51 protein-coding genes and 1 pseudogene (1 of these 52 only partly in view) are annotated in these 56,298 nt (G+C 71.4%); 28 read left to right on the forward strand and 24 right to left on the reverse strand.

All coding sequences use genetic code 11. From position 1 onward, the window contains the following. Positions 1–231: 231 nt before the first annotated feature. From AB0B61_RS49215 to AB0B61_RS49225, 3 genes are read right to left on the reverse strand one after another with little or no spacing between them, the layout of a single operon-like run. Entirely contained in the window at positions 232–1,398 is a 1,167-nt protein-coding gene (locus AB0B61_RS49215; RefSeq protein ID WP_358447921.1) for a M20 family metallopeptidase, read from the reverse strand. A 23-nt stretch (positions 1,399–1,421) separates the two neighbouring features. Then, positions 1,422–2,849: an aldehyde dehydrogenase family protein gene (locus AB0B61_RS49220; RefSeq protein WP_358447922.1), complete on the reverse strand. Its 1,428-nt coding sequence runs from the start codon at positions 2,847–2,849 to the stop codon at positions 1,422–1,424. 37 nt (positions 2,850–2,886) lie between these two features. Then, entirely contained in the window at positions 2,887–4,449 is a 1,563-nt protein-coding gene (locus tag AB0B61_RS49225; protein ID WP_358447924.1) for a GMC family oxidoreductase N-terminal domain-containing protein, read from the reverse strand. 168 nt (positions 4,450–4,617) lie between these two features. On the opposite strand from AB0B61_RS49225, the gene AB0B61_RS49230 reads away from it, so the two are divergent. Beyond that, positions 4,618–5,079, forward strand: a complete 462-nt coding sequence (locus tag AB0B61_RS49230) for a hypothetical protein (protein WP_358447926.1) — start codon at positions 4,618–4,620, stop codon at positions 5,077–5,079. A 1-nt stretch (position 5,080) separates the two neighbouring features. Here the strand turns inward: AB0B61_RS49230 and AB0B61_RS49235 are convergent, their stop codons facing one another. Continuing rightward, the gene (locus AB0B61_RS49235; protein ID WP_358447928.1) at positions 5,081–5,590 is read right to left on the reverse strand and encodes an Lrp/AsnC family transcriptional regulator; all 510 of its coding nucleotides are present in this window, start codon (positions 5,588–5,590) and stop codon (positions 5,081–5,083) included. Between the two features lie 120 nt (positions 5,591–5,710). On the opposite strand from AB0B61_RS49235, the gene pdhA reads away from it, so the two are divergent. Genes pdhA through hisC form a run of 4 tightly spaced genes read left to right on the forward strand, consistent with a single transcriptional unit; the run spans position 5,711 to position 10,547 of the window. Next, complete coding sequence (pdhA, locus tag AB0B61_RS49240; protein ID WP_358447929.1) at positions 5,711–6,817, forward strand: pyruvate dehydrogenase (acetyl-transferring) E1 component subunit alpha; 1,107 nt, start codon at positions 5,711–5,713, stop codon at positions 6,815–6,817. Position 6,818: 1 nt separating this feature from the next. After that, complete coding sequence (locus AB0B61_RS49245; protein ID WP_358447931.1) at positions 6,819–7,835, forward strand: alpha-ketoacid dehydrogenase subunit beta; 1,017 nt, start codon at positions 6,819–6,821, stop codon at positions 7,833–7,835. Then, a complete protein-coding gene (locus AB0B61_RS49250; protein ID WP_358447933.1) occupies positions 7,832–9,436 on the forward strand; it encodes a dihydrolipoamide acetyltransferase family protein in 1,605 nt (534 codons plus the stop codon). Before AB0B61_RS49245 ends, AB0B61_RS49250 begins: the two co-directional genes overlap by 4 nt. A 58-nt stretch (positions 9,437–9,494) precedes the next feature. Further along, the gene (hisC, locus tag AB0B61_RS49255; protein ID WP_358447935.1) at positions 9,495–10,547 is read left to right on the forward strand and encodes a histidinol-phosphate transaminase; all 1,053 of its coding nucleotides are present in this window, start codon (positions 9,495–9,497) and stop codon (positions 10,545–10,547) included. Positions 10,548–10,558: 11 nt separating this feature from the next. Here hisC and AB0B61_RS49260 read toward each other — a convergent pair whose 3' ends face one another. Next, positions 10,559–11,020: a MarR family transcriptional regulator gene (locus AB0B61_RS49260; protein ID WP_358447936.1), complete on the reverse strand. Its 462-nt coding sequence runs from the start codon at positions 11,018–11,020 to the stop codon at positions 10,559–10,561. 86 nt (positions 11,021–11,106) lie between these two features. On the opposite strand from AB0B61_RS49260, the gene AB0B61_RS49265 reads away from it, so the two are divergent. The 3 genes and pseudogenes from AB0B61_RS49265 (at position 11,107) to AB0B61_RS49275 (ending at position 12,970) form a co-directional block, all read left to right on the forward strand. Continuing rightward, positions 11,107–11,925: an SDR family oxidoreductase gene (locus tag AB0B61_RS49265; RefSeq protein ID WP_358447938.1), complete on the forward strand. Its 819-nt coding sequence runs from the start codon at positions 11,107–11,109 to the stop codon at positions 11,923–11,925. Between the two features lie 141 nt (positions 11,926–12,066). Continuing rightward, positions 12,067–12,414, forward strand: a pseudogene (locus AB0B61_RS49270) (beta-galactosidase trimerization domain-containing protein); the annotation flags it as partial. Positions 12,415–12,592: 178 nt separating this feature from the next. Next, positions 12,593–12,970: a beta-galactosidase trimerization domain-containing protein gene (locus tag AB0B61_RS49275; RefSeq protein WP_358447940.1), complete on the forward strand. Its 378-nt coding sequence runs from the start codon at positions 12,593–12,595 to the stop codon at positions 12,968–12,970. 65 nt (positions 12,971–13,035) lie between these two features. On the opposite strand, the gene AB0B61_RS49280 is transcribed toward AB0B61_RS49275, so the two are convergent. The 5 genes from AB0B61_RS49280 to AB0B61_RS49300 all read right to left on the reverse strand — a co-directional run bounded on the left by AB0B61_RS49280 (position 13,036) and on the right by AB0B61_RS49300 (position 18,710). Next, the gene (locus tag AB0B61_RS49280) at positions 13,036–13,344 is read right to left on the reverse strand and encodes a MiAMP1 family antimicrobial peptide (RefSeq protein ID WP_358024059.1); all 309 of its coding nucleotides are present in this window, start codon (positions 13,342–13,344) and stop codon (positions 13,036–13,038) included. Positions 13,345–13,479: 135 nt separating this feature from the next. Beyond that, entirely contained in the window at positions 13,480–14,232 is a 753-nt protein-coding gene (locus AB0B61_RS49285; protein WP_358447941.1) for an SDR family oxidoreductase, read from the reverse strand. A 97-nt stretch (positions 14,233–14,329) separates the two neighbouring features. Continuing rightward, complete coding sequence (locus AB0B61_RS49290) at positions 14,330–14,968, reverse strand: HNH endonuclease family protein (protein WP_358447943.1); 639 nt, start codon at positions 14,966–14,968, stop codon at positions 14,330–14,332. 252 nt (positions 14,969–15,220) lie between these two features. Next, on the reverse strand, positions 15,221–16,246 hold the full coding sequence (locus AB0B61_RS49295; RefSeq protein WP_358447945.1) for a substrate-binding domain-containing protein: 1,026 nt from the start codon (positions 16,244–16,246) through the stop codon (positions 15,221–15,223). After that, a complete protein-coding gene (locus AB0B61_RS49300) occupies positions 16,230–18,710 on the reverse strand; it encodes a glycoside hydrolase family 3 N-terminal domain-containing protein (protein WP_358447946.1) in 2,481 nt (826 codons plus the stop codon). The genes AB0B61_RS49295 and AB0B61_RS49300 overlap by 17 nt, the downstream gene beginning before the upstream one ends. A gap of 279 nt (positions 18,711–18,989) precedes the next feature. On the opposite strand from AB0B61_RS49300, the gene AB0B61_RS49305 reads away from it, so the two are divergent. From AB0B61_RS49305 to AB0B61_RS49320, 4 genes are all read left to right on the forward strand, one after another. After that, the gene (locus tag AB0B61_RS49305; protein WP_358447948.1) at positions 18,990–20,327 is read left to right on the forward strand and encodes an extracellular solute-binding protein; all 1,338 of its coding nucleotides are present in this window, start codon (positions 18,990–18,992) and stop codon (positions 20,325–20,327) included. Next, on the forward strand, positions 20,324–21,250 hold the full coding sequence (locus AB0B61_RS49310; RefSeq protein ID WP_358447950.1) for a sugar ABC transporter permease: 927 nt from the start codon (positions 20,324–20,326) through the stop codon (positions 21,248–21,250). Before AB0B61_RS49305 ends, AB0B61_RS49310 begins: the two co-directional genes overlap by 4 nt. A gap of 1 nt (position 21,251) precedes the next feature. Next, a complete protein-coding gene (locus AB0B61_RS49315) occupies positions 21,252–22,145 on the forward strand; it encodes a carbohydrate ABC transporter permease (protein ID WP_358447952.1) in 894 nt (297 codons plus the stop codon). Between the two features lie 206 nt (positions 22,146–22,351). Next, entirely contained in the window at positions 22,352–22,678 is a 327-nt protein-coding gene (locus AB0B61_RS49320) for an STAS domain-containing protein (RefSeq protein ID WP_358447954.1), read from the forward strand. A 40-nt stretch (positions 22,679–22,718) separates the two neighbouring features. Here AB0B61_RS49320 and AB0B61_RS49325 read toward each other — a convergent pair whose 3' ends face one another. From AB0B61_RS49325 to AB0B61_RS49340, 4 genes are all read right to left on the reverse strand, one after another. Then, positions 22,719–23,369, reverse strand: coding sequence for a hypothetical protein (locus tag AB0B61_RS49325; RefSeq protein ID WP_358447956.1), 651 nt, complete (start codon positions 23,367–23,369; stop codon positions 22,719–22,721). Positions 23,370–23,462: 93 nt separating this feature from the next. Next, entirely contained in the window at positions 23,463–23,756 is a 294-nt protein-coding gene (locus tag AB0B61_RS49330; RefSeq protein WP_358447957.1) for a hypothetical protein, read from the reverse strand. Between the two features lie 3 nt (positions 23,757–23,759). Further along, a complete protein-coding gene (locus AB0B61_RS49335) occupies positions 23,760–24,077 on the reverse strand; it encodes a hypothetical protein (RefSeq protein ID WP_358447959.1) in 318 nt (105 codons plus the stop codon). Positions 24,078–24,166: 89 nt separating this feature from the next. Then, positions 24,167–24,637: a hypothetical protein gene (locus AB0B61_RS49340; RefSeq protein ID WP_358447961.1), complete on the reverse strand. Its 471-nt coding sequence runs from the start codon at positions 24,635–24,637 to the stop codon at positions 24,167–24,169. 186 nt (positions 24,638–24,823) lie between these two features. Between AB0B61_RS49340 and AB0B61_RS49345 the strand changes: the two genes are divergently transcribed. Both AB0B61_RS49345 and AB0B61_RS49350 read left to right on the forward strand, forming a co-directional pair. Next, a complete protein-coding gene (locus AB0B61_RS49345) occupies positions 24,824–26,041 on the forward strand; it encodes a cytochrome P450 (RefSeq protein ID WP_358447963.1) in 1,218 nt (405 codons plus the stop codon). A gap of 14 nt (positions 26,042–26,055) precedes the next feature. Beyond that, a complete protein-coding gene (locus AB0B61_RS49350; protein ID WP_358447965.1) occupies positions 26,056–26,250 on the forward strand; it encodes a ferredoxin in 195 nt (64 codons plus the stop codon). Positions 26,251–26,303: 53 nt separating this feature from the next. Here AB0B61_RS49350 and AB0B61_RS49355 read toward each other — a convergent pair whose 3' ends face one another. Further along, positions 26,304–26,948 carry a TetR/AcrR family transcriptional regulator gene (locus AB0B61_RS49355; RefSeq protein ID WP_358447966.1) on the reverse strand — a complete coding sequence of 215 codons (645 nt, stop codon included), beginning with the start codon at positions 26,946–26,948 and terminating at the stop codon, positions 26,304–26,306. A gap of 205 nt (positions 26,949–27,153) precedes the next feature. Between AB0B61_RS49355 and AB0B61_RS49360 the strand changes: the two genes are divergently transcribed. Both AB0B61_RS49360 and AB0B61_RS49365 read left to right on the forward strand, forming a co-directional pair. Beyond that, entirely contained in the window at positions 27,154–28,608 is a 1,455-nt protein-coding gene (locus AB0B61_RS49360) for an MFS transporter (RefSeq protein WP_358447968.1), read from the forward strand. Positions 28,609–28,650: 42 nt separating this feature from the next. Beyond that, the gene (locus tag AB0B61_RS49365) at positions 28,651–29,316 is read left to right on the forward strand and encodes a helix-turn-helix domain-containing protein (protein ID WP_358447970.1); all 666 of its coding nucleotides are present in this window, start codon (positions 28,651–28,653) and stop codon (positions 29,314–29,316) included. A 3-nt stretch (positions 29,317–29,319) separates the two neighbouring features. On the opposite strand, the gene AB0B61_RS49370 is transcribed toward AB0B61_RS49365, so the two are convergent. The 7 genes from AB0B61_RS49370 to AB0B61_RS49400 all read right to left on the reverse strand — a co-directional run bounded on the left by AB0B61_RS49370 (position 29,320) and on the right by AB0B61_RS49400 (position 36,363). After that, positions 29,320–30,522 (reverse strand): tetratricopeptide repeat protein, encoded by a 1,203-nt coding sequence (locus AB0B61_RS49370; RefSeq protein WP_358447971.1) that lies wholly within the window; start codon positions 30,520–30,522, stop codon positions 29,320–29,322. Then, the gene (locus AB0B61_RS49375) at positions 30,501–31,904 is read right to left on the reverse strand and encodes an ATP-binding protein (RefSeq protein ID WP_358447972.1); all 1,404 of its coding nucleotides are present in this window, start codon (positions 31,902–31,904) and stop codon (positions 30,501–30,503) included. Before AB0B61_RS49375 ends, AB0B61_RS49370 begins: the two co-directional genes overlap by 22 nt. Positions 31,905–32,031: 127 nt before the next feature. Next, positions 32,032–32,982: a catechol 2,3-dioxygenase gene (locus AB0B61_RS49380; protein WP_358447973.1), complete on the reverse strand. Its 951-nt coding sequence runs from the start codon at positions 32,980–32,982 to the stop codon at positions 32,032–32,034. Positions 32,983–32,994: 12 nt separating this feature from the next. After that, a complete protein-coding gene (locus AB0B61_RS49385) occupies positions 32,995–34,083 on the reverse strand; it encodes a 4-oxalomesaconate tautomerase (protein WP_358447975.1) in 1,089 nt (362 codons plus the stop codon). Between the two features lie 99 nt (positions 34,084–34,182). Further along, entirely contained in the window at positions 34,183–34,893 is a 711-nt protein-coding gene (locus tag AB0B61_RS49390; protein WP_358447977.1) for a 4-carboxy-4-hydroxy-2-oxoadipate aldolase/oxaloacetate decarboxylase, read from the reverse strand. Further along, positions 34,890–35,642, reverse strand: a complete 753-nt coding sequence (locus tag AB0B61_RS49395; RefSeq protein WP_358447979.1) for a PIG-L deacetylase family protein — start codon at positions 35,640–35,642, stop codon at positions 34,890–34,892. Before AB0B61_RS49395 ends, AB0B61_RS49390 begins: the two co-directional genes overlap by 4 nt. A gap of 70 nt (positions 35,643–35,712) precedes the next feature. Then, positions 35,713–36,363 (reverse strand): GntR family transcriptional regulator, encoded by a 651-nt coding sequence (locus AB0B61_RS49400; protein WP_358447981.1) that lies wholly within the window; start codon positions 36,361–36,363, stop codon positions 35,713–35,715. A 156-nt stretch (positions 36,364–36,519) separates the two neighbouring features. Here AB0B61_RS49400 and AB0B61_RS49405 point away from each other — a divergent pair, with 156 nt between their 5' ends. Continuing rightward, positions 36,520–37,878, forward strand: a complete 1,359-nt coding sequence (locus tag AB0B61_RS49405) for an aromatic acid/H+ symport family MFS transporter (protein WP_358447983.1) — start codon at positions 36,520–36,522, stop codon at positions 37,876–37,878. Between the two features lie 71 nt (positions 37,879–37,949). Here the strand turns inward: AB0B61_RS49405 and AB0B61_RS49410 are convergent, their stop codons facing one another. After that, positions 37,950–38,699 (reverse strand): glucose 1-dehydrogenase, encoded by a 750-nt coding sequence (locus AB0B61_RS49410; RefSeq protein ID WP_358447985.1) that lies wholly within the window; start codon positions 38,697–38,699, stop codon positions 37,950–37,952. Between the two features lie 146 nt (positions 38,700–38,845). On the opposite strand from AB0B61_RS49410, the gene AB0B61_RS49415 reads away from it, so the two are divergent. The 11 genes from AB0B61_RS49415 to AB0B61_RS49465 all read left to right on the forward strand — a co-directional run bounded on the left by AB0B61_RS49415 (position 38,846) and on the right by AB0B61_RS49465 (position 55,809). After that, complete coding sequence (locus AB0B61_RS49415; protein ID WP_358447986.1) at positions 38,846–39,400, forward strand: helix-turn-helix domain-containing protein; 555 nt, start codon at positions 38,846–38,848, stop codon at positions 39,398–39,400. 109 nt (positions 39,401–39,509) lie between these two features. Then, on the forward strand, positions 39,510–41,618 hold the full coding sequence (locus AB0B61_RS49420; protein ID WP_358447988.1) for a hypothetical protein: 2,109 nt from the start codon (positions 39,510–39,512) through the stop codon (positions 41,616–41,618). After that, positions 41,611–43,812: a TOMM precursor leader peptide-binding protein gene (locus AB0B61_RS49425; protein WP_358447990.1), complete on the forward strand. Its 2,202-nt coding sequence runs from the start codon at positions 41,611–41,613 to the stop codon at positions 43,810–43,812. The genes AB0B61_RS49420 and AB0B61_RS49425 overlap by 8 nt, the downstream gene beginning before the upstream one ends. Beyond that, the gene (locus tag AB0B61_RS49430; protein ID WP_358447992.1) at positions 43,809–45,482 is read left to right on the forward strand and encodes a SagB family peptide dehydrogenase; all 1,674 of its coding nucleotides are present in this window, start codon (positions 43,809–43,811) and stop codon (positions 45,480–45,482) included. Before AB0B61_RS49425 ends, AB0B61_RS49430 begins: the two co-directional genes overlap by 4 nt. After that, complete coding sequence (locus AB0B61_RS49435; RefSeq protein WP_358447993.1) at positions 45,454–45,630, forward strand: thiomuracin/GE37468 family thiazolyl RiPP peptide; 177 nt, start codon at positions 45,454–45,456, stop codon at positions 45,628–45,630. Before AB0B61_RS49430 ends, AB0B61_RS49435 begins: the two co-directional genes overlap by 29 nt. A gap of 112 nt (positions 45,631–45,742) precedes the next feature. Then, a complete protein-coding gene (locus AB0B61_RS49440) occupies positions 45,743–48,436 on the forward strand; it encodes a lantibiotic dehydratase (protein WP_358447994.1) in 2,694 nt (897 codons plus the stop codon). After that, the gene (locus tag AB0B61_RS49445; RefSeq protein WP_358447996.1) at positions 48,433–49,473 is read left to right on the forward strand and encodes a lantibiotic dehydratase C-terminal domain-containing protein; all 1,041 of its coding nucleotides are present in this window, start codon (positions 48,433–48,435) and stop codon (positions 49,471–49,473) included. The genes AB0B61_RS49440 and AB0B61_RS49445 overlap by 4 nt, the downstream gene beginning before the upstream one ends. 7 nt (positions 49,474–49,480) lie before the next feature. Continuing rightward, positions 49,481–50,707, forward strand: coding sequence for a thiopeptide maturation pyridine synthase (locus AB0B61_RS49450; RefSeq protein WP_358447998.1), 1,227 nt, complete (start codon positions 49,481–49,483; stop codon positions 50,705–50,707). Between the two features lie 83 nt (positions 50,708–50,790). Then, positions 50,791–52,395 (forward strand): AMP-binding protein, encoded by a 1,605-nt coding sequence (locus AB0B61_RS49455; protein ID WP_358447999.1) that lies wholly within the window; start codon positions 50,791–50,793, stop codon positions 52,393–52,395. 128 nt (positions 52,396–52,523) lie between these two features. Beyond that, positions 52,524–54,923: a CoA transferase gene (locus AB0B61_RS49460; protein ID WP_358448000.1), complete on the forward strand. Its 2,400-nt coding sequence runs from the start codon at positions 52,524–52,526 to the stop codon at positions 54,921–54,923. Between the two features lie 103 nt (positions 54,924–55,026). After that, the gene (locus AB0B61_RS49465) at positions 55,027–55,809 is read left to right on the forward strand and encodes an enoyl-CoA hydratase-related protein (RefSeq protein ID WP_358448002.1); all 783 of its coding nucleotides are present in this window, start codon (positions 55,027–55,029) and stop codon (positions 55,807–55,809) included. Between the two features lie 181 nt (positions 55,810–55,990). On the opposite strand, the gene AB0B61_RS49470 is transcribed toward AB0B61_RS49465, so the two are convergent. Continuing rightward, positions 55,991–56,298: the 3' portion of a ferredoxin family protein gene (locus AB0B61_RS49470; RefSeq protein WP_357952134.1), read on the reverse strand. 34 nt of this gene lie beyond the right edge of the window; the window shows 308 of its 342 coding nt (coding positions 35–342); its start codon lies off the right edge, out of view; it ends in the stop codon at positions 55,991–55,993.

The following is a 56,298-nucleotide window of genomic DNA, read 5'->3' on the forward strand; positions in this document are numbered from 1 at the left end:
GCCCAGGCCCTGCTGGGCCTGGGCGCCGACCACGCTGGAGCAGTCGAGGCGTTCCTCGCCAAGCGCAAGCCCGTCTTCGAGGGGCGCTAAGCCACTGCCCCGGGCGCTGAGCTACTGCGCCCGGGGCAGTGCCATTGCCTCAGGGGGCTGAGCTCGCGCCTCTCCGGTACGGCGTTCGCCCCGGTCACCAGTGAGGTGACCGGGGCGAAATGTCGGCTTGCCGGGCCGAGCTCAGCCGTGGGAGGCCCGCTGAGCGGATGCGGCGCGGGCGAGGTCGATGGCGGTCCACGCCATGGCGGTGGCGCCGTCCAGAACCGCTCTGTCCGCGGCCGGAGTGGCGCAGGCCGCGGTGAACTCGGGCTGATGGTTGACCGCGGGCAGGCAGTCCAGCCCCAGCATGGGATGGATGGTGGGAACGACATGGGAGACGTTGCCCATGTCCGTGGCCGCGCCGGCCGGGGCGCCGCCGGGCAGATCCGGGAAGACGCGCCCGAGCGCCTCGGCGTTGGCCCGGTACAGCCGCAGCATCCCCGCGTCGGGCCGCAGGTCGGCGTAGTCGGGCCCCGGGGGAGTGATCGTCAGCTCGCACCCGGTGGCCACCGCTCCCGCGTCGAAGCAGCGCTGTACGCGTGGTTTGAGCTCGGCCAGGGCCTCCAGCGTGGCGGCCCGGACGATCCACCGCCCGTGGCTGGCGTCGGGGATCACGTTCGGCGCGGTGCCGGCCTGGGTGACGATGCCGTGGACGCGATCACCGGCGCCCGTCTGCTGGCGCAGCAGCCCGATCGCCACCTGCGCGACGGTCATCGCGTCGGCCGCGTTGACGCCCAGCTCAGGGTACGCGCCGGCATGGGCGGGTTTCCCGCGATAGGAGACCTCGAACTGGGCGACGGCCGAGCCGGGCATCGCCTCCATCTCGACCGCGGCGGGATGGACCATCATCGCCGCGTCGAGTTCGGCGAACGCGCCGCGCTCCAGCATGAGGATCTTGCCGCCGCCGCCTTCCTCCGCCGGAGTGCCGAGGACGGTCACCGTCAGCCCGAGGTCGTCGGCCAGCCCGGCCAGTCCGGCCGCGGCGCCGACCGCGGCGGCGGCGATGATGTTGTGCCCGCAGGCGTGCCCGATCTGGGGCAGGGCATCGTATTCGGCGCAGATTCCGATGTGCAGCGGACCCGTTCCCACGCTCGCCCGTACGGCGGTGGGCAGGTCGTAGCAGCCGTGCTGGACGTCGAAACCGGCGGCGCTCAGCGCGTCCGCCACCCACGCGCTGGCCCGCGTCTCCTCGAAGGCCGGCTCGGGGTGGGAGTGGATGCGATGGGACAGCTCGATCAGGCGGCCGCTCCAGGTGCCGACGGCGTCCGCGGCATGCCGCTTGGCGCCGGCCGCCACCCCACCTCTCACCGCGTCCGCTCCCATTGGGGCCGTCACGCGGCCGGGGCGGCCGGGGCGGTGTGGACCGAGACGGGGCGGGTGGCCGCGTCATAGGCGGCCCGGGACCCGGTCGCCCCCATACCGCTGTCGCCCGCCGGCTCGTACAGCCGCTCAGGCCCCCCGCCCTGCCACTGGTTGACCCACACGACTCCGGCGGGGATGTCGCGAGCCGCGGCCATGTGCGCCGGGTCGTTGGTGTACACGGTGGCGGCGAGGCCGAAGCGCGTTCCGGCCGCCTTCTCCAGCCCCTCCTCGAAGGAGGAGACGACCACGACCGGGGCGAGCGGGCCGAAGGTCTCCTCGGTCATGACCAGCATGGAGTCGTCCACGCCGGTGAGCACGGTGGCGGGGTAGAAGAAGCCCTTGCCCTCGGGCACGGTCCCGCCCGTGCGGACGGTGGCGCCGCGGTCGACCGCGTCGGTGACGTGCCGGTCCACGATGTCGCGCTGACGCTGGTCGACCAGCGGGCCCAGCACCGTGCTCTCGTCGCGCCCGTCTCCCAGGGCGTAGCCGTTGGCGACCTCGACGAGGGCGTCGACGAACGCCTCGGCGATGTCGTGGTGCACGTAGATGCGTTCCATGGACGTACAGATCTGGCCGGAGTTGGCGAACGCCCCGAACGCGACCGCCGCGGCGGTCGCGGCCGGGTCGACTCCCGCGTCGACGACCACGGGGTCCTTGCCGCCGAGTTCGAGGATCGCCCGGTGCAGCAGGGCGCCGCTCTCCGCGCCGACCCGGCGTCCGGACTCGACCGAGCCGGTGAAGTGTACGAGCCCGATCCGTTCCTCCGCGACCAGCGGCGCACCGGCCCGGGAGTCGCCCAGGACCAGGTTCACCACGCCGGCGGGCAGGTCCATCAGCTCCAGCAGCCGTACCGCCGACATGGGGGAACGCTCGGACGGCTTGAGCACGACGGTGTTGCCCGCCGCCAGCAGCGGGCCGAGCGCTCCCAGCGCCATGGGCACCGGGAAGTTCCACGGCACGATGACCGCCGTGGCGCCGAGCGGCTTGCGCAGGATCGTGGTGGCGCTCCCGCCAGGACCGGCGATGGTCTCCTCGAACGGATAGTCCAGGGCCTCGGCCACCGCCGCCTTGAATCCTTGCGCCGCGCCCCCGATGAAGGTACGGCCGAGCGCGACGGGCTTGCCCATCTCCCGGCATTCGAGCTCCGCCAGTTCGTCGGCGTGCTCGGCGATCGTGTCCGCCCACCGGGACAGGCGCTCCACGCGTTCGGCGACCGGCAGCGCCGCCCAGGCCGGCTGTGCCTGGACGGCCGCGTCGACGGCCAGGCGGACGTCCTCCGGCGAGCCGGCGGGGGAGCGGCCGACGACCTCTTCGGTCGCCGGATCGATCACGTCGTGGAACGCGTCACCACGGGAGTCCTCCCACATGCCGCCGATCAGGTTCTGCAGGGTCTTCACGGAATGGTGCTCCTTGCCAAGTAAGTAGGGGCCGGGCTCAGCCGAGACGGTCGGCCATGAGCTCGCCGACCATGATCGCCGCCAGGTTGGTGTTGGCCCGCGGGACGGAGGGGAAGATCGAGGCGTCGACCACGCGCAGCCCGTCGACGCCGAGCACGCGGCACGACGGATCGACCACCGTGGCGGCGTCGCCGGGCGCGCCCATCCGGCAGGTGCTGGTGCCGTGCTGGGCGTCCACGGCCGTGGCCAGGAGGTGGTCGTCGAGTTCGCTGTCGTTGTCCAGCACCGCGAACAGGCGGCTGTTGCGGGCCTCGACCGAGCCGCCGAGGATCGGGGCGACCTCGGGACCGCGCGCCATCTCGACCAGGGCGCGGACCCCCTGGCGCAGCCGTTCCAGATCGCGGGCGTCCGACAGCATCCGCTCCCGTACCTCGGGCTGGGCCTCGGGGTCGGCGGAGGTCAGCGACAGTACGCCGCGCGAATGGTTCTGGTTCAGCCACACGCCGAAGCCGCCCGCCGGGAACCGGGTGTCGGCGGCTTCCATGGACAGCACGTTCTGGTTCAGCGAGACGAACATCATGTCGTGCGGCAGGTTCCCGGGACGACTGGTGTAGCGGACGCAGACATTGGTGTGGCGGTCGTCGGCCGTCTTGATGGCGGCCGCCTCGGTCAGCGGCAGCTCGACGACGATCATCGGATGGTCCTGCATGCCGAGGCCGACCGGCAGGTCCCGCCGTACCGTGATCCCCAGGCGCCGCAGGTCGGCGGCCGGGCCGACGCCCGATCGCAGCAGGATCGCGGGGGAGTGGATCACGCCGGCGCTGAGCACGATCTCGTCCGCGTACTCCGTCCTCGCCGTCCCGTCCACGATCACCCGGACGCCGGTGGCGCGGTCGCCGTCGAAGACGACCTGGTCCACCAGGGCCCCGCCGTGTACGGTGAGGCCGGGCAGGGACCGGCCCGGTTCGAGGTAGCCGTCGTTGACCGTGACCCGGCGTCCGGCGCGCGAGTTGATCGGGTAAGGAGAGACCCCGCTCGCCCCGGGCGCGTTCACGTCCGGCGCCCACGGGTGTCCGGCGGCCAGCGCGGCGGCCGACAGGGCGGAGTCCACCGCCCCCCACTGCTCCTGCGGCATCCGGAAGATCGGTGTCGGCCCGCCACGCCCGTGGTACGGCTCGTCTCCGAACTCCGCGTCGTCCTCCAGCTTCGCGAAATAGGGCAGTACGTCCTGCCACGACCACCCGGCGCATCCCGCCGCGGCCCAGTCGTCGAAGTCCTCCATCGGCGGGCGGATCGCGATCTGCCCGTTGATCGACGAGCTGCCGCCCACCCCACGCCCGCGCCAGTACGGCGCCTGCGCCTGCTTGTCGGTCCGTGAGGAGTTGACGCCCATCCAGACCATGCCCTCGGTGGCGCTGGGATCCAGCAGCGCGCGGACGGGATTCGGCGACCGCCACGCCTCGTGCATCTGCGCCGACCGGTAGTCGGGTCCGGCTTCCAGAAGCAGGACGCGCTTGCCCCGCTCGGCGGAGCGGACGGCGAGTGCCGCGCCGGCGGAACCGGCTCCTACCACGATGATGTCCCAGCCCGTGCCTGTCACGGCGAACCTCCAGCATTCAGGCAGCGCGGCTCCAGACATGCCCGAACCGCTGTTAGCCGGTAGACTGCCCTCCAGCGGAAAGTTCAGTCAATAGTGAAAGTTCATTTTTTTCTGAGCGATGGGAGTCCGGTGGTGTCCAGTCCCGTCGGTGACGATGGTCTCGGCGCTGTGAATCCCCTGATCGACGACTTCGGCCTGCACATCGGCCGGGCGATGGGCTGGCCGCCGATGGCCGGCCGGGCCGCGGGCGTCCTGATGCTCAGGGAGGCGCCCATGACGATGGCGGAGCTGCAGGACGCCCTGAACGCGAGCAAGGGCTCGGTGTCGGAGACGACGCGCCTGCTGATGGTCAGCGGAACCGTCCGGCGCTTCAAGGAGCCGGGTTCCCGGCAGTACGTCTACGAATGGCGCGACGACGCCTGGAGCGGCTGCCTGCAGCACCAGCTGGAGCAGACGACCGAGCTGCTGACCCTGGCCGAGAGCGCGCGGCGGCGCGCCGCCGACCTGCCCGAGCGGCAGGGGGCGCGCCTGCGGGAGATGCACGAGTACTACACCTTCATGGCGCGGAGCCTCGACGCGCTCCTGGAGGAGTACGAGGCCTCCCGGGACACGCGCGAGTCCGCGAAGTAGCTCAGCCCTCCCGTGCCCCCCAGTCCGCACCCCGGCCACGGGCCTCGTCGAACACCAGCCAGGTGCGGGTGGCCCGGACGCCGGGGATGTCCTGGATGCGTTCCAGCACCACCTGCCTGAGTGCCGCGTTGTCCGGCGTCCTGACCAGGGCCAGGACGTCGTAGTCGCCGCCGACCATCGCGAAGTGCTCGACGTACGGGATGCCCCGGAGCCTGGCCGACACCGTACGCCAGGAGTTCTGCTCGATGGTGACCGAGACGTACGCGCTGGTGCCCAGACCCGCCTTGTGCGGGGCGAGTTCGGCCGTGAAGCCGGTGATCACCCCGTCGTCCATCAGCCGCGTGAGGCGGGCGTAGGCGTTGGCGCGGGAGATGTGGACGCGCTCGGCGAGCGTCCGCATCGACATCCGGCCGTCGCGCAGCAGCTCAGCGATGATCGCGCGGTCCACCCCGTCCAATTTGCTGGCCGAATGTCCCGGCCAGACCCCCGCAACGCCCTCGTCGGCTGACATTTGGCTCTCCCCATGTCCTCATTGAACCCATTTGTCGCTCATCATGCCTGATGTCTTGAACAGATGGTTCCAGAGGTCGACGCTTTCCTTGTCAAACGTCCAGAGAAAGAGAGCGTCGCGATGTCCGTGCGGACGAGCCGTCAAGCGGTCGACGGCCTTCTCCCCTCACCCGAGCCGGTGCGCTTCATCGCCGAGGACGGCACGGCCGTGCGCGCGCCCGCCGGTTACCCGGCGCCCGCCGACGAGCAGTTGCTGGAGGCGTACCGCCGGATGGTCCTGGGCCGTCGCTTCGACCGTCAGGCCACCGCGCTGACCAAGCAGGGCCGCCTGGCCGTCTACCCGTCCAGCCGCGGGCAGGAGGCCTGCCAGATCGCCGGCGTGCTCGCGCTGCGCGAGGACGACTGGCTGTTCCCCACCTACCGGGACTGCGTGGCCCTGGTCGCCCGCGGCATGGATCCCGTCGAGGTGCTCACCCTGCTGCGGGGCGGCTGGCACTGCGGGTACGACCCCGCGGCCACGCGGGTCGCGCCGCAGTGCACGCCGCTGGCCACCCAGACCATCCACGCGGTCGGCATGGCCGAGGCCCTGCGCCGCAAGGGCGAGGACGGCGTCGTCATGGCCTTCATCGGCGACGGCGGCACCAGCGAGGGCGACTTCCACGAGGCGCTCAACTACGCGGCGGTCCTCCACGCCCCCGTCGTGTTCTTCGTGCAGAACAACAAGTACGCGATCTCGGTACCCCTGGCCAAGCAGACCGCGGCTCCCGCGCTCGCCTACAAGGGGATCGGCTACGGCATCCCGTCCGAGCAGGTGGACGGCAACGACCTCGTCGCGGTTCTGTCCGTCCTGACCGAGGCCGTACGGCGGGCGCGGACCAGCGGCGGCCCCTTCCTGGTGGAGGCGCACACCTACCGCATGGACGCCCACACCAACGCCGACGACGCCACCCGGTACCGGGAGACGGAAGAAGTCGAGCGCTGGGAGTCGGCCGACCCCCTCGCCCGCCTGGAGACCTATCTGCGCGGCCGGGGCCTCCTGGACGCCGAGGCCGTCGCCGCGGCGCACTCGGCCGCCGAGGAGTACGCCGCCCGCCTGCGCGACGAGATGAACGCCGACCCGGAGACGAACCCGTTCGAGCTGTTCGACCACGTCTTCGCCGAGCCCACACCCCAGCTGCGCGAGCAGCGGGCACTGCTGGCGTCCGAGCTGACCGCCACGGAGGACTGACATGACCACGATGACGATGGCGCAGGCGCTGAACGCGGCGCTGCGGGACGCGCTGCGCGAAGACGAGCGGGTGCTCGTCTTCGGCGAGGACGTGGGCCCGCTGGGCGGCGTCTTCCGCGTCACCGACGGGCTGACCAAGGAGTTCGGCGAGGATCGGTGCTTCGACACCCCGCTGGCCGAAGCGGGGATCGTGGGCCTCGCCGTGGGCATGGCCATGGGCGGGTTCCGCCCGGCGGTCGAGATGCAGTTCGACGCCTTCGCCTACCCCGCCTTCGAGCAGATCGCCTCACACGTGGCCAAACTGCGCAACCGCACGCGCGGGCGGCTGTCGCTGCCGATGGTGATCCGGATTCCGTACGCGGGCGGCATCGGCGGTGTCGAGCACCACTGCGACTCCAGCGAGGCCTACTACGCCCACACTCCGGGGCTGAAGGTCGTGACCCCCGCGACCCCCGACGACGCGTACTGGCTGCTGCGCGACGCCATCGCCGACCCCGACCCGGTGATCTTCATGGAGCCCAAGCGGCTGTACTGGTCCAAGGGCGAGATCACGCCCGCCGACCGGCGGGCCGGCGGGTTCGGGCAGGCGGTGGTGCGGCGCGAGGGACGCGACGCGACGCTGGTCGCCTATGGGCCGAGCGTCCCCGTGGCCCTCCAGGCCGCCGACGCCGCCGCCCAGGACGGCATCTCCCTGGAGGTGGTGGACCTGCGGACGATCGTCCCGTTCGACGACGAGACGGTCGTGGCCTCGGTACGCAAGACGGGCCGTTGCGTGGTGGTCCAGGAAGCTCAGGGGTTCGCCGGGGTGGGCGCGGAGATCGCGGCCCGCGTACAGGAACGCTGCTTCCACTCCCTGGCCGCGCCCGTGCTACGTGTCTCGGGATTCGACATCCCGTACCCGCCTCCCATACTCGAGCACGCGCATCTGCCCGACGTCGATCGGATCCTCGACACGGTCGACCGGCTCCAGTTCGGTGACGAGCCCGATCTCCTTCACCTGGCCCGGGAGGCGTCATGACGACCACTGCCGCGCGGCAGGTGTTCCGGCTGCCCGACCTCGGCGAGGGCCTGACGGAAGCCGAGATCGTCGTATGGAAGGTCGCCGTCGGCGACACGGTCGAGATCGACGAGATCGTGGTGGAGGTCGAGACCGCCAAGGCGGCCGTGGAGGTGCCGGTCCCCTTCGCCGGGACCGTCCTGCGGCTCCACGCGCAGGCGGGCACCGTCCTGACGGTGGGCGAACCGCTCATCGAGGTCGGCTCCGCCGCCGCCGACCAGGACACGGCTCCTGCGGCCACCGTCGACCAGGACACGGACCCCGCGGCGGCTCGCTACCGCGAGGAGGAACAGGCCGGCTCCGGCAACGTCCTCATCGGGTACGGCACGGGCCGCACGTCCGGCACGCGGCGGCGCCGGGGCGGCTCCCGGCGCGCCGACCACAGGGCCCCCGAAACGGCACCGGAGGCGTCCGCCGCTCCTCTGGCCGCCGGACCCGAGCTTGCGGCTCGACCGGGGCTTGCGGCTCAACCCGAGCGTGCGGCTCAACCCGAGCGTGCGGGCGAGCCGGAGCTTGTGGCCGAACCCGAGTTTGCGCCGGGGCGCGCACCGCAGCACGCACCGGCACAGGCGCCACGCGTGGTCTCGCCGCTCGTCCGCCGGATCGCCCACGAGCACGGACTGGATCTCGCCGCCATCACCCCCACTGGACCTCGCGGCGTGATCCTGCGTCGCGACGTCGAGCAGGCCATCGCCGACCTCGGCAAGGCAGCCGGGGACTCCGCGGCATCGCCCGCGCCCCTGCTCTCCGCGACGGGAACGGCGTCCGCGTCCGCGCTCCCTGCGACGGGAACGGCGCCCGCGTCTCCGGGCGGCGCGACCGGAGCGGTGCCGCCCGCGTCTGCGCTCGGCTCGGCCGGGACGGCGTTGACGGCGGAGCGCATCCCCCTGCGCGGGCTGCGCCGGGTGGTGGCCGACAAGCTGACCCGCAGCCGCACCGAGATCCCCGACGCCACCACCTGGGTGGACGTCGACGCCACCGGCCTGCTCGCGGTGAAGGACGCGCTGCGACAGGACCGCCCGGAGCTCGGCATTGGGCTGCTCGCGCTCCTGGCCCGCATCTGTGTGGCCGGTCTGCGACGCTTCCCTGAGCTGAACTCCTCGGTCGACACCGCCCGCGCCGAGATCGTCCGGCACGGTCACGTCAACCTCGGCTTCGCCGCGCAGACCGATCGCGGCCTCGTCGTGCCGGTGGTCCGGGACGCGCACCTGATGACGACCGCGGAACTCGCCGCGGAGCTGACCCGCCTCACCGGCCTCGCCCGCTCGGGCGGACTGCCTCCCACAGCGCTGACCGGGGGTACGTTCACGCTCAACAACTACGGAGTCTTCGGCGTGGACGGATCCACTCCGATCATCAACCATCCCGAGGCCGCGCTCCTCGGCGTCGGCCGCATCATCGACCGCCCCTGGGTGACCGGCGGCGCGGTCGTGCCCCGCAAGGTCACCCAGCTGTCGCTGACCTTCGACCACCGTGTCTGCGACGGCGGCGCGGCGGGCGGCTTCCTGCGCTACGTGGCCGACTGCGTGGAGAACCCCGCGATCCTGCTAGCCCACGCGTGACGACCGGCACAGACGCGCCCACGTATGGCGACCGGCACCGAAAGGAAGTGAGACCCACATGGTCCATGTACGCCCGTCCCTGATCGCACTCCAGTCCTACGTGCCGGGACGCAAGATGCCCGGAGCCGTCGTCCTGGCCAGCAACGAATGTCCCTACGGTCTGCTGCCCAGCGTCGCCTCCCGGCTCGCCCGGCTGACCGGCGGCCTGTCCCGTTACCCGGACATGGGCGCCGGCCGCCTGCTCGAGGCGCTCGCCGACCACCACGGCGTGACCACCGACCGCGTCGCCGTGGGAGCGGGCTCCTCCGAAGTCTGCGGACAACTGCTGCACACGGTGTCGGCGCCGGGCGGCGAGGTCGTCTTCGGCTGGCGGTCGTTCGAGGCGTATCCCATCCTGACCGCGGTGGCGGGCGGAACGGCCGTACCGGTGCCACTGCGCGACCACGTCCAGGACCTCGAGGCCATGGCGGCGGCCATCACCGAACGGACCCGGCTGGTCTTCGTCTGCAACCCCAACAACCCGACCTCGACACCCGTCGGCGAGAGCGCCCTGCGCGCCTTCATCGACCGGGTGCCCGAGCACGTGCTGATCGTCGTCGACGAGGCCTACCACGAATACGCTGATCCGTCCGTCGTACCGGACGCGCTCGCGCTCTTCGGCGACCGGCCGAACGTCGTCGTCCTCAGAACCTTCTCCAAGGCGTACGCGCTGGCGGGGCTGCGGATCGGCTATTGCGTCGGGTCACCCGAGATCATCGCGCAAGTACGCAAGACGCAGACCCCGTTCAGCGTCAGCGCCCTCGCCCAAGAGGCGGCGATCGCCGCGCTCCAGGAGCATGAGGAGGTCGCCAGGCGGGTCGCCCGCACGGTCGACGAGCGTGAGCGCGTCACCCGTGAACTCCGTGCCCTCGGCTATGACGTGCCCGCCTCCCAGGCGAACTTCGTGTGGCTGCCGCTCGGCCAGGACAGCACGGCCTTCACCGACCACTGCCTCGCCAACGGAGTCATCGTCCGCGCCTTTCCGGGAGAAGGAGTCCGCGTCACCATAGGGCTACCAGAGGAGAACTCGGCCTTCCTCACCCTGGCCGAGACCTGGACAGCGGCCATCTGACCGGATGTGACCTAGCCCGTCCGGCCGCGAGCCGGACGGGTGGACGGCCGTGGCCCCGTACGGTCGAGCACCCGTTGGAGGATGGCGGCGAGCCGGCTCAGCTCCTCCGGCTCGCAGCCGGCGAACGGGCTCTGCTCAAGCGTCACACGCATGACGCGCTCGCGTACGCGCCGGCCCTCCTCGGTCAGCACGACCACCCGCGAACGCCGGTCGTTGGCGTCCACGTCACGCGCGACGTACCCGCGCTCGACCAGCTGGTTGACGAGGAAGCTGAGATTGGGCGCGTTGCAGAACAGCCGGTCGGCCAGCACTTTCATCGATGGCGCGGGCTCCCCAGGGTCGATCGCCCACAGGGCGTGCGCCGTCGCGAGCGTGAGCCTGAGCTCCTCAAGTGCCCCGGTGATGCGATCGCTGGTCAGCAGGGAGATCTCGTGGCTGGCCCGCACCACCAGCTCGAGCGGCTGATCCGTCATGCCCTGAGGTTAGCAGTTTGCTTCGAACCTCGAAGCTGTTACCTTCGAGACTCGAAGTAAATGACGGCGCCGAAAGTGACATCTCTATGGACAAGTACGAAGGCATCACCGCGCTCGTCACCGGCGCCTCGAAGGGTCTCGGCGTGGCGTACGCCCATGAACTCGCCCGGCGAGGGGCCGATCTCGTGCTCGTGGCCCGCTCCGGTGACGCGCTGCGGCGGGTCGCCGACGAGATCCAGCAGGAGCACGGGGTCGCCGTCACGCCCGAGGTGGCCGATCTCGCCGATCCCGACGGGGTGGCGCGCCTGACAGCGGAACTCGACCGGCGGAATCGCACCGTCGATCTTCTGGTCAACAACGCGGGCGCGGGCGCTGTCGGCCCGTTCTTGAGCTCCTCGCTGCGGCGCAACGTCGACTCCGTCGAACTGAACGTCACCGCCCTGATGAGCCTGACCCACGTGCTCGGCAACCGCATGGCGGAGAGAGGGCACGGCGGAATCATCAACGTGGCGTCCACGGCCGCCTTCCAGCCGATGCCGTACCAGGCCAGTTATGCGGCGACGAAAGCGTTCGTGCTGTCGTTCACCGAGGCGCTGGCCGAGGAGCTGCGCGGCACCGGGGTGCGGGTCATGGCGGCCCACCCCGGAGCCACCGCCACCGGGTTCTTCGACGCCACCTCCGCCACCATGAACCCAGCGTTCACCGACGCGCCGGAGGATGTCGCGGTCAAGACCCTAGACACCTTCGCCAGGGGCGCCGTCAACTCCTACCCCGGGCGGGCGATCAACAGGCCGGCGACATGGCTCTCCCGCGTGTTGCCCCGCACCACGGTCACGCGGTTGACCGGGCGCCTGAACCGGGCCATGGGATTGCACCGTGCCCAGGACCTCGACGTCTCGTCATGATCGCGTGCCCTTGAAGACAGTGACACACGCTGAGCGCAGTAGCGGCAACGTTCCGGTAACAAGCCGATCGCGCGCATCGGAGCCGAGCTCAGGACCGCCGGGGACCTGATCGCGGGGCTCACGCCGGACGCCGACGTCACGATGCTCTACTCCGCGCCGAGCAAGTGGGCGCTGGAGTTCTACCCGCCGCTCGCCGACGGTCAGGGCGGGCCGGACCGGCGCTCGTACGAGGGCATCTTCGACCCGTTCTACCAAGGCGCCTTCGACGCGGGCCTGCAGGTGCGGATCACGCACACCGAGCAGCTCACCGCCCAGGACGCGGCCGACGCCGCCGGCCGGCATCCCGTCCTGGTCGTGCCCGCGCTCTACATCGCCGACGATGACACCCTCGCCTGGCTCGCCGCCTACGCCGCCGCCGGAGGTCATCTGGTCCTCGGACCGCGTACCGGCTACGGCGACCTGGAGGCGCGGGCCCGCACCGACGTCATGCCGGGCCGTCTCGCGGAGCCGGCCGGCATCTCGTACGAGGAGTTCGCCAACCTGGACGCCGACCTCCCGGTCCACGCGCCCGAAGGCTCGCCGCTGACGCTCCCGCCCGGCGCGGCGGCCGCGCGCTGGGCCGACGGGGTGCGGGTGGAGACCGAGCGCCGGGCGGACGAGGTGCGGGGTGGAGACCGCGCAGGTGCTCGCCCGCTACGAGCACCCGCACTACGGCCGGTGGCCCGCCGTCACCAGCCGCGCGCACGGAGAAGGGCGGATCACCTACGTGGGGACCGTGCCCGACACCGTCCTGGCCCGCGCCCTGTTCGACTGGGCCGTCCCGGCCGAGCCGTCGGGCTGGCGGTTCGGGGCGGCGAGCGTGACGTCCACGGGCGCCACCTCCCGGGACGGCCGCAAGGTCCGCTTCGTACACAACTGGTCGTGGGACCCGGTCGCGGTCCGGCTGCCCGTCGCGGTGCGGGACGTCCTCGACGGCAGCGACCACGACGCCGGCGGGGAGCTGACGCTCGGCCCCTGGGACGTGCGGATCCTCCTGGAGCGCTGACACGCCACGGGGGGCGCCCGCCGAGCGGACGCCCCCCGTGGTCGCTCAGACCGTGGTCGCTCAGATCAGCACACGATGAAGATGCTCTGCCAGCCGACCGGCGTCCGCTGCTCCGCGTTGCGGTTGGAGGCCAGCTCGAAATGCATCACGCCCTGCGCGTTGGGCTGGTTGTACATGCGCCCGGACTGGCCGTCGCCGTACCACTTGTAGGACCCGTGGAAGGGGATGTTGGACACCCCGCACGCGTCGAGGACGACGGACCTGCCGGTGAAGCCCCGGCCTTCGTAGGCGACGTACTGCGAGGCGTAGGCGGCACTGGCGGTCAGGGCGATGATTCCGGCGGTCAGGGCGGGTACGAGGAGGATTCTCTTCACACTGCTCCTTGATGCAAGTTTCCGCTGGGCGAGCCCGTGGCTCGCCGTAGGACGCCCTCCATCATGTACGGAAAGTAGTCGAGGCGACACTTACTGTGACGACAGGCTGTGCTCGCCTCAGCGCCGATCCGCCTTTCAACGCAGGTAAGAGGCGCCGTTGAGGTCGAGCACCGTGCCGCTGACGAACTCCGCTTCGGCCGAGGCGAGATAGCGCACCGCCGCCGCGACCTCCTGCGGCTGGGCGATCCGGCCGAACGGGCTCTGCGCCTCGACGCCGGCCCGGTTCTCCTCGGTCAGAATGGAGGCCGCCATGTCGGTCTCGACGAAACCCGGCGCCACCGAGGAGACCGCGATGCGGTGCGGGGCGAGCGCGATGGCCAGCGACTGAGCCATCGCGGTCAGGCCGGCCTTGGCGGCGGCGTATCCCGGCGCCTGCGGCTCGCCCCGGTAGGCGCCGCGGGAGGCGACGTTGACGATGCGTCCGCCGCGGCCGCGCTCCACCATGTGCCGGGCCACGCACCAGGAGACGTTCGCGGCGCCGAGCAGGTCCACCTCGACGGTCCGGCGCCAGATTCGCTGCCAGGACGCGTAGTCCACGGTCAGCGGATCGTGGAAGAGGTACACGGCGGCGTTGTTCACGAGCACGTCGATGCCGTCGAGGGCGTCGATCGCCGCCGAGACGAACGCGGCGACGGCCTCCGGATCCGCTATGTCTCCCTGGACAACGGCGTGGCCATCGCCGTCGAGCGCCGATCTGACCTCCTCCGCCTCTTGGGAGGAGTCCCGGTGGTGGATCGCGACCCGGTCGCCGCCGGCGGCGAAGATCTTGGCGATCTCGCGGCCGATCCCACGCGACGATCCGGTGACGAGCACGCCTCGGCTGTCCACGATTGACCTCGTTTCCCCACAGACTTCCGTCGGGACACGCTATTGCACATCGCCGGACGACCAAGCCGCGGGGCGGCCACGCCGTTGCGGTAGGGGGTCAGCAGGAGGCGAGCATGCTGCTCAGCGCCGTCTTCTCGGCGCTGTCGAGGGTCAAGCTGTAGTACCACTTGACCTGGATCCAGGATCGGGCGTAGCGGCAGCGTTCGGCGGTGCGCGGGGGCTGCCATTCGGCCGGGTCCTGGTCGCTCTTGGACTGGTTGACGTTGTCCGTCACGGCCCACAGCTCGGGGCCGCCCAGGTCGTTGGCGTACTGCTGGCGCTGGGCGGTCGTCCACGCCCACGCGCCCGAGGCCCATGCCTCGGCCAGGGGGACCATGTGGTCGATGTCGACGTCGGAGGCGGCGGTCCAGGTCGCGCCGTCGTAGGGGCTGTACCAGCTGCCGGAGACGGCGGCGCAGGAGGAGTCGGTCACCACGTTGGCGCCGTCGCGCTTGAGGACCTCTTCGCGGGTGTTGCAGGTCCCGCTCTGGGTGATCCAGTGCGGGAACAGGTCGCGGTCGTACGTGCTGCCGTGGGATTCGGCGGCCACGGTGAGGGTGGCCAGCCGGGAGGCGGCGGTGGCCGCGGACGGGATGTTCGGCGGGGTCGCCGCGGCCGGCTGCGTGGTGATGGCCAGGGTCAGGACGGTGGCGCAGGTGACGCTGAAGGCAGCCGATAACGCACGCTTACGGTGCATGGGGGGTGGGCCCTTCTGCCGCCGTCCTCGGACGGGCGCAGCTGGCTCGTCGGAGGCGAGGAGGGCGGGCACCTTGACGGTGACAGCGTCCGTTTAGTCAATAAATGGCCAGGTTTGCCGAGCGACAAAGTGGACGTTGGTCTATTCCTGACACTGGTCGTCAGGGAGACGCCGCCGGTCCCGTCAACGTTGGAGCGGCGTTCACCGGCCCGTCATAGGAGACCGCCTGATCAGGTGCCGTACGTACCAGAATTACGCCGGTCCGCCGGCCGGCGCGGTCGAGCCCCGGACGATCAGTTCGGTGGCGAGTTCGACGTGGTGGGAGTCGATCTTCTCGCCGGCCGCCAGGCGCAGCGCCGTGCGCAGGGCGACGCCGCCCATCTCGCGCAGCGGCTGGCGGACGGTGGTCAGCGGGGGTGAGGCCATCGGGGCGAGCTGGGTGTCGTCGAAGCCCACCACGCTGAGGTCCTCGGGGATGCGCAGGCCGCGCGCCCGGGCGGCCTCCATGACGCCCAGGGCCATCTCGTCGTTGGCCGCGAAGATCGCCGTCGGCGCCTGGGCCAGGTCGAGCACCGCCGCGCCGGTGACCATGCCGTCGTGGTAGTGGAAGCGCCCCGTCTGTACGTAGCCGGGGGGTATGGGCACTCCCTCGGCCTCCATGGCGGCGCGGTAGCCGTGCAGGCGGGCCTGGTTGCAGGCCGCGGTCGCCGGGCCGCCGAGGTAGGCGATGCGCCGGTGACCGAGGGAGAGCAGGTGCTGGGTCGCGGCGAAGCCGCCCGTGAAGTTGGTCGACCCGATGCTGGTCACGCGGACGCGGGGCAGGTTCAGCGGGTCGATCACGACCAGCGGCAGGTGGGCCCGGGACAGGGCGGTCAGCTGGGACGAGGTCAGCTCGCTGGTCACGGCGATCAGCGCCCGCCGCCCGGCGGAGATCAGGTCGCGGACCCACCCGGGGGTTCGCTCCCGGTCTCTGCGGATGCTGATGACGACCCCGATGCCGACCTCAGCCCCGGCCTCGACCGCGCCCTGGATGATCTCGGCGGAGTACGCGGTCAGATCCGTGTCGAACTGCACCTCGATCGTGGCGACCCCGGTCGTCTCGGTCCGGCGCGGTGACGGCGCGACGTAGTCGTGCTGCTGCAGCAGGGACTGCACCAGGGAGCGGGTCGCCGGCGCGACGTCGCTGCGGCCGTTGAGCACCTTGGAGACCGTCGCGACGGACACGCCGGCCGAGGCCGCCACGGTGGCCAGCGTGGCCCGCCTAGGACTGACCGGCATCTCTGCCCTCCTGTTTCCCTGCCACGGGGTCCACGTCCACGGGCGTGACGAGCCGCCGGCCGCGCCCGACGACCCGCAGCGGACCGGTCAGCCGCACGGCGCCGCGGCACGGCAGGTCGGCGGCGGAGGTGCCGACGAGCACCTCGACGTCCCCGGGCTCGACGATCCGCCGCAGGTCACGGCCGGTGAAGGCGGTCCGGTCAGCGTGTACGTGAAAGCGTACGCACGTGCTCGTACCCGGCTCCAACCGGACCCGCGCGAACCCGGCCAGCTGCCGCACCGGCCGGGTCACCTGGGCGAGCACGTCGTGCAGATACAGCTGGACGACCTCCTCGCCCGCCCGGCCACCGGTGTTGCGGACGCGGACCGACACCGTGAACTCGCCGTCCGTGGGCACCTCGGCGTCGCTGATGAGCAGGTCGCCGACCTCGAAGGAGGTGTAGGAGGCGCCGTAGCCGAAGGGGAACAGCGGAGTGGGATCGAGGTTGCTGATGCCGTGGCTGTTGAGGCCCAGCGGCGGCTGCAGGTAGGTGCCCGGCTGCCCGCCCGGCCGGCGGGGGATCTGCACGGGCAGCCGGCCGCCGGGCTGGACCCGGCCGGACAGCACGCCGGCGATCGCCGCCGCGCCCTCCTCGCCGGGCATGAACGCCTGGACGAGCGCGGCGGCTCCGGCGTGCACCTCGCCCAGCGCGTACGGGCGGCCGGAGACGACGACCACGACGACCGGCGTCCCCGTCGCGGCTAGCTCGGCCAGCAGGTCCTCCTGCACGCCTGGCAGCCGGAGGTCCTCGGCGTCGCAGCCCTCGCCCGAGGTCCCCTGCCCGAACAGGCCCGCGAGGTCGCCCACGACGGCCACGCAGAGGTCCGCCTCGCGGGCCGCGGCCGTCGCGGCGGCGAAGCCGGAGCGGTCCTCGCCCCGCACGTCGCAGCCGCGTTCGTGGACGATCTCGGTCTCCGGCAGCTCGGTCCGCAGGGCGTCGAGGACGCTGGGCGCCTCGAGGCCGAGCCCGAGGCCCGGGTGGCGGGGCAGGACGTGGTTGGGGAAGGCGTAGCAGCCCATGAAGGCGCGCGGCTCGGCCGCGGCGGGCCCGACGACCGCGACGCGACGCAGCTCCTCCGCGCGCAGGGGCAGCGCGGTGCCGCCGTCGAGCAGGACGATGGACCGCTCGGCCATCTCGCGGGCCAGCGCCCGGTTGGCCGGCGAGTCCAGGTCCACCCCGGCCGCCGCGGACATCGAGCCCTCGGGGGCCGGCGAGTCCAGGTCCATCCCGGCCGCCGCGGACATCGAGCCCTCGGGCGTCCAGTCCTGGTCGAGCAGGCCCAGCTGGACCTTCTGGGTGAGCAGGCGGCGCGCCGCCCGCTCGATCAGGGACGCGGGCAGCTCGCCCCGGCGCACCCGCTCCACCAGGTGCGGGCCGAAGCCGAGGGTGTCGGGCAGCTCGACGTCGACGCCCGCGGTGAGCGCCAGGACGCCGGCCTCATCGGTGTCGGCGGCGACCTCGTGCATCGTCGCCAGAAACGGCACGGCCCAGTAGTCCGAGACGACCGTCCCGGTGAATCCCCACTCCTCGCGCAGCAGGTCGGTCAGCAGCCAGGAGTCGGCGGCGGCCGGGACGCCGTCCACGTCGGAGTAGGAGTTCATCACCGAGCGCGCGCCGCCCTCGACGATGGCCGTCTCGAAGGGCGGCAGGATCATGTCCATCAGTTCGCGGCGGCCCATCGGGACGGGACCGTGGTTGCGGGCCGCCCGCGAGGCGGAGTAGCCGGCGAAGTGCTTGAGAGTGGCGATGATCCCGGCGCTCTCCAGGCCGCGGACATAGGCGGCACCGAGCATCGAGACGAGATAGGGATCCTCGCCCATCGTCTCCTCGACCCTGCCCCAGCGGTAGTCGCGCACGACGTCCAGCACAGGGGACAGGCCCTGGTGCGCGCCCACGGCGCGCATGTCCCGCCCGATGGCGGCGGCCATCCGCTGCACGAGGCCGGGGTCGAACGTGGCGCCCCACGCGATGGCCGCGGGGTAGACGGTCGCGCCGTACGTCGTGAACCCGGTGAGGCACTCCTCGTGGACCAGCGCCGGAATGCCGAGCCGGGACCGTTCGACGACCACCCGTTGCAGGCGGACCACTTCCGCGGCGCCCTCGGCCGCGGTGACCGGTCCGCTGCCGAAGACGCGGGTCAGGTGCCCGAGCCCGTGGCGGCTCGCCTCCTCCAACGGGATGGTCCCGGACGCGGCGAACACGTCCTGCATCGGCGCCACATTGAGGGTCACGTCCGGGTCCGGATCGGGCTGGTCGGCCGGCTGCATGTCGTTGCCCACCCACCGGCTGCCGAGCTGGCCGACCTTCTCCTCCAGGGTCATCTCGGCAAGAAGGGCGTCGACCCGTTCGGCCACGGGGAGCGTCTGGTCCTGCCACGGGCGGAGAGCCTGCTCCGCCGCGAGGGACCGATCTACAGCCGTCATCTGCTGCTCTCCTTAGTGCCGCAATGTTTCGCAATGTTTCGGCGCCGACAAGTGATCTTTACGGGCGGCGATTGCCGGGGCGTTCCTGGGTCTTGACACGTCAACAGCCGAAATCTAGATTGACGGCCGCGCGGTCATTTCGCAAATGTTTCGTGAAGCTACTTAAAAAGGCGGATTGGGGGAGAGGCATCGGGGGGTGCTGCTCCACGACCGCCGGCCACCGCATCCGATGATCAACGAGCCGCGGCCCGCCCCCGGCATTCGAGTACGGAGATCAGCGTGGAGTCCAGGACAACGTCTCGCCGCACCTTCCTCAGCCTCTCGATGGGCCTGCCCCTGGGCGCCGCGCTCGCCGCCTGCGGCAGCTCCGGCCCCACCAAACCCGGTGCCAGCAGTGGTGGCGGTGGCGCCAAGGCCACCTACTGGTACCTGTCCACCCAGCCGCAGGAAGGCATCCGCACCGCCGCCATGGAGCGGTTCAACAAGGCCAATCCCAACGGCCAGATCACCGGGACGACCTTCCAGAACGACGCCTTCAAGACGAAGATCAAGACGGCGATCGGCGCCGGCCAGGCGCCCACCATCATCTGGGGCTGGGGCGGCGGCGGCCTGCGCAGCTACGTACAGGCCGGCCAGGTCGAGGACCTCACCTCGTGGTTCGGGCAGAACGCCGCGGTCAAGGACCGGCTGTTCCCGTCCTCGTTCGGGGCCGCGACGGTGGACGGCAAGATCTACGCGATGCCGTGCGAGACCGTGCAGCCGATCGTCCTGTACTACAACAAGAAGCTCTTCGAGCAGATCGGCGCCCAGCCGCCCCAGTCCTGGGGCGACATCATGGACCTGGTGCCCAAGTTCAACGCCAAGGGCATCGCGCCGTTCTCCCTCGGCGGGCAGTCCCGCTGGACGAACATGATGTGGCTGGAGTTCCTCTTCGACCGCATCGGCGGCTCCGAGGTGTTCCAGGCCGTGTTCGACGGTCAGAAGGACGCCTGGTCCAACCCGGCCGCCATCGACGCCCTGACCAAGATGCAGGCCCTGATCAAGGCCAACGGGTTCATCAAGGGCTTCTCCTCGATCACCGCGGACTCCAACGCCGACCAGGCGCTGCTGTACACCGGCAAGGCCGCGATGATGCTCCACGGCGGCTGGACGTACGGCAGCATGTCCGCCGACGGCGGCGACTTCGTCTCCGGCGGCAGCCTCGGCTACATGAACTTCCCGCCGGTCGACGGCGGTAAGGGTGACCCCAGCGACACGGTCGGCAACCCCGGCCAGTACATGTCGATCTCCGCCAAGGCGACCCCGGAGCAGAAGGAGATCGCCAAGAAGTTCTTCGCCTCGTTGCTCTCGGACGATGAGGTCAAGGCGTGGGTCGGGGCCGGCTCGGTGCCGATCGTCAAGGGCGCCGACAGCGCGTTCACCTCCTCCAAGGACGCGGAGTGGCTGAAGTTCGTCTACGGCATCGCCAGCAATGCCAAGACGTTCGCCCAGTCCTGGGACCAGGCGCTCAGCCCCACGGCGGCGGAGGTGCTGCTCGACAACATCGCCAAGCTGTTCCAGCTGTCGATCTCACCGCAGCAGTTCACCACCAACATGAACGCGGTCATCGGCAAGTGACCACGATTCCGACCTCCGCCGGAGCAGGTCAGTCATCGGCCCGGGCGCGAGGGGGACGCGACCTTCCCCTCGCGTGGCTGACCGTTCCGGCGCTGGTGTTCTTCGTGGGCTTCGGGGTGATCCCGCTGATCGGGGTCCTCGCGCTCAGCTTCACCACCTGGGACGGCATCGGCGACATCCACTTCTCGGGCTTCACGAGCTGGCACGCCGTCCTCACCGACCCCGGCCTGCCGCACGCGCTGTGGGTGACGTTCCTGATCATGGCGCTGTCCTGGCTGGTGCAGACGCCGGCGAGCATCCTGCTCGGGGTGTTCCTGGCCGGGGCCCAGCGCTACCGCGCGGTGCTGTCGGTGCTGTACTTCATCCCGCTCCTGCTCAGCTCGGCGGCCATCGCCATCACCTACAAGGCGCTGCTCGACCCGAACTTCGGCCTCGGCGCCGGACTGAAGATCGAGCTGCTCAGCCAGGACTGGCTCGGCCGGCCCGGCCTCGCCCTCGGCGTCGTGGTCTTCGTGGTGTCCTGGCAGTTCATCCCGTTCCACTCGCTGATCTACCAAGGCGGCGTACGGCAGATCCCGCAGTCGATGTACGAGGCCGCGGAGCTGGACGGCGCCGGGCGGGTCCGCAAGTTCTTCAGCATCACCCTGCCACAGCTGAAGTACACGATGATCACGTCCACGACCCTCGTGCTCGTCGGCTCGCTGACCTTCTTCGACCTGATCTTCGTGCTGACCGCCGGCGGTCCGGGCGACGCCACCCGGGTGCTCGCCCTGGACATGTACAAGCGGGGCTTCCAGGCCAACCTCATGGGCCCGGCCAGCGCGATCGCCCTCATCCTCGTCCTCGTGGGCCTCGCCCTGTCGCTGTTGCTGCGCCGCCTCGGCGGCGGCAAGGCCGACCACAGCCAGATGGAAGGGGCCTGACATGGGGACGACCCTGACAACACGCCCTGAGCGGACCAACGCCCAGCGGCCCCGGCACGAACGCGACGCGCCCGCCCGTCACTGGAACTGGCTGGGCGGCGCGACCGGGTGGCTCTGGCTGGTCGTCGTGGTGGTGCCCATCTACTGGATCGTCATCACCAGCTTCAAGACGCAGAGCAACTACTACGCGATGAACCCGCTGGCGCCGCCGACCGAGCCGACCCTGGCCAACTACCGCATGGTCATCGAGTCCGACTTCATCCAGTACTTCGTCAACAGCCTCATCGTCACCGTCGGCGCGGTGATCCCCGCGGTCGGCGTCTCCTTCATGGCGGCCTACGCGATCGTACGGGGCTCCTCCTCCCGCCGGTTCATCCGGTCGGTCAACTCCCTGTTCCTCATGGGCCTGGCCATCCCGCTGCAGGCGACGGTCATCCCGATCTACCTGATCATCATCCGGCTGCACCTCTACGACACCCTGCTGGCGATGATCCTGCCGTCGATCGCCTTCGCGATCCCGCTGTCGGTGCTGGTCCTGTCCAACTTCATCCGCGACGTCCCGAAAGAGTTGTTCGAGTCGATGCGGATGGACGGCGCCACCGAGTGGGGGACGCTCTGGCGCCTGGCCTTCCCCCTGTCCCGCCCGGCCGTGGTGACGGTGACGATCTACAACGCGCTGACGATCTGGAACAACTTCCTGCTGCCGCTGATCCTCACGCAGAGCCCGGACAAACGGACCCTGCCGCTGGCGCTGTGGACCTTCCAGGGCCAGTACAGCATCAACGTGCCGGCGGTGCTCGCCTCGGTCGTCCTGACCACGCTGCCGATCCTGACCCTGTACGTGGTGGGCCGGCGTCAACTCCTCAGCGGCCTGATGGCGGGCTTCAGTAAATAATCGCGTGAAATATCCCTTTTTAGTTAATAAATCCCCCAATGCACTATTCCGAATGATGGCCAGGGAAATGCGATAAACTCATCCCACCGAGGATATTTCGTGCGTTGGCACTCAGGTCGGCGTCGCCCACGGCGATCGACCGCTCACGGGCTTCTCCAGAGGCCTGGACAGGGCACGCTGAGCGCGGACCTCGATGGGGGATCATCATGACCATCACGCACGCCATACCGCTTCCTAGGGCCCGCGGAACATCCGCGCCGACCACGATCCAGGTGAGCGGTGAGATCGACATCTTCACCAGCAAGGAGCTCCGTCAGGGGCTGGTGACGGCTCTGACGACGTGCGGCAGCACGCTCATCATCGACCTGTCGGGGGTGTCGTTCTGCGACGCCACCGGCCTGGGCATCCTGGTCGGCATCCAGCACCGCGCCCGCGCGCAGGGCATCACGCTCGCGCTGGCCGGGCCCCGCCCGTTCATGGTCAGTCTCCTGCACATGTCCGGGCTGGACCGCAGCCTGCCGATCGTGATGTGACCCCGTCCCGCGTCCTGAGGTTCTCGGAAATCGGAAACGGTCAGTCGGCGATGTAGCCGATCGACTGGACGTCGTACCCACGGGTGACCGAGCCCTTGAGGTGCATCAGCAGCGCGCCGCCTTCGTAGGAGTAGGCGCAGCTGTAGCCCTTCGGCTCCTTGGTGCAGCCCTGGAAGTAATAGGTGACGCCCTTGGGGTCGTACTTGACGCGGAAGAGTCTGGCGACCGCCGGTTGAGTGGCCACCTCGAGGCCGAGATCACGGTCGCCCTGATGCCACGCCGTGAGCAGTTGCTTGGCGGCCACCGCCGGTTTGGTCACGTGGCGCGACTGGTAGACCCGGGTGACCTTCGAGCCTGAGACGATCATGAGCAGCCCGTTGAGCCCGCCCGGCACCCGCACGCTGGTGTGGACGAACCGGCACGCGTTGCCCGTGCATCCCGCGAACTCGTCGGGCGCGCGATAGACGTAGGAGAAGATCGAACGGACCGCCGCGGGGGTGGCCACCTTCGCGGCCGCCGCGCGGTCGCGGCGCAGCCACGCGTGGAACAGCTTGCTGGACACCTTCGCCGGAGTGGCCGCCGGTGCCGCCGCGTTCGGGGCGGCGGTGTCGGCCGCCGCCGGAGAGGATGTGAGCAGCAGCGCGGCGACCGCGGTCGCCGCGCCGGCACCGAATAACCATCGTCGTGACATACCGGCGACGCTAACGACACCCGCTTGCACGGAGATTGACACCGGCTTGGCTTCAGAACCAGGCGGGGCGCCGCCGGTCGGTCACGACTGCGGCTACAGGGTGGCGGACTCCTCCGTCACCAGGGCCCCGCTGGAGGTGTCGACCCGCATGCGCACCGCGCCGCTGATGAGCGAAGGGTCGACGTGCAGCGTCCGCAGCGCGGCGTAGTCGAGCCCCCGATCCCTGGCCAGCGCGAGCGCCCGCTCGGCGACCACGCTCTCCGGCGTCTCCGCCACGCCCTCCATGTCCACGACGTGATGGACATGCTGGATCACGCCGTCGGCGTCATACAGGACGCAGCCCTTGACGTAGGCGACACGGCCGTCGCCCGTTGACCTGAATTCCATGTCTCACCCCCAGAAGTCGAGCCGCGCGAGCAGCCAGCCGGCCTGATCCGTGCCCGTGGCGATCGCCAGGGTGATGCCGCTGATGCGGTCGAAGACCAGCGGCGGCCACGAGGGCCACTCGCCGAAGTCCACGTCCTGATCGGCGCCGGAGTCGAGCCTGCGCCGGAAGTGCCTGATCCCCGCGTACTGCGTCCCGCCCCCGGTCGCGCCGTACAGCGAGACCGACGTGCCGACCAGCGCCGGGGGAAGGTTGATATCGACCGTGTGGTAGCCGTTTCCCCCGGCGGAGAACCAATGCCAGTCGATTCGCGTGACAGCCATCGCGCCCCCTCTCTCTTGGTTGTGCCTTTCAGCCAAGAGTGAGAGGGGAATGGGGGCCGCACATGAGTAGTCCCCTACCCATTCGGGCGTCAGGAGTGGACGGCGCGAATCTCCGTGACGATGAATTCGTCGACGATGTGCTGGTTCTGCAGCAGGAACCCGACCATGCCCGCCACCGCCTCCGCGCCCAGTTCGGCGCGTATCTGCCCGCTCAGCAGGTAGACCAGGGGAGTCGACGGCTGGTCCAGCGCGAAGCGGCGGCCGTGGCGGTGCACGTCGTGCAGGGTCCTGATCGGGATCGGCCGCGCCGAGGTGAACCACACCGCTACCTCCCACAACGGCAACGCCGGATCGGCGTCGGCCGAGACCTCGTAGCAGGTGACGCAGCCGTGCCCGGCGTGCTGCCCGTGCGGGCAGGTCCACTGGGCGATGTCGGCCCGGCTCTGGTCGTGGCTGCTGAGGATCGCCGCCTCGGTCACGCGCCGGCGCCCCGGTCGTCGCGGGCCCTCGGACGAGGGAAAGTAGTCGTTGACGATGATCGGATCCTTTCTCTCCCACATTTCCGATCTATTGAGCCTAGCTCCCACGCGACGCTGCGCGACGGCCCCGCGCCCGACGGTCGCCCGTCGCCCGTTATGCACCCAAGGCGCCCTGGAAGGACGTCCGAGGGCCATTTCAAGGAGGTTGCCTTAATAAAGCACGCGACTTAAGGTGAGTTCGATCAGGTTCCCGATCTGGAGGGCACGATGACTGCTGAGGCGATCCCCGATTATCCCTTCGACCGGGCCACGGCTCTGGAGCCGCCCGCGAAGCTGGCGGAGCTGCGCGAGCAGTGCCCTGTCGCGCACGTCCGGCTGCCCAGCGGAGACGTCGCCGGGCTGGTGACGCGGTACGACGACGCCCGTGCGGTGATCTCGGACCCGCGGTTCAGCCGCAACCTCGCCCGCGAGGGCGCCGCCCGGATGTCCACCACGAAGGACGGCGGCCTGTTCAGCCGGCGCAGGATGGGCAGCGAGAACATCAGCGAGGGCGAAGGGCACCTGCGGTGGCGGCGGCTGCTCAGCCGCTGGTTCACGGTCCGGCGGATGGAGGTGTGGCGCCCCAGGATCCAGGCGATGACCGACGACCTGGTGGACGGCCTCGTGGCCAAGGGCTCCCCGGCGAACCTGTCGGCCGGGCTGGGACTGCCGCTTCCGGTGCGCGTCATCTGCGCGCTGGTCGGCGCGCCCAGCGAGGACCAGGACAAGTTCGCCCACTGGTCGAGCACCATGCTGACCCTGACGCGTAACACCCAGGAGGAGGTCGACCAGGCGTACGAGGACTTCAACGCCTACGTCTCCGGCCTGATCGACCGCAACCGCGCGAACCCGGGTGACGACCTGCTCAGCGAGCTGACGCAGATCACCGACAGCGAGGACGGCCGCCTCAGCCACGCCGAGCTGATCGCCACCGTACGCGGGCTGCTGCTGGCCGGGCACGAGACCACCTCGAACATGATCGCGATCATGACGGCGATGGTGCTCGCCGAGCGGGAGCGCTTCGAGGCGGTGATCGACGACCCCGAGCTGATCCAGGGCACGGTCGAAGAGGTTCTCCGCATGGACAGCACGCTCTCGGCGATCGGCGTGCCCAGGTTCATCACCGAGGACGTCGAGCTGAGCGGCGTGACGGTGCCGGCGGGGACGACGCTGATCCCCAGCGCGCCCTCCGCCAACCGGGACCCGCGCAAGTTCCCCGAGCCCGAGCGGTTCGACCCGCGCCGGCAGGCCAACCAGCACCTCACCTTCGGCGCCGGGCCGCACTTCTGCATCGGCCAGCCCCTGGCCAGGATGGAGCTTCAGGTCGTGCTGGGCACGCTGGCCCAGCGGCTGCCGAGCCTGCGGTTGCGGGACGCGCCCGACGACCTCAAGCTCCGTACCGGGGGGATCTCCGGCGGGCTGCAGGACGTCTGGGTCACGTGGTAACCGGAGGACTCGTCATGAAGGTCATCGCCGACCAGGACCTGTGTTGCGGCAGCGGGATGTGCGTGATGACGGCCGACCAGGTCTTCGACCAGCGCGAGGAGGACGGCATCGTCGTCGTGGTGGACGAGGCTCCCCCGCCGGAGTGGCATGAGGCGGTGCGCGTCGCGGCCGCGGGGTGCCCCGCCTCGGCCATCCGGCTCGTGGAGTGACATCCGCCCATCACCGTGAGATCACGTCACCGTGAGATCAGGGCACCGTGAGATCAGGGAGCGCCGCTGACCGGGGCCAGCCACAGGCCGGTGATCGCGTCGATCATCCCCGTCGCGGCGGCGTCCCAGGTCGCGTGCGGGGTGGCCGTGTCCTCGTGCAGCGCGCGTTCCCGCTCGGCGCACATGTGCACCAGCAGGTGCCGGATCATGTCCTTGCGCTCCTGCCGTACCTGCTCGTGCAGGTCGGGGACGAGCCGGGAGATCCCGTCGAGGGTCTGCCGCAGCGACGAGGACGTGACCGTCTCGTCGGTGACGAGCTTGCGGAAGGCGGGGTCGGTGGTGACCTGGGCGGCGAACCGGGCGTACCAGGTCGGAGTGCCCAGGTCGGCGAGGTGTTCGGTGACGGGGCGTACGAGGCAGGCGATCCACTCGTGCAGGCCGGCCGCATCCGTGACGGTCGTGAGCATCTCGGCGCGTCGGCGCTCCATCGGCACGGCGTGCCGGCGGACGATCGCGAGCACGAGATCGGCCTTCGTGCCGATGTGGTAGCCCACCGCGGAGTTGTTGGCCTGCCCCGCCGCCTCGCTGACCTGGCGGTTGGACACCGCCGCCACCCCGTGCTCGGCGAACAGCCGCTCGGCCGTCGTCACGAGCAGCTCACGGGTCTCGCCGCCACGCTCGGGCTTGGTCGTGGTCACCCTTACCTCCGCACGGTCGTGGGAGCACCGTAGAGGGACCGCCTTGATTAAGTCAACTGCTTGACTCTATTGAGGCGATCGCCTTACGGTTATGACGGCCGCCGCGTGATCTTCGCGTACCCGAAAAAGGACGCAGGCGTGAGCGCGGCGCACAAGGGGGACTGGTCATAGAGCCCCATTTCGCAACGATCGAGACAGGACGTCGATGACGACGCTGGTCCCTGGGACCGAGGTGCGGGCGCCACGCGGCGGCCTGACGGTGGCGGTGCTGGCGTTCGCCGGCATCGTGGTCGCGCTCATGCAGACCTTGGTCATCCCGCTGGTCCCGCAGCTGCCGGCCCTGCTGCACGCCACCCCGTCGAACACCTCCTGGGCCATCACCGCCACCCTGCTGGCCGGTGCCGTGGCCACCCCGGTGTTCGGGGGCCTGGGGGACATGTACGGCAAGCGGCTGATCCTCGTGCTCTGCCTCGGGCTGCTGGTGGCCGGGTCGGTCATCTGCGCGCTCAGCGACTCGCTGCCTCCGATGATCGTGGGCCGGGCCCTTCAGGGCGCGGCCGCCGGCGTCATCCCGCTGGGCATCAGCATCATGCGTGACGAGCTGCCCCCCGAGAAGCTCGGCTCGGCGATCGGGCTGATGAGCTCCTCGCTGGGCGTGGGCGGCGCGCTGGGTCTGCCGAGCGCCGCGCTGCTCGCCGAGCACATCGGCTGGCACGTGCTGTTCTGGGTCTCGGCGGCGCTCGGCACCGTGGTGGCCGGGCTGGTGCTGGCCGTCGTACCGGAGTCGCCGCTGCGCACCGGTGGCCGCTTCGACGTGCTGGGCGCGGTCGGGTTGACGGCCGGGCTGGTGTGCCTGCTGCTGGCGATCTCCAAGGGCGGCGACTGGGGCTGGACGAGCGGCACCGTTCTGGGACTGGTCGCCGCGGCCGTGGTCATCCTGCTGCTGTGGGGTGTGTGGGAGCTGCGCGCGCGGCGGCCGCTGGTGGACCTGCGGATCACCGCCCGCCGCAGGGTGCTGGTGACGAATCTGGCCTCCATCATGGTCGGCTTCTCGATGTTCGCGATGTCGCTGGTGCTGCCGCAGGTGCTGGGGATCCCGGCGGCCACGGGATACGGCCTCGGCCAGTCGCTGCTGGTGATCGGCCTGTGCATGGCGCCGGGCGGCCTGGTGATGATGGCCACCTCGCCGCTCGCGGCGCGCCTGTCGGCCGCGCGGGGCCCGAAGGTGTCGCTGATGACGGGCGCGCTGGTGATCGCCGTCGGCTACTTCCTGGGCATCGTGCTCATGGGCGGGGTCTGGCAGATCGTCGTGTTCACCTGCGTCATCAGCGCCGGGGTCGGCATCGCGTACGCCGCGATGCCCGCGCTGATCATGTCGGCCGTCCCGGCGTCGGAGACCGGGGCGGCCAACGGGCTCAACGCCCTCATGCGTTCGATCGGCACCTCCACCTCCAGCGCGGTGATCTCGGTCGTGCTGGCCAACATGGTCACCCGCTTTGGCCCCGCCGAACTGCCGTCCCTCGCCGGCTTCCGGGTCGCCATCCTCATCGGCGGCGGCGCGGCGCTGGCCGCGTTCCTGATCGCCGTGTTCATCCCGAGCGGCCGCGATGCGGGTAACCTGGCCCCGGTGGAAGCAGGGACCGCGACCAGCGCGCGGTGAACCAGAGCGAGGTCGGGCAACGGTCATGAAGGTCAGTGCGACGTGACGCTCTCCGAGACGGCCGCCTCGATCTCGCCCCGCTCCGCAGTCGCCAGGGACAAACTGATGCACACCGCGGAGCGGCTCTACGCGGAGCACGGGTTCGCGAACGTGTCGATCAGGAAGATCGGCGAGGCGGCGGGCCAGCGCAACAAGTCGGTGGTGCAATATCACTTCAGCACCCGTGACGAGCTCATCCACGCGATCCTGGCCCGGCACATGGCCGCGATCGAGAAGCACCGCGTCGCGATGGTGGCCGCGCTGGGCGAGTCAGGTGAGATGTCCCTGCGGGACTGGGCCACCTGCCTCGTCCTGCCGAGCATCGAGCATCACATCGACGTGGGCACGCCGTCCTGGTACGCCCGGTTCCTGGCGCAGGCCGTCGTGGAGCCCAGCCTGCGCGAATACACGATCCAGGCGCATCTGAACATGCCGTCGTTCCGCCGCCTGGAAGAGCTCGGCCAGCCGCACGGGCGGACCGCCGAGCCTGAGCTCTCCGCGCAGCGCGGGGCGATGATCCGGCAGCTCATCGTGCACATGAGCGCCGAGCTGGAAGCCGACCTGGCCGACCGCCGGGCCGACGCCGCCACCGCCGAGCGGTCCTGGCGGTGGCTGGGGACCAACCTGATCACGGCCATCACCGGGCTCACCTCCGCTCTGCGGGAGTAGGCGCTAGCTGTGGTGGCCGACCGCGCGGCGTACGCCTGACGCCACCCAGATCGTGGCCAGCCCGGCGTACACGCTCAGCAGTACCACGCCCGTCGAGCCCAGCGTCGTCGCCGTGACGATGGCCAGGACGAGCAGGAGCGTCCAGCCGTACAGGATCGCCCGGCCGCGCGCCGAGCCGGTGTGCACGGCTTCCTGTACCGCGGTGACCAGGGCCATGACGGCCACGCCCGCGGTGCCGATCGCGTCCTGCCCGAGCGCCACGCCCAGCACGAGCACCGCCGCGCCCACGGCCACCAGGCCGCAGCACAGCACGGCCACGCGGGCCTCGGCGCCCTCGAAGAGCAGTCGGGTGGCCTTGGCCCGGGCCAGCCGCAGCGTGGTCCACGCCTCGGCGACCCACGCCGCCCAGTGCAGGACCGCGATGATGATGAAGACCACGATGAGCGGCGGGACGGCGGGCAGCAGGAACACCAGCCGGCCGCCACGGAACCCGCCCCGCAGCCGCGCGAGCCGCCGGTAGAGCGGATTGCGCTGCTTCAGCGCCGTCACCAGGAGTTCCCTGGCCTGGTCGAAACCGGGGTTGAGGCGGAGCACCTCGCGGAAGGCGTCCGCCGCCCGCCGGGGATCGCCGAAGGCCAGCGCCGCCCGGCCGTACGCCAGGTGCGCGATGGCGCTCTCCGGGTCCAGCCCCACGGCGTGCGCGGCGGCGGCCGTGGCCTGCTCCGCCTCCCCGAGTTCGGTGAGCGCCACCGCCAGCAGGCTCACCAGGTCGGACTCCTGCGGGTCGATGGCCAGCCCGCGCCGCGCCGCCTCGGCCGCCTGAACCCACTCGCCCTTGGACACGTGGACGCGGGCCAGCAGCTCCCAGATCGGGGCGTACTCGGGCTCGAGTTCGAGGGCCACGTGGAGGGCGGCCATCGCCTCGTCGGGCCGGCGGGCGAGCTGATGCACCTGTCCGGCCACGTAGTGCGTGAGCCATTGGTCGGGCGCCAGGCGGATCGCCTCATGCGCCTCCGCGACCGCCTCGTCCACGACGCCCTGCTGGGCGAGGGCGAGCGCCAGGAAGGAGTGCGCCGTGATGTGCTGCGGGTCCTGGGCGAGGGCGCCGCGCAGCTCCCGCTCGGCCTCGGCCGGCCGGCGCATCCCCAGCAGTGTCCGCGCCCGCTGTACCGGGTCGGCGGCGGTCACCACTTGGCTTTGACCCACGGCATCAGCTCGTCCCAGGCGCCGGAGTCGTTGGAGTGCATCACGTAGTTGCGCGCGGTGGCCATCCATTCGCGGACCGCGGTCGGCCGTACGCTCTGCGCCGCGGCCAGCAGGTCGGGCGTCGAGAGCGGAATGGGACGCCCCGCGCTGATCGACTGCTGGAGCTTGACCTCCACCGCCCGGTCCACCACGCCCTTCAGGTCGGCGCCGACGAAATGGTCGGTGACCCGCGCGACCGCGTCGAAGTCCATCTCGGCCAGGGGCTTGTCGCGGCACAGCAGGCGCAGGATGGCCGCGCGGGCCGCCGGGTCGGGCGGCGGTACGAACACCGGCTGGTCCAACCGGCCGGGCCGGCGGAAGGCCACGTCCACGTACCAGGGGGCGTTCGTGGCGGCCAGCACCAGGACCCCCTCGTTGGCGTTCTGGTCCACGCCGTCGAGCTCGGCCAGGAACTGGTTGACCAGCTGCCGCGTGTGCGCCTGGCGCATGTCCGAGCGGCGGGCGGCCAGCGCGTCGACCTCGTCGAAGAACAGCACACACGGCCGGTTGCGCCGGGCCAGCTCGAAGGTGGCTCGCAGGTTGCGCTCGCTGGAGCCGATGTACATGTCCAGGATGTCGGCCAGGCCCACATTGACGAACGACGCGCCGAGCTCTCCGGCGGCGGCCCTGGCCAGGTGCGTCTTGCCCGCTCCCGGCGGGCCGTACAGCAGCACCCCGCCACCGGCGCGCTTGCCGTACGCGGCGAACAGGTCCGGCTGCTGGATCGGCAGCAGGAGCTTGACCCGCAGCGACTCCTTGACCGCCTCCATGCCGGCCACGTCGGCGAAGTTGAGCCGGGAGCGCTCGATCTCGGCCGTGGCTCCGTCCACCGGCGTGGGCGCCGACGGGTGCGCCGGTGCGCCGTAGGCCTGCCCGGCGGGAGGCGTCGCTGCGGCGTAGGGCTGTCCGGGAAGTGCCGGTGCCCCGTACGTCGGGGTCGGCGGGGCCGACAGCCGGGCGGCCAGGTCGGCGTCCCCCACGGACGGGTCGCGGGAGATCGCCTCGTGGTAGCGGTAGCCCGCCCGCGCCGTGTCCCCCTCGCCGAGCAGCGCCCGAGCCGCCAGCACGCCCACCTTGGGCGGGTAGCCGGGCGCGGCCAGCAACGGCTCGAGCGCGGCCAGCGCCGCGCCGTAGGCGCTCTGCCGGACGAACGCCTCCGCCAGCCCGGTCATGATGCCCGCGTCCTTGGGCGCGAGCACGAGCGCGGCGCGGTATTCGGCCTCGGCCTCGCCGAGATACCCCTTGGCCAGGAGCTGCCCGGCCAGGTGCTGCCGCAGGGGAAGGTTGTCCGGGGATAGGCGGGCCGCCTCGCGGAGCGCCTGGAGACCGGCATCGTCGAGCACGTGCCGTCCCTTCTGTAGCGGGTGGTTTCGGTCGGTCCTGAACTACGCAAGATACCGAAATCAGCTCAGACGGGGGCGCATGGGGCGTGGGCCGGGTAGCTCCGGCGCCAAGCCCTTCGACGACGTCTCAGGCGAGGGGAGGGGTGCCGTGCGTGTGGAAGGACTCGATGGTCTTCAGCCCCCATGCCTGTCCCTTGGCACGCTCCGCCTCCGTCCAGGTGATCAGCGGCCAGTCCGGGGCCAGCACCAGGCGGGTGAGCGGGTTGCACAGTTCGATCCGGTTGCCGCCCGGCTCGTAGACGTACAGGAAGAACGTCTGCTGGATCGCGTGCTTGTGCGGTCCCGTCTCGATGTGGACGCCGTTGTCGAGGCACAGGTCGGCGGCGCGCAGGATGTCCTCGCGGCTGTCGGTGGCGAACGCGACGTGGTGCAGGCGCCCCTGCGAGCCCGACCAGTCCTCGGTGTAGACCAGGTCGTACGACTTGTTGGTGAAGGTCAGCCACTGCGCGCTGAGCCTGCCGGAATTGAGGACGATCTGCTCGGTGGGCCTGGCCCCGAGCAGCCGGTGGGTGAAGTCGGCGTTGGGGACGACGTCGGCGGCCAGGAAGTTGACGTGGTCGAGCCGCCGTACGCCGACACCCTGGCAGGGCTTGGCCTGCGGCTGGTTCTTGAGTCCTGGACGCAGCTCAGGAGGTGCCTGGTACCACTCGCTCTCCCAGTAGAGGGCGATCTCGTGCCCGTCGGGGTCGTGGGTGACGTACAGGGGTCCGATCCCGGGCTCGTCCTCCACCCATGAGCCGGTCAGGCCGGCGTTCTCCAGAGCCTTGACCCGCGCGTTCAGGGCCTCCTCGCTCGAGGTCCGCAGCGCCGTACGGCTGATGCCGGAGGTGGAGTGGGCGGTGAGCGTCAGGCTGTGGTGCTCGTAGTCGTCCCAGGTACGCAGGTGGACGGAGTCGCCGGAGCGGCCGCTCTCGGTCATGCCGAGCATCTGGGTGAAGAACCACAGGCTGCGGTCGGGGTCGGGGGTGCGGAGCCGGACATGGCCGAGATGGGCGATGTCCCCCAGCGGCGGGGCCATGGCTGAGCCTCTCTAGGAGTCGGACGGGCGTGGGTGGACCGTGCCGTCGAAGATCTTGCGGGCGGTGCGCACGACGGCCGTACGGACCGCGTAGGGGGAGCCGGACGGCCCCCGCTCGACGACGGTCTCGACATCGAGGAACCCCGTCGGATGCTCGACGCGCAGCCGGTCCCCTTCGCCGGGCAGTACGGCCAGGTCGTGGCCGACGCCGCCGGCGACCAGCAGCCCGGCGGCGACGCTCGCCGCGCCCAGCACGCCGATGGCGGCGTGGCAGCGGACCGGGATGAACGTCCGGGTGCAGACGGCGCCGCCGTCGCGGGGCGGCGCGAGCAGGGTCACTTTGGGCACGGTCGTGTCGCGGACGTCGCCGAGGCCCATCAGCTTTCCCGCCGCGAGGTGTATCTCGCGCACTTGGGCGGCGAGCGCGGCGTCGCCCTCGAGCTCGGCCGGGCTCTCGTACCCCGTGACGCCGAGGTCGGCCGCCCGCGCGAGGACCACCGGCATGCCGTTGTCCACGCACGTCACCTCCACGCCGGCCACCTCGTCGCGGACGCGGCCGGTCGGCAGCAGCGGCCGGCCGCCCGTGCCGCCGGCGAACTCGATCACGATGGCGGCGGCGGTGCCCGGCACACCGGAGATCTCCGTCGAACCCTCGTAGCTCACCACCCGGCCCGGCGTCGGGAAGGTCGCCGCGGCCAGCTCGCCGGTGTTGAGCATCCGGATCCGCACGGTGGTCTCGCCGTCGCCGGCCGGGACCAGGCCGCGCTCGACGGCGAACGGGCCCACCCCGGCGAGGAGGTTGCCGCAGTTCTGCCGGTCGGAGACCTCGGCGGTCTCGACGCCCGTCTGCAGGAAGAGGTAGTCGACGTCCGCGGCGTCGTCGCCGGAGCGAGAGACGACGGCCACCTTGCTGGTCAGCGGGTGCGCGCCGCCCAGGCCGTCGATCTGGCGCGGGTCGGGGCCGCCCATGACGCGCAGCAGCAGGTCGTCACGGGCCGCCCGGTCCCCGGGCAGGTCCTCGGCGAGGAAATAGGCGCCCTTGGAGGTGCCTCCGCGCATCAGCGCGCAGCGCAGGCCGCGGTCGCGGTCGCCGGATGTCACGCAGCCACCCCCTCGCGCTCGTACGTCTCGGCCGTCATGCGGCCGCGCCCCGCGCGCTGCTCGGCCGTCATGGGGCCGTCTCCTCGCGCTGCTCGGCCGTCATGGGGCCGTCTCCTCGCGTCCGTACTCCTCGGCCGTCACGTAGCGCACGCCCAGGCGCGACAGCGTCTCGCGCAGGCCGTACCGGTCGAGGCCGAGCTCGCCCTCGGCGAAGGCCGCCCGCGTGGCCTCCTCCTTCGCGGCCCGCGCCGCCGCCGCCTTCACAGCCGTGGCGACGAGGTCACGGGGGACGCGCAGCACCCCGTCATCGTCGGCGAGTATCGCGTCGCCGGGCCTGATCACCTGGCCGCCGACCGCCACGGGCACGTTGACCGACCCCGCGCTGGCCTTGACCGTGCCCTGCGCGCAGACGGCCGCCGACCAGACGGGGAACCCCATCGCGCGCAGCTCCGCGGTGTCCCGTACGCCGGCGTCGATCACCAGCCCGCGCACGCCGCGCCACCGCAGCGCCGTGGCGAACAGCTCGCCGAACAGCCCGTCGGTGGACGGCGAGGTCGTCGTGACCACCAGCAGGTCGCCCTCGCGGCACTGCTCGACCGCCGCGTGGATCATGAGGTTGTCGCCGGGCCAGCACAGGACGGTGACCGCCGTGCCGCCGACGCGGACACCCTGCTGGATGGGCCGCAGCCCGGGACCGAGGCTCCCCGTACGGCCCAGGGCCTCGTGCACGGTGGCCACGCCGAAGCGCGCCAGCGCGGCCACGTCGGCGGCGTCGGCCCTGGGCGGGTCGGTGACGATCACTCCGGTCATGCCAGGACCCCCGTCACCTGGGGGAAGGGGCGCATGTACGCCTCGCCGTACGTGGTGTGAGGCAGTCCCAGATTCGGACCGGCGTTGCGCTTGAGCTGCACGCCCCGGCGCGTGGCCAGGTCGGTGTAGTAGTCCCACAGATGCCGCTGAGCGGGAAGGCACTCCATCGCCTTGCGCTTGGTGTCGAAGACCTCGGTGATGTCGAGCAGCACCTGCGGGGTGAAACCGCACATCTCCGGCTGATGGGGCTCGAAGAAGAACACCGGCGGCGCGCCGAGCGGCTCACCCGGCCCCGGGTAGCCGATCGCCTGCGCCAGGATCCGGGCCTGCAGCGCCATCCGGGCGGCCGCGGGGTGGTCGCCGTTGTACGGATCCTCCAGCGGGTGTGTGAGCACCACGGTCGGCGTCACCTCCCGGTAGAGGCGGACGAGCTCGTCCGTGAGCTCGGGCGTCTCGCGCAGCGGGTAGTCACCGGCGTCCAGGAACCGGATGTCCGCCCCCAGGGTCGCGGCGGCCCGCTCTGCCTCGGTACGCCGCAGCCGCTTGATCTCTTCGAGGGATCTGCCCTCGCGCCAGGCCTTCGCGGACTCGCCGCGTTCGCCGAAGGACAGGCACACGATGGTCACCTTCTCGCCCCGCGCGGCGGCCAGGGCGATCGCCCCGCCCGCCCGCCAGACGAAGTCGCCGGCATGCGCGCTGACCACCAGGGTGGACTGGCCCGCGGCCGCCGGGCTCGCGTCGTCGGTCATGATCGCTCTCCTCGGTGTAGGGGTCGGCCGCGGGCCCGCCGGCCGGCGGGTTTCGCGCCGCCGGCCGGCGCTATTCGCGCAGGGCCGCGATGACGCTGGCCAGGTGGGCGTGCGCGGCCTCCTGGGCCGCCGCCGGGTCGTGGGCGCGGATCGCCTCGATCAGCGCCAGGTGCTCGCTGAGCGACTTCTGCGGCCGGCCGGGACGCAGGGCCAGCTGGAAGCGGTGCCGGACCAGCTGCGCGTTGAGCCGTTCCAGCAGCTCGACCGCCACCTGCTGCCCGGAGATGTCGCGGATGTAGGTGTGCAGCTCGTGGTTGAGCGCCGAGTACGTCAGCGGCTCGCCGTCGGCGACCGCCTTGGCCATCGCCTCGCCCATGGCCGCGAGCTCGGCCAGCTGCTCGTCGGTGGCCTGGGCCGCCGCCTTGGCCGCGCACAGCCCTTCGAGGACCATCCGGCACTCGGTGATGGCGACCGCCTCCTCGAGGGTGACCACCCGGACCCGGGCACCCCGGTTGGGGATGCGCTCGACCAGTCCCTCGGCGGTCAGGTCGATCAACGCGGCCCGGATTCCGCCTCGGGTCACCCCGAACCGCTCCGCGAGCTCGTGCTCGACCAGACGCTGGTCGGGCGCCATGTCCCCCCGCGTGATGGCCTCGCGCAACGCCGCCAGAGCGCGCAGTTTCGCCTGTTCGCCGCTGATCGGGCCGTCTTCGTACGGCATCGCTCACCCTTCTTCTGTGAGTGCTTGATGAGGCTAAATCTAGGGCGACAAAATTGTCAACAATCTTGTTAGCCATATTGCCAACAGGATTGCCGCGAGTTACGGTCGGCGGCACGCTCCTGCCCCCCCAGGAACCCCTCTGCGAGAGGAACCAGGATGTCCTCAACACCACCGGCCGTCGCCTCGGGGCGGCCCACCAGGCTCGTCGCCCTGGTGATCGGCCTGTGCTGGATGGTCGTGCTCTTCGACGGGCTCGACATGTTCATGTACGGCGCCGTACTGCCCAAGATGCTCGACGACCCCACCCTGGGACTGACCCCCGCCAGGGGCGGCGAGATCGGCAGCTACGCCACCTTCGGCATGCTCGTCGGCGCGCTCGCGGCGGGCACCGTCACCGACTGGGCGGGCCGCAAGAAGGTCATCGCCGGATGCTGCGCGCTGTTCTCGATCGCGTCAGGCGTCTGCGCCGTCGCGCCGTCACTTGGCGTCTTCGGCTTCGGCCGGCTCCTGGCCGGTCTCGGCCTCGGCGGCCTGCTGCCGATCGCGATCGCGATGGTCGTCGAGTACGCCCCGCGTGGCCGCGGCAATCTCATGATCGGCCTGCTCATGACCGCCCACCATGTGGGCGGCATCCTCGCCTCCGCGCTGAGCCTGTGGCTGGTGGCCCCCTTCGGCTGGCGCTCGCTGTACTGGGTGGGCGTCGTGCCGCTGATCATCGCGGTGCCGCTCGTGGCGCGCTTCCTGCCCGAGTCGCTGGGCTTCCTGGTGGCCCGGGGGCGCCGCGACGAAGCCGAGGCGCTGGCCCACCGGCACGGCGTCGACCTGGCCGAGTTCCCCGCGAGCGGGCAAGGATCGGTCACCCGCGCCGACCGGTGGGCCGCCCTGCGCAGCCTGTTCCAGAACTCCCTGTGGCTGCCGACCCTGCTGTTCTGGCTCGCCTCCTTCGGCGGCCTGCTGCTGGTCTACGGCGTGAACACCTGGCTGCCGACCATGATGCGCGCCAACGGCTACGAACTGGGCTCCGCGCTCGGCTTCCTGCTCGTCATCAACCTCGGCGGCATCGTGGGCATGCTCGTCGCGGGCCGGATCGCCGACCGCTTCGGTGCCACCCGCGTCTCCGCCCTCTGGTTCGCGCTCACCGCCGTCGGCACCTTCCTGCTGGGCGCGCGCATGCCGTTGCCGCTCACCTACATCGTCGTCTTCCTCACCGGGGTGTGGCTGTTCAGCGCCCAGACGATGGTGTACGCGGCGGTCGCCGGGCGCTTCCCCACGGAGAGCCGGGCCACCGCCCTGGGCTGGACCGCCGGGATGGGCCGCTTCGGCGCGGTCTTCGGTCCCTGGCTCGGCGGTGTCCTGCTGGCCAACCACGCCCAGAGCTGGGGCTTCACCGTGTTCGCCATCACGGCGGTGTTCGGCTCGATCATGATCACGTTGAGCGGCCGGGGCGGCAGGCCGTCCACTCCCGCCACCCCCTCCGTACCGTCCAGCCGGCCGGGTGACGCCGCGGCGACCTGACGCGCCGACGGGCGCGGCTTCCGGGGAGCCGTTTCCGGGGAGCCGCGCCCGCCTGAACAGCCGGAGCTCAGTCAGCCGGCCGACCAGCCGCCGTCCACCGGGACGATCGCGCCGTTGATGAACGAGGCGGCGTCGGAGGCGAGGAAGAGGGCGGCGTCGGCCATCTGCTCCGGCTGGGCCATGCTCTCGCCGAGGGCGAGCACGGGGGCGAGGCGGGCGGCGCCGGCCGGGTCAAAGGTGGTGTTCGTGGCGATGCCGGTCATGGTGGGGCCGGGCAGGATGGCGTTGCAGCGAATGCCGTCCTTGGCGTACGCCCAGGCCACGCTCTTGGTCAGGCCGACCACGCCATGCTTGGAGGCGGTGTAGGCGGCCCCGGCCGTGCCACCCCGGATGCCCGCCTCGGAGGCGGTGTTGACGATCGCGCCGCCGCTCTGGCTCAGCATGTACGGCAGCACCGCGTGCGTGACCAGGAACGTGCCGGTCAGGTTGACCCTCAGCACCCGCTCCCACAGAGAGAGCGGGATGTCGGCGGGCAACGCCATGGTGTCCATGATCCCGGCGTTGTTGCACAGCACGTCGATGCGCCCGTACGCGCTGATCGCGGTCTCGACCAGCGCGGCCACCGAGGCCTCGTCGGAGATGTCGGCCGCCACGCCGATCGCCGCGTCACCGAGGTCGGCGGCGGTCCGCTCGGCGCTGCCGGAGTCGATGTCGCAGGCCACGACGCGGGCGCCGGCCTTGGCGAAGGCGGCCGCCATGGCCTGGCCGATCCCGGAGCCCGCTCCGGTGACCAGGGCGACCTTGTTGTCAAAGGTGCTCAAAGAGATGGTCCTTTCGATCGGGCGGGATTGAACCGGACAGCTATGTCCGGTGAAACCGTAACCGTTGGAGCTGATATGTGTCGAGTGGTGGGGAGCGCCGAGCTCGAACAATCGGACTTTGATGTCCGGTTGCTATCGTTGCCCTTATGCCTGACGTACGCCGGATGAACAGAGGGCCCGGTGCCGCGGCCGAGAACCGCGCGGCGCTGATCGCGGCGGCCCGCGACGTGTTCGCCACCGCGGGCTACGACGCGCCGCTCAGCATGGTCGCCCGCACGGCCGGCGTCGGCCAGGGCAGTCTCTACCGGCACTTCCCCGACCGGGTCAGCCTCGCGCTCGCCGTGTTCGAGGAAGGAGTGACCGCGCTGGAGGCGCTGGCCGCCGAACCGGGTGCCACGCTCGACGACGTACTGGCCCTGATCACCGAGCAGGCCATCGCCTCGACCGCGTTCATCGACATGGTGCGCGTGCCCCCCGCGGACCCCCGCCTCATCGCGGTGCGCGATCGCGTGGCGGACCTGCTGACGGACAAGCTCGCCGAGGCCCAGCGCGCCGGGCGGATCCGGCCGGACCTCACCCCCGAGGACCTGGTCATGGCCGTCGGCATGCTCGCGGCGGCCCTCGTCCAGCGGCCGGCACCAGCCCGGCGAGTGGCCGCCGCACGGGCGTGGGCGCTGTTACGCCAGGGGATGGACGCCTGACCGCCCGCTCTCCAGGCCCGCCGGATACTCCACGGCCTCCTCTGATGACTATCAGTAGTCAGTAGATTACTCTTTGCATGGGCAAAGTCGATGGACATCAGGAGACGGCGTGCGACCACGGCTGCGGGACGACGTCCGCTACGTGCCCTCCGACGAGGGCGCGTACGTCCATGCCGACCACGGGGCATGCACCCTGAAAGGCGCACAGGCGCACGAACTGCTCAAGAAGCTCGCCCCCTACCTGACCGGCGAGCACAGCCTGACCGAGCTGACCGCCGCGCTCCCCGCCGACCGCCGCCTGATGGTCGTGCGGCTGGTCGAGATGCTGGCCGGTCAGGGATTCGTCGTCGACGCCACAGATGAGGAGCCGCACGGCCTGAGCGAGTGCGAACGACGGATCTACGCCGCCGAGATCGCCTTCGTCCGCTACCGTCTGGGCTCGGCCGAACGACGCTTCGAGCGGCTGCGCCAGGCGCGGGTCACCCTGGCCGGGCACGGCCCGGTGCTGCGCGCCCTGCTGGAAGCCGGCCTGGTCTCCGGCTGGCGACAGGTCCGCGTGGCGGCCCCCGCCGAGGAGGTCGCGAAGCTGGAGCAGGCCGCGGCACGGGCTCGGCGGGACGAGGCGCAGCGGGTACACGTGGACACCGCCCAACCGCTGTGGGCCGACGCCGACGTGGTCTTCCAGGTCGGCACGGAGGCGGCCGACCTGCTCACGACGGCCCAGGCGTGCCCGGCGGACGTCTCACTGGGCCAGATCCTGCTCTGTCCCACGGAGGCATGGATCGTCGGCCCCGGCCCAGCGGCCTCGGCCGTCTCATGCTGGCTCCGTCTGGGCGGGCTGCCGTACCACGATGAGCATGACGACGGCACAGACCTGCTCACCGGCCCGGTCCCGGCGGTGCTGGCCGCACAGCCTGCCCTGTCGTGCTTCGCACACCTCACGGGTCTGGCGGAGGGGCAGGCAACGGCGACCCGGGTGGACTCGCACACGCTGGAGACGCGCCGCCACCGCGTGGTGCCATGGACATCCGCTGTCCCGTACCGCGAGGTCAGGGTGGGTCCGACGCTCGGTGCAGGGGGCGGCGAGGCCAGGCTGGGTCCGGTGCCTGACACGCGGGACGGTGCAGCCCGGCCGGTGCACGATGTACTGGACGGCCCTGATGGGTTGTTCGCGACGGTCGAGCGGCTCCAGGCGGCCGAGCCGATTTCGCCGGAGGAGTTGCTCGAACGGGCGACGCGGTATGTGGACCCCCGCACCGGGCTGCTGGGGACCTTGGATGAGGAAGACCTGGTCCAGTTCCCGCTGTCGGTGTGCCGGGCCGTCGTCTCCGACCCGCTCCGGACCTTGCCCAGCTGGGCACCCGTGCCGCAGGTTGTCGGCTGGGGCCGGGATCGGCGAACCGCGCGGGTGCGCGCCCTGCTGGCCGCCTGCGCGACGTACGGCGTCCTGACTGCCGAGAATGCCGAGATGTGGGGCCTTGAGCTGCTCACCGGCCGCCCGCGCCGGGTGCCCGCGCCCTCCTTCACCGCCGCCGGGCGGCAATCCGACCGGCCACCGATCGGGGTGGGCGCGGGACTGTCGTGGGCGTCCGCACTGGCGTCCGCGCTGCGTTCGCATGCCGAGGTGCTGCTGCGTACCCGGGCCATTGTCGGGCCGTGCTCGCATGCCGAGACACTGCCGCTAGGCACGGACGCCACGCCTGGGCAGTGCTCGCGTACCGAGGCGATGCCGAGTACCCACGCCACGCCCGGGCAGTGCTCGCGTACCGAGGCGATGCCGAGTACCCACGCCACGGCCGGTGCTCGCGTATCGCCGGAGGACGTCGCGGATGCCGAGGCCGCCCACCTGATCGCACTGCTGCGGACCGCGGGGGAGCGGCTCGAGATCCGTGACCTCACCGGCGTGCTCCAGATCCCCGCCTACGCGGTGGCCGACGGATCCGCGATCTCGGTGGCCTGCGCCACCACACCGGCGCCGGCGATGCGGGACGCGGTCGAGCGCGCTCTGCTGGCCTGGCAGGCGCGTACCGCGCGCCAACCGGCCTACGCCGATCCGGTGCCGCAGTGGTGGGCGGACGAGGAGCCGCCGGAGTGGAAGCTCCTGGCGGAGGCGCTGCAGGCGGCGGGGCACGTGCCGGTGGTGGTGCCGATGCACCACGACGCGGCCGTGGTCGAACTGCTGCCGTACGTGGTGCGAGTGGTGCTGTGTGATGACTGACGCTCTTGCCGATCCGGTGCCGGCCGGTGAGCCGCACCCCGTACTGGCTGGCCATGTGCCGAATGGCGATCACAGCCCTGTACCGGCCAGCCTCCTGCCGACCGGGGAGCGCCGCCCTGCGCCGCTACGAGTGGCTCTGCTGGGGTCCGGCCGCCTGCGCGACGCCATCGCGTCCGCGCTGCCGCAGCCGCCCATCCCAGACCACGCCCCACTCACGGGTAGCACCCGGCTGACGCATGCCCTACTCACAGACGCCCCGCTAACGGCCGCCCTATCGACGGATGCCCGGCTGACGGACGTCTCACCGCCTGACATCTCACTGCCGGACGTTCCATGGGCAGATGAGGCCACCCACGGCATCGGCACGTCGGACGTGCTCGTGACGGCCTACGACGCCGACGACACACGCCACTACCAGCACGCCTACCGGCACGCGACCGCCGCGCGGATTCCCTGGCTGCCCGTACGGACCGACACCGGCTGGGTGCTGATCGGTCCGGCGGCCCGGCCGCCGCGACCAGGCTGCCCCCTCTGTGCCGAGCGCCGCCGCGCGAGCAACCGGGCGGACGCGCGGGCCCGGCGCGCGCTGCGCGAGCAGTACGGTCAGGAGCTGGCCACCCGGCCCTGCGCCTTGGTGACGCCCCTGCTGGCCGCCGCCGTAGGGGCGCTGGTGGCGGCCGAAGCCGACCGGCTGCACCGCGATCCGGCCTCCGCGCGTACCGATCGGGCGCTGTTGCGGATCTCCATCGAGACCGGATTGCTCACCCGGCATCCCGTCCTGCCCGACCCGCTCTGTCCGGACTGCGCCGACCTGCCGGCGGATCGCCCTCGCGTCCCGCCCCTCGGCCCGTCACCCAAATCCGACCCGGACATCTTCCGGCGACGGAGCCTGGCCGGGTGTCATGCGGAGCTGGAGCGCCTGTACGTGGACGCCGAGACCGGCCTGATCCAATCCCTGGCCACAGGGACGGCACGTGGCAGCGCCACGGCGGTCGCCCACCTGCGCCCGGCCATCGCCCGCCACGACAGCAATCACGGCTACGGCCGATCCCGCGACTTCGCCTCGGCGCGGCTCACCGCGGTGGCCGAGGCCCTCGAACGTCACGCGGGCCTGCGTCCCCGGGGCCGCCGCACCGCCGTCCACGCCCCATACGCGGAAGTGGCCGATCGCGCTCTGGACCCGCGCACGCTGGGCCTGTACCCGGACGAGTGGTATGGCCGGCCGGACTTCCCCTTCACCCGCTTCGACCCGGTACGGCCGACCGCCTGGGTATGGGGCTACTCCTTCGCCCGTGCCGAGCCACTCCTCGTGGCGGAGAGCTACGCCTACTACGGCGCACGGCCCGAGGGCGATCCCGGATTCGCCTACGAGTGTTCCAACGGATGCGCGATCGGCGGCTGCCTGGTCGAGGCGATCTTCCACGGCCTGCTGGAGATCGCCGAACGTGACGCGTTCCTGACCACCTGGTACACCCGCCTCCCCGCCCCACGAGTGGACCTGGACTCGGCCGCGGACCGGCGCGTCCCGATGACCGCCGCCCGGATCCGCCACGACCTCGGCTACGAGGTGATGGCCTTCGACATCACCCTGGAACAGGGCGTACCGGCCTTCTGGACGATGGCCGTCGACCGGGCCGGCGGCCCCGGCCGGCCGTACACGATGTGCGGAGCCGCCGCCCACCCTTACCCCGACCATGCCCTGGCTTCGGCACTGGCCGAACTCGGACCCGGCATCGAGGGCTTGACGCGCCGCTACGACGCCGAGCAGGCCGCATGCCTGCTGGCCGACCCCGACCGAGTACGCGAGATGGACGACCACGCCCTGCTCTACGGGCATCCCGACGCCTTCCGGCGGCTGGCGTTCCTGCCCGTCGACGGGCCGCGCTTGCCAATCGCCGGAGAGACCTGGCCCGCCCGCGACGACCTGGCCGGTGACCTGGCCGAGCTGGTCGGCCGCTATCTGGCGACCGGGCTGGACGTGATCGCCGTGGACACCACCGGTCCCGAGCAGCGCGCGGGCGGCTTCGCCTGCGCGAAGGTGCTGGTGCCCGGCACCGCGTCGATGACCTTCGGCCACCGCTTCCGCCGTACGCACGGCCTGCCCCGTCTGCTGTCGCTGCCGCGCCTGCTCGGCCACCGGGACCGCGACCTGTGCCCCGGCGAGCTCAACCCCGACCCCCACCCGTTCCCATGACCACCGCCATGGACGAGGCGGGTGCGGCGATCCGCGCCTATCTGGAGGCCCTGCGGGGTCGCCCGCCAGGGCCGGCCGACTGGAGCACCGCCCCGGCACGGTACAAGCGCTACTTCGGTGCCACCCGCCTCCCGCTGCCCTCCAGCCCGGTCGGCGAACTGCTGCGTGACCTGCTCGGCTTGGTACGCGTCGACTGGGTTCATCCGGTCGACGAGCAGGGACGGCCGGTCGAGGGGGCGCCGAGGATCAACGTGGGTCGTCCGGCGCCCTCTGGCGGAGGGCTCTATCCGATCGAGGGCTACCTCGCCGCGGGCGGTTCCGGGCTGTCCGCCGGATTGTTCCACTACGACCCGGTGCATCACGCCCTGGAGACGCTGCGGCCCGGCGACCACCGCCAGGCACTCACCGGCCTGCTCGCCGCGCCCCCACCCGAGCCGCCCGATCTGGTGCTCGTGCTGTCCGCCGTCTTCTGGCGTTCTGGCTTCAAGTACGGCGATTTCGCCTATCGCCTGCAATGCCAGGAGATCGGGGTCCTGGCCGCCCAGGCCCTCGCGCTGGCCGAGAAGCTCAGCCTGGGGGCATCGGTCCACCTGCTGTTCGACGACGCAGCGGCTGACCGGTTGCTCGGTCTGGACCCTGCCGCGGAGAGCGTGCTGGCCGTACTCACCCTCACAGGCGTCCCCCATGAGCTGGTACGGCAGGCCGACGCCGCCTATCTCCCGCATTGGTCCCCAGCCGATGATCTCGCCTCCCGACCCGCCCATCCACCGCGTCGGCCCACGGCCGGCGATCTCGCCCCCCGGCCCGTGGACCCGCCGCCGATCAACGACCGGCTGCCCTACCTGACCGCTCTACACGCCGCCACTCGTACCACCGCCTCGGCGCGAGATGGTTGCCCCGCCAACCCCGAGCCCAGCGCGACGCCAGGTGGAGCAGAACAGTTCCCGCTGCCGGACATCACCCCCATACGACTCGCCGACGGCATTCCCCACCGGGCCTCGCCCATCGTCGGATACCGGCCCGAGCCGATCAGCCTGTCGGCGCTCGCCCGGATCCTCGCCGCCGCTTCCACCGGCTACCCCGGTGATCTGTCCAGCATCTCGCCGACGATCACGCTGTACGTGCTCGCGCTGCGCGTCCAGGGCCTGCCGGTGGGGGCGTACCACTACGACGCCGAACGGCGGGCCCTGCTACGGATCGAAGCCCAGCCCGTCGCACGGATCACCGGTGGACCGCTGGCGCCCAACACCCGCGTCGGTCTGCGGGGTGCGGCGGCGGTGCTCGTTCCGGTGGGCGACCCGCTGGACGGTGTCCGGTGGTTCGGCGATCGCTGGTACCGCCTCCAGCAGGCCGAGACGGGTCTGGCCATTCACCGCGCCACGCTGGCCGCCGCCGCGCTCGGGCTCACCTCACGTATCCACTCCGACGGCACCACCCCCGCCACTGAGGCGGTACTCGGCCTGACGGGCAGTCGCAGGCAGGCGTTGAGCTTCCTGCTGCTCGGCAGACCCCCCACAGGCCCGTCGCTCATCCGGCGTCTCCCCGCCACGGCGGTGGACGACGTCGGCTCAGGCGACGGCACCACACCTACGACAAGCGTGGGTGCCATCCATCCCCCATATGAAGGGAGAAGGGAAAATCATGTCCGACAAACTCCAGCTCGACCTTGACGGTCTGGTGGTGGACAGCATCGAGGTGCTGCCCGCCGACTCCATCGAGTTCCTCACCACTGGCCACGGCATGACCGAGAACGCCGCCTCATTCGGCTGTTTCTGCGGCGGCGGTAGCTGCCTGGCCCTCCCGTCCGACGAGATCTGACCGAGATCACGTCCTGATCAGGTGTGCCCGAGCCCACGGCCCGGGCACACCGCTCTGCCTTCTCGAAAGCCGGGAGAGCTTGGAAGGCGCGAAGGCGCGAAAGGTGATGCGCATGCCCCAGAGCAGCCACGCGGAGCAAGCTGAGGCTCGCTCGGTCCTCGCGCCCGTGTTCGGGGTTCGGGTGGCGGGGATGGCGGTCGGCGACCTGGAAGACCTGCGCTTCACCCGTACCTGGTCGCTCCTCGACGAACTGCTGGAGACCTCGGCCACGGTGGCGAGCGAGGGCGCGGCCCTGTCCGAGGCGCTGCACGAGGTGATCGGCGGCAACGCTCGGCCCGACCGCAAACCGCTGCTGGTCGCGCTGCGCCGGGCGCTGTTCTGTACGCGTGTCCCGCAGGCTCGTACGCGATCGGAGGAGGTGCTCCGCGCGCTGCCGAACGGCCTTGACCGGCGGATCACGGCGTGGCTGGGCCACCTGGAGCGGCGCGACGCGCTGGAGGGCGCACTGCCCGGCGTACTGGCGGCGGAGCGGCGCGAGAAGACGACGCGGCTGCGCGAGGTGGTCGCCGCCGACGCCTTCCGCCGCGGCCTGGCACAGAGCAGCCCGGTGCTGTCGGCCGAGCTGGACAAGTGGCTGGCCGGCCAGGCGGACGCCGTACCCGGGCGGCAGACGCTCCTGCGGCTGACCCGCTATGTCGCCCGGGTGGCGGCCAAGACCAGCCCGTACGCGACCTTCACCGCCGCCGGGTTCGGCCATTGGACGGAGCACGGACCGGCGGTGGTTCCCGCGCAACGTCTGGTACGGCGGAGCGTGGCCGAGCTGCACCCGTTCGTCGTCGAACGGATCTGGCAGGCGCTCGCCGACCGACCCGAGCTGATCGACCGCGTACGGCTGCGGGTCAATCCCTCGGCGACAGAGGAGGAGGGCCGGATCTGGTTCCTCGGCGCCGGTCCGAGCGAGCCGATCAGGAGCGCGCCGGCCGTCGACGCCGTACGCGCTGTGCTGGACGCGGTCCGCACGGCGACGTACCCGACCGAGCAGGCGCTGCGTGCTCGCTTCGGACACGAAGGGCAGGCGGCACGGGTCGTGACGGTCTTGCTGGAGGCGGGGCTGCTGGAGCGGCGGCGTCCCTACGCCGACCAGTCCGGCGACTCTCTCGGCGAGCTGATCGCCTGGCTGCCCGCCGACCACCCCGCCGCCGGAGCGCTGCGACGGCTCGACGAGGCGGTGGCCACCTACCCCGCTCTGACCAGTGCGGCCGAACGCGCCCACCGGGCCCAGCAGATCGACGAGCAGGCGCGGATCCTGAGCCTGGGGGAGGTGCCGGTGGGACTCTCCCCCCTGAGCCTGGGGGAGGAGTCAGTGCGGATCGTCACCCCGAGTCCGGAGACGACCCTGCTGATCGGCGGCGTGACCCGATGCGGCAAGGAGCAGTGGCGGCCGGTCTTCGACGATCTGGACGCCGTACGCGAGCTGCTGGGGCTGCTGGACATGGACCTGCCCGTCAAGCTGGCGGCCGCCGCTCTGTTCCGGGAGAGATACGGGCCGTCCGCCTCGGTACCGTTCCTGAGGTTCTACCGGCACGCCCACCAGACCGCCGAGCTGCGAGCCCTGCTGCACCCGCCGCCGGGCGGGAACCCCGGGGACGGTCCGTCCGACCTCGCCGAGCTGCGCCGCCAGACGTGGCGGACGCTACGGGCCGCGGGCGAGGACCCGGCGGGGGTGATCCGGGTCGATCCCGCGCTGGTACGCAAGCTCGCCGCCAGTTGGCCGCGCCACGTCCGCGCGCCCCGCTCCATCTGCTGTTACGGCCAGGCGCTGACCACGCCGCAGGGGCCGGGCCTGGTGGTCAACACCATCGCCTGCGGGTACGGCCGGGGGCTGGGCCGCCTGCACCACCTGCTGGCCCGGGTCACCGACGGGATTCCCGCGTTGGACCGCCACGGGATTCCCGCGTTGGACCGTCACGGGTTCTCCGTGCCGGATCGCCACGAGATCTCCGCGCTCGACCGCCACGAGGTGGCCGAGTGCCTGGGGGCGTTCGGCACCAGCCTCAATCTGCGGCCGCCGGTGGGGCGGCCGATCGACTATCCCTTCACCACGGACGACAGCCCAGACGCCCTGGCACCGGCGGAGCTGCGGGTCGGCTACGAGCCCGAGCGTCAGCTGGTCGTGCTGCGCGATGCGGGCGGTTCCGAGGTACGTCCGATGCATCTGGGGCTACTCGCGCCCTATCTGCTGCCTCCCGCGTACTCGTTTCTGGTGCGCGTTTTCGGCGAGCCGCCGGTGGCCCTGCCGCCCGGCCGGCGCCTAGGCGGCGGCCGGGAGAGCGGCGGCCGGGAGAGCGGCGGCCGGGAGAGCGGCGGCCGGGAGAGTGGCGGACGGGGGAGCGGTGCGTGGCGGTGGCCACGGTTGGAGGTCGGGCGGGTTACGCTGGCCCGCGCCTGCTGGCGGCTGCCCGCTGGGGAGCTGCCCACCCCCGGCAAGGGTGAGGGCGAGGCGGCCTACTTGGTGCGATTCGCGCGTTGGCTGGCCGAGCACGGCATCCCGCGTCGGTTCTTCGCCCGGGTCATTCCCGCGGACAGGGCGAAGGGCTTTTTCACCAAGGCACGCAAGCCGCTGTACGTGGACGCGGCCAACTGCTTCCTGCTGTTCGACCTGGCCCGTGCCGCCGGTAATCCCGGCGACCTGGTGGTGCTGGAGGAGGTGCTGCCCGACCTCGCGGACAACCCCCGCTACGGCGACGACGGGACGCGCGTCACCGAGTACATGTTCCAGCTCACCGCCACGGGAGAGCGCGCATGACCGCTCCCGTGGAACCTGGGGTGGTGCCGGGCTGGATCAGCGCCCACCTCTTTCATGCGGGGTCGCTCGACAGCCTGATCGCGCAGATGATCGCGCCTCTGGAAGGGGAGCTGCGGGAGGAGCTGGCCGGGTTCTTCTTCCTGCGCTATTGGGAGGGCGGCCCCCACGTGCGGCTCAGGGTGAAACCGCAGGGCGGCGCCGATACCGGGCGGATCCGCCGACTGATCCGGCAGCGGGCCGACACCTACTTCGCCGAGCATCCGTCGGTACGCGGCTTCGCTTCAGCCGACTACCAGGCGCTGGCGGCCCGCCTCGCCCACGCTGAACGCCGGGCCGATCACGACGACCGCCTGTACCCCAACGACGCGGTGGAGTTCATCGGCTACCTGCCCGAGCACCACGTCTACGGCGAGGGAGCCTGTATCGCGGCCGTGGAGGAGCACTTCACCGACTCCAGCCGCCTTGCCTGCGAGATCCTCGCCGCCGGTCCCGATCAGGGGCGGCGGGCGGCGATCGGCCTGGCCGCCTACACCCTCACCTTGGCCGCCTGCCTCCCCGATCCGCAGGCCGCGGCACAGGCCTTCGCACTCCGGCTCCGGGCCACTCCTGTTCCACCTGGCGTGGAAGAGGTCTTTCGGCGCGAGGCCGACGGCCTGCTGCGGCAGACCCGACAGCTGTGGAGTCGGCCGGTCTCAGGGCCGCTGGCAGCCTGGGCGTCCTCGATCCGCACCCTGCGCGACCGCCTGACCGGCCTCGGCGTCGCCCCGCCCGACCCGGCCGACCTGGGATCACCGGCGGCCTTCCTGGCCAGCGCACTGGAGCCACCCGCCAATGCCAGCTCCGTGGAGCCCTCAGCCCCCGCCATCGCCGGGGTTCTGGAGCCCCCAGCCCTCGGAGCCTTCGCGGTCCCTGCCGTCCCGTACATCCTGCTGCGCTGCACGCATCTCCTGCACAACCGGCTGGGAGTCACCCCCGCCGCCGAAAACCGCCTGGCCCTGTTGATCCTGCGCACTGTGGCCGCACTCCACGAGAGGTGAATCCGCCATGACCCCCCTCCAGCCGTCCCGCTGGCACAGCGTCCACATCGCCTACCACGACGTGCCCGGCCAGGACGACCTGCTGCTGGACGCCGTCGGCCCGCTGCTGCGTCGCGTGAGCGGCATCGTCGAGGCCGCCCACGTGCTACGGCACTGGCGCCGGGGGCCCCATCTGCGGCTCAATGTCAAAACCGACCCCGCCACCTGGGCGGACGCCGTACGGCAAGCCATCGACGAGGTCATCGGCTCCTACCTGCGCGTCCATCCCTCCACCGTCGTCCTCGACCAGCGGGGGCTGCTTGCCCAGCACCGGGTGCTCGCCGAACAGGAGAAGGACCCCGGCCCGCTCACTCCCTGGTATCCCGACAACTCCCTCCACTACGCCCCCTACGACCCCCGTCACCAGGCCTTGGACGAGGACGCCGCTGATCTGCTGGCCGACTTCTACACCGACAGCACCCCACTGCTGCTCGACATGTTGCGACATGTTCGCTTGGGTCACGACACCAAGGACGGCCTGGCCATGGCGCTGATGCTGGCCACCTCTCACACCGCCCTGGGGCCGATCACCCGCAGTTTCGTCTCCTACCGCTCCCACGCCGAAGGCTTCCTGGCCCGCTGCGCCGACCCCAACGCCATGCGGGCCCGCTTCGAACGGGACTACCAAGCTCAGCGAGACGAACTGACCGGCAGGGTGCGCGCGGTCATCGCGACCCTTGACGGCACCACCAGCACCGATTGCACCACCGGCACCGACAGCACCGCCGCTGGCACCGATCGCACCGACAGCACTGCTGGCACCGGTCACACCACCACTGGCACCGACGCCACGGCTTGCACCGCTGGCATCACGGGCATCACGGGCATACCTGTCCTCTTCGTCCGTGAATGGGCCGCCCTGGTCGCCGAGTACGGTCGCCGCGCCGAACCGCTGATCGCCCGTGGCCGGCTCATCCGCCCCGGCTCCCACCAGGAGGCACTCGCCATTCCGAGGCTCAGTGACTTCCACCGGCTGATGTTCTCCAGCCGGACCTACCACGACCGCGTCTTCGCCGATCCGGACTTCCTGCGCTACCGCGTCCTGATCAACTACACCTACCTGCAGAACACCCGGCTCGGCATCACGCCGCCGGCCCGCTTCCGCATCTGCCACCTGGCGGCCAATGCGGTGGAGGAGGTCTACGACCTGTCGGCGCTCGGCCTGATCCGCGCGTTCGTCGAGGCACACCCGTGAAATTCCGCGCGTTCGTCGAGGCCCATCCGGGAAATCTCGACCCGCTGTCGTCCCCGGGATGAGGCATGGGACATCCTCACATTGTGCCGATCGTGAGGGAGACCATGGAAAACGCGGACGATGTCACGGCCTCGCCCGAGACGATGCTCGACGTGCTGGAGCGCCGCGCGGCTGTTGTGCCGGAGGCGGAGCTCGTACGGTTCGAGGATGGTACGTCGCTCCGCGTCGAGGAGTGCCGGGCGCGTGCTACCGCCGTCGCGCGCGGGCTCGCGGGTCTGGTTTCCCCTGGTGATCGGGTCGTCACGTGCCTGCGTCCTGGTCCGCGGTTGGTCGAGGTGATGTTCGCTCTGGCAAGACTCGGTGCCGTCGAGGTGCCGCTGGCTCTGGACGCCCGGCTTCCCGGGGCTCGGCACCTCACCGGGGCCACCGGGGCGCGCGTGCTCATCGCCGGGACGGACGCCGTACGTGACAATCCCGATCTCGTCGCCCTGGCCGCGGAGATGGAGCGCGTGGTGCTCGTGACCGAGTGGACTCAGGCCGAGCTGGCGGGGTCGGTGGACATGGACGACCTGCTCGCCGCGCCGCGCCGCCTGCCGGAGTGGCGTCCGGGACCGGCTGATCCGGCCGTGGTCATGGCTACTTCGGGCACCACCGGCCGGGCCAAGGGAGCGCTGCTGCCGCACTTCGCCGGCGTCCGGCAGGCCCGGCGGGTGGCCCGGGCCATGGGGTACGAGGCGGGGGACGTGCTGTTCAACGTGTTCCCCTGGAACCACATCAACGTCAGACACGCGGGGTTGCTGCCCGCGTTGATCTCCGGCGCCACGCTGGTGGCCCACTCGCGCTTCTCCGCCTCCCGGTTCTGGGAGATCTGCCGGCGGGAGGGGGTCACGGCGTTCAACTTCATGGGCGCTGTGGCGGCCATCCTCGAACGGGCTCCGGCTACCGAGTCCGACCGTCTGCACCAAGTGCGCCGCGCTTATGGGGGACCGGCGCCGGAAGCTTTGACAAGGCGTTTCCAGGATCGGTTCGGCGTGTTGCTGCTGGAGGCGTACGCGTGCACCGAGCTCGCCGACGTTGCGGCGAGCACGGCTGACGTCCGGCGGCCGGGCTCGGCCGGCCGGCCCGTCCCGGAGTACGAGGTGGTGATCAGGGATGAGGACGGCCGACCGGTTCCGGCGGGACAGGTCGGGCAGATCACCGCGCGGCCCAGGGCGGGGTCGATCATCTTCAGCGGGTACGCCGGCGACGACGCCGCCACCGGGAAGGTCCTGCGCGATGGCTGGTTCACGACCGGCGACCGGGGCCGGCTCGATGACGACGGCTTCCTCCATTTCGCCGGTCGCCGCGCCGACGTCATCAGGCGGCGCGGCGAGAACATCGCGACCTGGGACGTGGAGCAGGTGGTGGCCGCGATGCCGGGTGTCCTCGACGTGGCCGCGGTGGGGGTGCCCTCCGAGCTGACCGAGGAGGAGGTGCTGGTGGCGGTGAGCGCAGTGCCCGGAGCCGTCGTCCGCGCGCCGGAGGTGTACGCCTGGTGCCTCGACCGGCTTCCGCGCCACGCCGTCCCGCGCTATGTGCGCGTACTGGACGACCTGCCGCGCAACGCCGCCACGAAGGTGGTCAAGGGTGAGCTGCGTGGCCAAGGAGTGCCGCCGGACGCATGGGACGCCGGCGCGGGGATCTCCTGACCCCACAGAACACCGGAGAGGTGATCGGCCTGGCCGCGCGGACCGCTGGACAGACCGGGATGGTCGCGTCGCGGCGATCCCGCCCTCTACGTTCGAGCCGTCAATACGTGCCACCAGAAGGAGCGGCTATGCCGGACAGGTTGCGGATTCTGGACCTCACCGACGAGCTGGCCTTCCACGGGGCGCGGCTGCTGGTGGGGCTCGGAGCCGATGTCGTACGCGTCGAACGCCCGGCCGCGCCGCTGCTGTCGCGCGCGGAGACCCTGCACTGGCACGCGGGCAAGCGGGTCGTGGGCGTACCCGAGAGCGCCGAAGCGCTCGACGAGCTCGTGGAGCAGGCGGACGTGGTGATCGAGAGCGGCCCGCTCGAAGAGCTCGCGGGCGTGCGCGCGGGATCCGGCGCCGTGTCGTCGCGCTGGCCGCAGGCCGTCCACGTCGTGGTCACGCCGTTCGGTACGAGCGGCCCCCGCAGCGCCTGGCGAGCCGACGACCTCGTGGCCGCGGCCGCCGGCGGCATGGCCTGGCTGGGCGGGCAGCCCGGCGGGCAGCCCAAGCCGCCGCCCCGCGAGCAGGCCACCCAGCTCGCGGGAGCGCACGCCGCCATCGCGGCGCTGCTCGGCGTGATCGCCCGTGACCGTACCGGGCGGGGGCAGCTCATCGACGTCTCCGTGCAGGAGGCGGTGGCCGCCACGCTGGAGACGGCCGCCATCTCCTGGATCCACGCCGGCCGCTACCCCTCCCGCAACGGCGGGGTGTACGAGCACGTGGCGCACCGCGTCTTCCGCACCGCGGACGGTCATGTCGCGGGCGGATACTCCGGCAGTGACCGCATGTGGACGGATCTGCTCGCCTGGATGGCGGAGTCGGGCGAGGCGGCGGACCTGACGGAGGAGAAGTGGTCCGATCCCGTCTTCCGCTGGCGGGGTCGTGAGCACGTGGACGAGATCGTGGCCAGGTTCGTGGCGAAACGTTCCGCCGTGTCGATGGCCGAGGAAGGACGCGCCCGGGCGCTGCCGTGGGCGGAGGTCGCCACGGCCGCGCGTCTGTCGGCCAACCCCCAGCTCGCCGCGCGCGGCTTCTTCACCCGCATCCTGGGCGAGGGACTACCGCCGGACGGTGTCACGGACGTGGGCTTCCCCTTCCCCGCCCCGGAGCCCCCGCGCCCGGTACGCCTCACCGAGCCGCTTCCCGCCCCCATCGAGGCCCCCTGGCAGACCGCGCAGCCTCGAGGCCACCGAGCGGCGACGGGCACCGGACGTCCGCTGGCGGGAGTTCGTGTCCTGGATCTGACCTGGGTGCTCGCCGGTCCGTACGCGACCAAGACCCTGGCGGAGCACGGCGCGGACATCATCAAGATCGAATCTCGGCACCGGCAGGACCCCACGCGCTTCGCCCCGTCGATGAGGCTGCGCCCCGGCGCGGGCTTCGACGACAGCGGCTACTTCATCAACTTCAACCGGGGCAAGCGCGGCGTCGCGCTCAACCTGCGTACCGAGCCGGGCCGCGAGGTGCTGCGGCGGCTCGTCGCCGAGTGCGACGTGGTCATCGAGAACTTCAGCCCCGGCGTGCTCGCCAGGTGGGGGCTGTCCTACGAGCAGATGGCGGAGCTGAATCCCGGCGTCATCCTGGTGTCCATGGCCGGGGTCGGGCAGAGCGGGCCCTGGCGGGACGCGGTGACCTTCGCCGACACGCTCGCCGCCATGTCCGGGCTCACCAGCGAGACCGCCGATCCCGGAGAAGCTCCGCAAGGGCTGACCTTCGGGCTGGGGGACATGGTGGCCGCCAACTCGGCCGTTCTGGCCGTGCTCGACATGATCGCGGCCGGTCGCGCGGGCCATGTGGATCTCTCCCAGCTGGAGGCGATGGCCGCGTCGATGGGACCGGCCGTCCTCGAAGCCGAGCTCGGTGATTCGCGTGTCGAAGGCGAGCCCGGCGGCTTGCGTGTCGAAGGCGGGCTCAAGGACCCGCGGGCCGAGTCCGGGGATCCGCGTGCCGTGGTGCGGCCCAACCGGCATCCGCGGATGGTGCCGCACGGTGTCTATCCGACCAGCGGCGACGATCGCTGGATCGCGCTGGCCGTACGCGGAGACGAGGAATGGCGGCGTCTCGCTGAGCACGCCGGAGTGCCGGAGCTGGCCACGCTGGCGTCTGCCGGGCTGGCGGAGCGGCGCGGGCGCGAGGACGAGATCGACGACGCTCTGGCGGCCTGGTGCTCGCGACACGACGGCCAATCGCTGGCGGCCACGCTGCAAGGGCTGGGCATCGCCGCCGCCGTCGTCGCCACCGGGCGGGACCTGGTGGAGGCCGACGAGCACCTGGCCGCGCGCGGCTTCTACCCCGTGCTGGAGCACCCGATCGCGGGTCCGGTTCGGCACGAGGGCATCGTGGTCCGCATGTCCGACACCCCCGGAGCGCTCACGGCACCGGCGCCGCTGCTGGGCGAGCACACCGACGTGGTGCTGAAGGAGCTGCTCGGCATGGACGAGGAAGAGCTCGCCCAGCTACGCGACGCCGGCGTCCTGGAATGACCCCGGCTACGCGACTGCGGCGTCCTGGAATGACACCCGCCCCCCTTGACCATGACCTCCTCTCCGTGGCTGAAGCCCGGGGTCTCGACACTCAGGAGTCTCGATGAACCAGGCGAACCGGCCGGTCCTGGACGTACGGCGCGACGGGGGGACGGCCACGATCGTCATCGACCGGCCGCCCGCCAACGCCGTCGACCCCGCGATGATCGAGGAGTTCTTGGAGATCGTCCCGGAACTGGCCAAGGACGTCACGGTCCGCTGCCTGGTCATCCGTGGCACCGGCCGCTTCTTCGTGGCGGGGGCGGACATCGCCGTGATGCGGGACCTCTCGACGGCCAACCATGTGAAGATGCGCCGCTGGATCGAGGTGCAGCGCCTGCTCGAGCTGGCGCCCAAGCCGGTGATCGCGGCGATGAACGGTCATGCCCTGGGCGGTGGCGCCGAGCTGTCTCTTGCCTGTGACCTGCGCATCCTGGCGGCCTCGGCGACCTTCGGCTTCCCCGAGATGAACCTGGGGCTGTTCCCGGGTGCGGGTGGCAGCCAGCGGCTGCCGCGTCTGCTCGGCCCGCATCGGGCCAGACGGCTGATGATCGACGGTACGCGCCTGTCGGCCGGTGAAGCGCTCGACCTGGGGCTGGTCGACGTGGTGGCCGACGACCAGGACTTCGACCGGGTGGTGGCCGAGCACGCCGAGAGCCTGGCGGCCAAGCCGACCGGGACGATCGGCCTGCTCAAGCACGTCGTGGACGCCGGGTACGGCCTGCCGATCGAAGAGGCGCTCGAAGTGGAGCGCGAGGCGGTCATGGAGCTGATCCACACCGACGACGCCGCCGAAGGACTCCAGGCGTTCCTGGACAAGCGCCCGCCCCGGTTCACCGGACGCTGACGAGCGCGGAGCATCCGGGCTGACGCCGGATGCCGATGGTCGCGCCTGTCCGGATCTCGGACAGGCGCGCGTCCCGGTTCACCGACCGCCCGGACAAGCGCGCCAAAACCCGGACAAGTCCGCCAAAAGAGGTTCACCGACCGCGGATGTCCGAAGTGCTCACCCCGGACATCCGCGGTGCTCAGCCGTCGTAGCCGGTCACCAGCGCGGTGTCGGTGTTGAGGTCGCCGACCTTGCGGGCGCCTCCCGGGTTGCCGAGCGGCTCGTCGCGGCCGGCCAGTACCTCGGTGAAGAAGTCCTTGGCGTCCTGGAGGAAGAGCGTCCGGGTCTCGTCGCCGCGCGCCGTCCGGTCGACGAAGATCGCCTCAACCGGGCACTCCGGCTCGCAGGCCCCGCAGTCGATGCACTCGGCGGCGTTGATGTAGCTCTTGCGGTCGCCGACGTAGATGCAGTCGACGGGGCACACGTCCACGCACGCGCGATCGTTGA

Source organism: Nonomuraea sp. NPDC049158 (assembly GCF_040648335.1).
Classification (GTDB): Bacteria; Actinomycetota; Actinomycetes; order Streptosporangiales; family Streptosporangiaceae; genus Nonomuraea.

What these genes read in the sequence shown, in the direction of transcription:
- AB0B61_RS49235 (WP_358447928.1), bottom strand. Translation starts at nt 5,590, where the DNA reads ATGTCAGCCGACGAGGGCGTTGCGGGGGTCTGGCCGGGACATTCGGCC.
- pdhA (WP_358447929.1), top strand. Translation starts at nt 5,711, where the DNA reads ATGTCCGTGCGGACGAGCCGTCAAGCGGTCGACGGCCTTCTCCCCTCA.
- AB0B61_RS49245 (WP_358447931.1), top strand. Translation starts at nt 6,819, where the DNA reads ATGACCACGATGACGATGGCGCAGGCGCTGAACGCGGCGCTGCGGGAC.
- AB0B61_RS49250 (WP_358447933.1), top strand. Translation starts at nt 7,832, where the DNA reads ATGACGACCACTGCCGCGCGGCAGGTGTTCCGGCTGCCCGACCTCGGC.
- hisC (WP_358447935.1), top strand. Translation starts at nt 9,495, where the DNA reads ATGGTCCATGTACGCCCGTCCCTGATCGCACTCCAGTCCTACGTGCCG.
- AB0B61_RS49260 (WP_358447936.1), bottom strand. Translation starts at nt 11,020, where the DNA reads ATGACGGATCAGCCGCTCGAGCTGGTGGTGCGGGCCAGCCACGAGATC.
- AB0B61_RS49265 (WP_358447938.1), top strand. Translation starts at nt 11,107, where the DNA reads ATGGACAAGTACGAAGGCATCACCGCGCTCGTCACCGGCGCCTCGAAG.
- AB0B61_RS49290 (WP_358447943.1), bottom strand. Translation starts at nt 14,968, where the DNA reads ATGCACCGTAAGCGTGCGTTATCGGCTGCCTTCAGCGTCACCTGCGCC.
- AB0B61_RS49295 (WP_358447945.1), bottom strand. Translation starts at nt 16,246, where the DNA reads ATGCCGGTCAGTCCTAGGCGGGCCACGCTGGCCACCGTGGCGGCCTCG.
- AB0B61_RS49300 (WP_358447946.1), bottom strand. Translation starts at nt 18,710, where the DNA reads ATGACGGCTGTAGATCGGTCCCTCGCGGCGGAGCAGGCTCTCCGCCCG.
- AB0B61_RS49315 (WP_358447952.1), top strand. Translation starts at nt 21,252, where the DNA reads ATGGGGACGACCCTGACAACACGCCCTGAGCGGACCAACGCCCAGCGG.
- AB0B61_RS49320 (WP_358447954.1), top strand. Translation starts at nt 22,352, where the DNA reads ATGACCATCACGCACGCCATACCGCTTCCTAGGGCCCGCGGAACATCC.
- AB0B61_RS49325 (WP_358447956.1), bottom strand. Translation starts at nt 23,369, where the DNA reads ATGTCACGACGATGGTTATTCGGTGCCGGCGCGGCGACCGCGGTCGCC.
- AB0B61_RS49330 (WP_358447957.1), bottom strand. Translation starts at nt 23,756, where the DNA reads ATGGAATTCAGGTCAACGGGCGACGGCCGTGTCGCCTACGTCAAGGGC.
- AB0B61_RS49335 (WP_358447959.1), bottom strand. Translation starts at nt 24,077, where the DNA reads ATGGCTGTCACGCGAATCGACTGGCATTGGTTCTCCGCCGGGGGAAAC.
- AB0B61_RS49340 (WP_358447961.1), bottom strand. Translation starts at nt 24,637, where the DNA reads ATGTGGGAGAGAAAGGATCCGATCATCGTCAACGACTACTTTCCCTCG.
- AB0B61_RS49345 (WP_358447963.1), top strand. Translation starts at nt 24,824, where the DNA reads ATGACTGCTGAGGCGATCCCCGATTATCCCTTCGACCGGGCCACGGCT.
- AB0B61_RS49350 (WP_358447965.1), top strand. Translation starts at nt 26,056, where the DNA reads ATGAAGGTCATCGCCGACCAGGACCTGTGTTGCGGCAGCGGGATGTGC.
- AB0B61_RS49360 (WP_358447968.1), top strand. Translation starts at nt 27,154, where the DNA reads ATGACGACGCTGGTCCCTGGGACCGAGGTGCGGGCGCCACGCGGCGGC.
- AB0B61_RS49380 (WP_358447973.1), bottom strand. Translation starts at nt 32,982, where the DNA reads ATGGCCCCGCCGCTGGGGGACATCGCCCATCTCGGCCATGTCCGGCTC.
- AB0B61_RS49390 (WP_358447977.1), bottom strand. Translation starts at nt 34,893, where the DNA reads ATGACCGGAGTGATCGTCACCGACCCGCCCAGGGCCGACGCCGCCGAC.
- AB0B61_RS49395 (WP_358447979.1), bottom strand. Translation starts at nt 35,642, where the DNA reads ATGACCGACGACGCGAGCCCGGCGGCCGCGGGCCAGTCCACCCTGGTG.
- AB0B61_RS49400 (WP_358447981.1), bottom strand. Translation starts at nt 36,363, where the DNA reads ATGCCGTACGAAGACGGCCCGATCAGCGGCGAACAGGCGAAACTGCGC.
- AB0B61_RS49405 (WP_358447983.1), top strand. Translation starts at nt 36,520, where the DNA reads ATGTCCTCAACACCACCGGCCGTCGCCTCGGGGCGGCCCACCAGGCTC.
- AB0B61_RS49415 (WP_358447986.1), top strand. Translation starts at nt 38,846, where the DNA reads ATGCCTGACGTACGCCGGATGAACAGAGGGCCCGGTGCCGCGGCCGAG.
- AB0B61_RS49425 (WP_358447990.1), top strand. Translation starts at nt 41,611, where the DNA reads ATGACTGACGCTCTTGCCGATCCGGTGCCGGCCGGTGAGCCGCACCCC.
- AB0B61_RS49430 (WP_358447992.1), top strand. Translation starts at nt 43,809, where the DNA reads ATGACCACCGCCATGGACGAGGCGGGTGCGGCGATCCGCGCCTATCTG.
- AB0B61_RS49435 (WP_358447993.1), top strand. Translation starts at nt 45,454, where the DNA reads ATGTCCGACAAACTCCAGCTCGACCTTGACGGTCTGGTGGTGGACAGC.
- AB0B61_RS49440 (WP_358447994.1), top strand. Translation starts at nt 45,743, where the DNA reads ATGCCCCAGAGCAGCCACGCGGAGCAAGCTGAGGCTCGCTCGGTCCTC.
- AB0B61_RS49445 (WP_358447996.1), top strand. Translation starts at nt 48,433, where the DNA reads ATGACCGCTCCCGTGGAACCTGGGGTGGTGCCGGGCTGGATCAGCGCC.
- AB0B61_RS49450 (WP_358447998.1), top strand. Translation starts at nt 49,481, where the DNA reads ATGACCCCCCTCCAGCCGTCCCGCTGGCACAGCGTCCACATCGCCTAC.
- AB0B61_RS49460 (WP_358448000.1), top strand. Translation starts at nt 52,524, where the DNA reads ATGCCGGACAGGTTGCGGATTCTGGACCTCACCGACGAGCTGGCCTTC.
- AB0B61_RS49465 (WP_358448002.1), top strand. Translation starts at nt 55,027, where the DNA reads ATGAACCAGGCGAACCGGCCGGTCCTGGACGTACGGCGCGACGGGGGG.